The organism is Bradyrhizobium liaoningense, assembly GCF_018130955.1.
In the GTDB taxonomy this organism is placed as follows: domain Bacteria; phylum Pseudomonadota; class Alphaproteobacteria; order Rhizobiales; family Xanthobacteraceae; genus Bradyrhizobium; species Bradyrhizobium liaoningense_C.
Genome location: NZ_JAFCJM010000024.1, coordinates 1 through 55,680, shown reverse-complemented (window position 1 = coordinate 55,680; position 55,680 = coordinate 1). Strand labels below are relative to the sequence as shown.

Here is a 55,680-nt window from a genome sequence, read left to right as displayed (position 1 = left end):
TCGGGCTAAAACTGTTCGGCCGGATCGACGAGGCAGTGTTTCGCAAGATCGTGCTTGCGCTTCTGTTCGTCTCCGGCGTCGCGCTGTTGTTCTAGAATTCCCCGTGCAGCCGCCCCGAGAAGATCGAGACCGGTCCGCGATCGGCGTTGTAGGCGGGGTTGGTGATGAGCTGGTAGTCGGCGGTGAAGGTCAGCGCCTTGTTCAAGGCGTAGGCGTAATAGGCTTCCAGCACCCGCTCGCGCCGGTAGTTGAGGGCGCCGTCGCCGATCAGCGGGCCCAGCCCGCCGGCCGCGATGAAGTCGCGATGATCCTGCGAAAGCCCGTTGATGGCGCCGGCGATGCCAATGACGTCATCGGGCCGGCCCCATCTGGTGCCCTTGATCGAGGTGCCCATCGACAGGCTGCGGTCGATGTCGGTGAACGCCATGATCTCGTTTCGTCCGTCGTTCCAGCTCCAGCGGCCGAACACGCCGATGTCGTCGGTGATGGCTTGCTCGAGGTTGAGGGCGTAGCCGTATTTGATGCGGCCCGTACGCGTTTGGGAGATGTCGAGATTGAGCGCGGGATTGTTCAGCGTGTCGCGATAGCTGCCGGCATTGACGCTGTTGACGAAGCCGAGCATGCGCAGCTTGCCCGGTTGGCCGAACAGCGAATAACGGGTCTCCAGCTCCGCGACATATTCGCCGCGGCGCGGGATGTTCATGTCAAAGTTGTTCGAGTTCGAGACGGCGTCGACCAGGAAATAGCCGGCGCGGATCGCCCACTGCTTTTGATTCAATTCCGCGGTGGCGCCATAGCCGAGACCCAGCTTGTCCGCGCCATAGTCGAAGGCACCCGACGCCCAGATCGACCAGTTGATGAAGTCCTTGCGTGGGTCGTGGGCGTAGGAATTGCCGTCGAACACGTCGACCACCGAGAACTTGCCGGCTTGCAGCGTCAGACGCGAGACGTCGGCCTTTCCGGCGAGCTGAAACTGGCCGCTGGCGAGCTCTTCCTGCTCGCCGCCGAAGCCGAAGGTGTGACGCACGAACAGGCGCGACGGATTGAAATGCGGATAGGGGAAGCCGGACTTTTGCGCCTCGCCGTTGGGGAAGCCCGCGGCGCCGGTCGTGTTGTTGAAGCCAAAGCCCTGCAGCAGCTCCGGATTGAAGTAGACCTCGCCGCCGTCCCAGAGCCGCGCGTTGAGATAGAGCGAGTTGCTCCAGGTCTCCTGATATTGCGGTGCCGGCGTCAGGCTGTTCGGGCCGCTATAGGGTGCGCGGAACGACGGATAGCCTTGCGCGATGAACGTCGACTGGCCATGAATTTCCCAGCGGTCCGACTCGGTGTCGATGACAGATGACTTCGGGTTGTAGCTCGGCATGCCCGGCCAATCGATCTTGCGATTGAGGCCGAGACGGATGGTCTGGTAATCCAGCGTCGATGCGTAGTTCACGCCCGACGGGAAGGTGACGTTGACGTCCTCGAACTTGCGATAGAGATATTCGAGCCGCGCCGTCCAATGCGGGGCAAAAGCATATTCGACGCCCGCACCCGCAGCCCAGCCGAGTCGCGTGTTCAGCCGCCGGTCCTCGACATCGCCCGTCGGCGTCGAAAGGAAGCGTTCGCCTGCGAAGGCGAGTCCGCCGGTCGCGTAAAACAGCCAGGCGCCGGTGGCATAGCCGATCCGGCCGCGAATGCTCGCAAAATAGTCCCAGCGCTCTTCGGCGCTCGATAGCGCGGTGACCGCGGAGTTTACGACATGGTTCGACGGCAAATAGTTCGGGAACGAGATGTCGCCTTCAACGCCAAGGAGCAGGCCGGAATTGAGCCACCAGTTGTAGCCGGCCTGCACGCCGCCGGTCGCGCCGCCATGAACGTTGTGATTGGTCGCGATGGTGGGATCGGTCAGCGTCGCGCTTGATGTGCCGAAGCCGTAGCCGACATGGGCGCCGATATAGAGGCCGGTCCAGTCGTAGACCGCCTTCCACGCCGGTGCCTTCAACGGCAGATCGGCCGCCGGCGCCGCCTCAGTGACGGCCAGCACACCCAGTGCACTCGCGGCGGAAGCCCGCAATAGTCGTAGACGTTTTACTCTCACCCCCGCCCCCAAGCGCGAATTGTCCCTCACGCCCCGGTATCCCTGCAGATTCGGAGCGACGCTGTCATCAGCGGCTTGGATATCGCCAGTTCGACCGGATGATCGCCGGCCGGCGCGGTTTCTTCCCAAGTCCCGGTAATGTCTCAGAACCTTATTGCGAGTAATTCGCAATAGCAACTAGCGCGATTTGCCGCGGACATGGGTTCGCATCGGAGTGTGACGGGGGTGCAACAATTTTTGCCCCACAATGGATGACCCGCCCGGGGGGACAACCGGGCGGGTCGGGGGCACGACACGGGGTGGATGAGGCGCCCGTGTCGGACGCGGGATCCACTAAGGAATCGGCCTCAAGAGATAATCAGTAGCAGGTGCGGACGCGGCCCATGTAACGGCCGAAGGCGTCATACTGGGCGACCCAGCCGCAGCGGGTGTAGCCGTAGCCGTAAGGATAAGGGTTGCTGGCGGCGACCGCGGTGCCGACGATGGCGGCGGTGGCGATGCCGGCTCCGACGCCCCAGCCCCAGCCGAGCGGCTTGGCCTGGGCGGTCGAGGTGGTGGTCGCAACGCTGGCGGTGACGGTCAGCGCAGCAAGGGCAGCGGCGGCAATCTTGGTCTTGATCGACATTTTCAAACTCCATCCGGTTGAGGCGGTCCGTTGTGGTCCGCGTGCCAATTGGACGGCGGCTCTTCGAATCCGGTTCGAAGCGCGAAAATTCGGACTGGTGAGCGGGCCGATTCTCGAGGAATTTCAGTTGGATGGAGGCTAGGCGAGGGGCCCGGCGGCGAGCCTGTTCACGTCGAAGTTATCGACCTCGGCGAGCAGCTCGCAAAAGGCGCGCGCGCCCTGGTCGAGGAGCGCTTTGCCCTTCTCCGGCGAGGCCAGCGTCGCGTTGCCGACGGCGCCGCTTGGATGAAGATCCTGCGCCTGCCAGGCGAAGGGCGCGGGCCGCTGCGTCGACAGCCAGCGATACTGCTTTTCCATAGCGACGCTGCTCGACTCGAAATCGGCGATCGCCTCCCTGCGCACCGCGTGCGGATATCGCGCCAGCATGATCGACGTCTCGACCGCGCCGCCATGAATGCCGTGGCGCACCTCGTCCGCAGGGAAAAGCCTGTCCGCGCCTGAGAGACGCGACCACGACGTCGTCACAACGAAGAGCTTGTGATGGGCGCGCAGATCCTGCGCGACCAGCATCATCGCCGCGCTGTTGCCGCCGTGGCTGGTCACGATGACGAGTTTTCGCAGGCCGGCTTGGGCGACGTCTTCGCCGATCGCCGTCCAACTTTTTAGCGCAGTTTCGGTCGGCAGCGTCAGCGTGCCCGGATAGTCGATATGTTCGGTGGAAATCCCGACCGGCTGCACGGGGAGGAACGTCGCCGGGATTGTGTCGGGCAGCAATTCGCCGACGCGCGCGAGATAGGCATCGGCGATCATCACGTCGGTCTCGAGCGGCAGATGGGGGCCGTGCTGCTCGGTCGCCGCCAGCGGCAGCACCGCGATCCACCGTGCCCGCTCGCTCTTGGGCGTGTCGGGCCAGCGAATCTCGGTCCAGTCGCGGGGCGGTCTCATCGAGGTTTCTTTGCGCGAATTTGCACGGTAGTTTGGTGTTCTCTCCAGGGGACGCCGCTCGCAGGGCCGCGTCCCCCAAAATTTCCTAGGTTGTGCCTATCATGGGCCAGAACGATCGACGGAGTCCAATCATGCGCCCCATTCATCTCGGCCGAGCGTTAACGGGGGTAGTCGCTGCGGCTCTCCTCGCGATTCTGCCCGCGCGGGCCGAAACCCTCGACAAGGTCTCCTTCGGCACCAACTGGGTCGCCGAGGCCGAGCATGGCGGCTTCTTCCAGGCGGCGGCCGACGGCACCTACAAGAAATATGGGCTCGACGTCACCATCGTTCCCGGCGGCCCCAACGACAACAACCGGATGCTGCTGATCGCCGGCAAGATCGACTTCTTCATGGCCGCGAACACGCTGATGTCGTTCGACGCGGTTGCCAACAACGTGCCCGTGATCACGGTTGCCGCGATCTTCCAGAAGGATCCGCAGGTGATGCTGACCCATCCGGACGTGAAGCTCGGCAAGATCGACGATCTGAAGCCGCTGACCATGTTCGTCTCCAAAGAGGGCATGACCAGCTACTTTCAGTGGCTGAAGTCCGAATACGGCTTTAACGAGAAGAACGTCCGGCCCTACAATTTCAACCCGCAGCCCTTCATCGCGAACCCCAAGAGCGCGATGCAGGGCTACGTGACCTCGGAACCGTTCGCCGTGGAGAAGGCCGCCGGCTTCAAGCCCAACGTGATCCTGCTCGCCAATTCCGGCTTCAACACCTATTCGACGCTGATCGAGACCCGCAAGGAGATCGTCGACAAGAAGCCGGATCTCGTGCAGCGCTTCGTCGATGCTTCGGTGGTCGGCTGGTACAATTACCTCTATCGCGACAACTCGGCCGGCAACGCCATGATCAAGAAGCTCAATCCGGAAATGACGGATGAGCTGCTGGCCTATTCCGTCGCCAAGATGAAGGAATTCGGCATCGTCGATTCCGGCGATTCGGTGAAGGACGGCATCGGCGCGATGAGCGACGAGCGCTACACCTCCTTCTTCGACAAGATGGTGCGGGCCGGCGTCATCAAGCGCGACCTCGACTACCGCAAATCCTACACGCTGCGCTTCGTCAACAAGGGCGTCGGCGTCGAGCTGCGCCCGGCCAAGTGAACAGCCGATGTCCGATGTCACGGCCTCCTCCGGGGGCGACGGCGGCCTGACGGCGCTCAGCGTGAGCTTGCGCGCCGTGACCAAGGTCTATGACAGCGGCGTCATGGCGCTCGGCCCGTTCGATCTCGCCGTGCGCAAGGGCGAGTTCATCTCGCTGCTCGGACCGTCCGGCTGCGGCAAGTCGACGGCGCTGCGCCTAATCGCAGGGCTCGCCGCGCCCAGTTCCGGCACGGTGCGGGTTGCGCGCCATGAAGGCGTGCCGCAACCCGGCCACGGCATCGGCTTCGTGTTCCAGGAGCCGACCCTGATGCCCTGGACCAGCGTGCGCGAGAATGTGCGGCTGCCACTGAAGCTTGCGGGTGTGGCGAAGCGCGACGCGAATGCGCGGGTCGATGATGCGCTCGCGAGCGTCGGTCTTGCCGATTTCGCCGATGCGTTCCCGCGCGAGCTCTCGGGCGGCATGAAGATGCGGGTGTCACTGGCCCGCGCATTGGTCACCGATCCCGACATTCTCCTGATGGACGAGCCGTTCGCCGCACTCGACGAGATCACGCGCTTTCGCCTCAACAACGATCTGCTCGCGCTGTGGCGCGGCCTGCGCAAGACCGTCATCTTCGTGACCCATTCGGTGTTCGAATCCGTCTATCTGTCGCAGCGCGTCGTGGTGATGACGGCGCGGCCCGGCCGCATCCAGGCCGACATCCGTATCGAGACGGTGGAGCCGCGCGGCGAGGCGTTTCGCACCTCCGCCGCCTATGCCGATTATTGCCGCCGCGTGTCGGCCGCGCCCTCCTATTCCGGTCAGGCGGTGCTATGAGCGCAGAGCCAGCCAATCCGTCCGGCAATGGCACGCTGAAGGCGGTGCGCTTCGTTCTGCCCGTCGTCGTGTTCGCGGCCGGCCTCATCGCCTGGGAACTCGTGGTGCGGGTCAAGGCGATCCCGCCTTACGTGCTGCCGGCGCCCTCGGCCATCATTGTTACGATGATCAACGATTGGGGGGTGCTGTCGCAATCGCTTGCGACCACGCTGCTCACCACGCTCGAAGGGTTCATCGCCGCCGCCGTCGGCGGCATCGCGCTGGCGCTGTTGTTCAACCAGTCGAAATGGGTGGAATATTCGCTGTTCCCCTATGCCGTCATCCTGCAGGTGACGCCGGTCATCGCGATCGCGCCGCTGCTCTTGATCTATCTGGACCAGCAGACCGCGGTCGTGGTCTGCGCCTTCATCGTCGCCTTCTTTCCAGTGCTGTCGAACACCACGCTCGGGTTGAGCTCGGTCGACCGCAATCTCGCCGGCCTGTTCCAGCTCTATGGCGCATCAAGCCCGCAAACCCTGCGTTTTCTTAAATTGCCGTCAGCCCTGCCTTACATCCTGGGCGGCTTGCGCATTGCCGGCGGGTTGTCGCTGATCGGCGCGGTCGTGGCCGAGATCGCGGCCGGAACGGCCGGCGCGGGCTCGGGGCTCGCCTACCGGATCGCGGAGTCAGGCTATCGTCTCAACATACCCCGCATGTTCGCAGCGCTGCTGTTGTTGTCGCTCGCCGGGATTGTCATCTATGGGCTGCTGGCGCTAATTTCCCACCTCGTTTTGCGGCGCTGGCATGAAAGCGCGCTTGGAAAGGATACCTGATGTCTACCGGTCCGATTTCGTCCGAAAAGATCGACCTTCTGATCTATGGGCCGGTGCGGCCGATCCTGGAGAACGGCTTTTCCGATCATTTCGTCGTGCATAAAGCCGAGACCCACGGTGACCTCGAGCGGCTGACGCCGGCGGTCCGCGAAAAGATTCGCGGCGTGGCGGTGACCTATCACACCGTGCGCGCTGACAAGAACTCGCTGTCGCAGCTTCCGAAGCTCGAGATCGTCTCGAATTTCGGCGTCGGCTACGATCACGTCGATACGGCCTATGCGCGCGAGCACAACATCATCGTCACCAATACGCCCGACGTGCTGACCGAAGAGGTCGCCGACGTTGCGATGGGGCTTCTGCTGGCGACCTTGCGCGAGTTCATCAAGGCCGACCGCTACGTCCGCTCCGGCCTGTGGCAGACCCAGAACTATCCCCTGAGCGTCGGCTCGCTGCGCGACCGCAAGGTCGGCATCGTCGGCATGGGCCGCATCGGCCAGGCGATCGCGCGACGGATCGAGGCCTCGCACGTGCCCGTCGTCTATCACTCGCGCAACCCGTCGAAGGACGTCTCCTACAAGCACTATCCCGACCTGATCCAGATGGCGAAGGACGTGGATACGCTTGTTGTCATCGTGCCCGGCGGTGCCGGCACCAACAAGATGATCAATGCCGAGGTGTTTAAGGCGCTCGGCCCACGCGGCGTGCTGATCAACGTCGCGCGCGGCTCCGTGGTCGACGAGCCCGCGCTGGTGCAGGCGCTGAAATCCGGCACCATTCTCGCGGCCGGCCTCGACGTGTTCGCCGCCGAGCCGAACGTGCCGGACGAGCTCAAATCCATGCAGAACGTCATCCTGCTGCCGCATATCGGTTCGGCCTCCGTCGTCACCCGCAATGCGATGGACCAGCTCGTGGTCGACAATCTCAAGACCTGGTTTTCCGGCAAGCCGCCGATCACGCCGGTTCCGGAAACGCCGGTGAAGGGACGCTGATGTCGTTTTTCAGGGTTGCAGCACTGTCCGCCGTGGCGCTTGTCGCCGCGATCGGCCTTGCGCAGGCGCAGGACGCGACGACCCTGAAGAAGGACATGGTCGGGCAGTGGGAGCTCTCCACCACCGAGCGGAGCAAGACCTGCGTCGTCACGCTCAAGGGCGACGCTGCAGGACAGGGCTCGAAACTCGAGCTCGAGCCCGCCTGCAAGACCGCGCTGCCCTTCACCAAGGACATCGCGGCCTGGAGCGTGAAGGGCCTCGACATCGTGCGCCTGCAGGACGCGACCGGCGAGGCCGTGATCGACTTCACCGAGGTCGAGGCCGGCATTTTTGAAGGCCTGCGGCAGGGCGAGGGGGTCTACATTCTGCAAAACCTTGCGGCTGCCCGCTCGATGGCAAAGTCGATGGATCAGATGATCGGCGACTGGGCGATGGTGCGCGGCAATGGCCAGCCGATCTGTTCGCTGGTGCTCACCAATACCGAAGCCGGCCCGGACAATTTCCAGGTCTTCGTCAAGCCGAAATGCGATCCGGCGATTGCGCAGTTCAACCCGACGCAATGGCGGCTGGAGCGCGGCCAGATCATTTTGATGTCGAAGGCGGGCGACACCTGGCAGTTCGAGGCCGACGACAACGCGCAGTGGCGGCGTGTACCTGATACTGCCGACCCCCTGATCATGTTGCGGCAATAGCCGCGACCTATCCGGCGCCAATTTTTTTCACCGTCCATGTCGATCTGGCACCGCCTGGATCGTCAACTCCTTAGCGAGCAGATTTTGGGCCTGACATGGCCGCTTCTCACCCTAATAGGAGTTTTGCATGCGCTTCATGTACATCGTCACCTCCCCAAAACCCCCGGCAGGGCCGTCCCCGGCGCTGGCGGAGGCGATGCAAAGGATTTCCGAGCGGGAGATCAAGGCTGGTCGGATGATCGACAATGGCGGCCTGATGCCGCTTGCGACCGGCGCGCGGGTGCGCATCGCTGACGGCAAGCTCAGCGTCATCGACGGCCCCTTCGTCGAGGCCAAGGAGGTGATCGGCGGCTATGCCATTTTCGAGCTGCGCGACAAGGAGGAAGCCTTGGCCATGGCGAGGGAATTCATGCAGTTGCACCTCGATCACATGCCGGGCTGGGAAGGCACCTGCGAATTGCGGGGGTTCGCCACGTCAGACATGCACCGTGCGTGTCAGCCGCTGACAGCTGCCGACACCTGATGCGTGGCGCAGGCCGGGCTCATCGGCGGCGATGACGGCCGCCGACACCGATCGCGTGATCCGCGCCACGATCCACGCCACCTGGCGCATCGTGCAGCCGCGGTTGATCGCGACGTTGTCGCGGATGCTGCGTGACGTGCCGCTTGCGGAGGAGCTGACCCAGGACGCGCTGGTTGCGGCACTCGAGGCGTGGCCGGTGAGCGGCGTGCCCGAGAACCCCGGCGCCTGGCTGGTGACAACAGCCAGGCGCCGCGCGCTCGATCATCTGCGTCGCGGCAAGATGCTCGCACACAAGCACGACATGCTGGCGCGGGACATGTTGCAGGAGCAGGAAGCCGTGCCGGATTTCGACGCTGCGCTCGACGACGATATCGGCGATGAACTGCTGCGGCTGATTTTTACGGCCTGTCATCCGATCCTGTCTCGGGAAGCGCGCGCGGCGCTGGCCTTGCGCATGATCTGCGGCTTGACCACCGCTGAGATCGCGCGTGCCTATCTCGTGCCGGAAGCGACCATCGCCCAGCGCCTCCTGCGCGCCAAGCGAACGCTGTCCGAATCCGGCCTCGCTTATGAGACCCCGAGCGGCGAGGCGCTGTCCGAGCGTCTCGCCTCGGTGCTGGAGGTTGTCTATCTCATCTTCAACGAGGGCTATCTGGCGGCGCGCGGGGAGGAATGGCTACGGCCTCAACTCTGCGAGGAGGCGCTGCGCATGGGCCGCGTGCTGGTCGGTCTCGCCCCGCAGGAACCGGAGGTCCACGGCCTCATCGCGCTGATGGAGCTGAATGCCTCGCGGATGGGGTCACGAACCGACGCGAAGGGAGATCCCATTCTGCTGATGGACCAGGATCGCTCGCGCTGGGACCAGCTGCAGATCCGTCGCGGCCTGCGCTCGCTGGAGCGGGCCGGCGAGCTCGGCGGCGCCGGAGGATTCTACGCGCTCCAGTCCGCCATCATCGCTTGTCACGCCACCGCGGATAGCGCCGCCGCCACCGACTGGCGGCGCATCGCAGCGCTCTACGCAGAGCTGGCGCGGTTGGTGCGCTCGCCGGTCATCGAGCTCAACCGCGCGGTCGCGGTCGGCATGGCCGAGGGCCCGCAAGCCGGGCTCGATGTTGTGAACGCCATCGCCGACGAGCCGGCGCTGAAGGCGTATCACCATCTGCCGGCGGTTCGCGGCGACTTTTTGGAGAAGCTTGGTCATTACGCGGAGGCGCATGAGGCGTTCGAGGCCGCCGCCCGGCTCGCGACCAATGAGCGTGAGCGCGCGCTGATGAAGCGCCGCGCGACGGCCGTCGTGATAGCCGGCACCGCCGTTGCGGTGCCCGTCAACAAAGGCTGATCATCGCCAGGACGTCCGCGCCTCTCAGGCGGCTGCGTCCTTGGCGTATTGCGCCAGGCCGTGACCCAGCGACCAGTTTTCGGGAAGCGTCTCGACGAGACTGATCAGGACGTCCTCCGCGCGCAGGCCGGGATTGGCGCTGAGCTTTTCGACGATGCGGCGATAGAGCGCCTTCTTCTGCACAAGGCTGCGCGTGTTGCTGACGGTCAACTGGATGATGACGAGGTCGTCGCTGCGCGCCACGCCGAGATAGGTCTTGCTGCAATGGAAATCGGCCGCCTCATGCTCGGTGACCAGCATGAAGAAGTCGTCCGCCGGCACGTCAAAAGTCTCGTGCATTGCCTCGTAGAGGCCGTCGAGAATGGCCTGCCGATAAGCGGCGGGCTTTCCGCGGCGGAGGGAAACACGGGTGAGCGGCATGGGGCGATCTCCTGATCCGGCAACTTCGACGGCCGGGAGGATAGGGCGGCATTGACCATTCGAAAATCATATGAAAGCATATTTCAATGATTTCAGTTTGTCATGAATGGCCATGAAGGCGCTCGATGTCGAATCCGTCCAGGCCTTCGTCCTGGTCGCCGATCTCGCCAGCTTCACCCGCGCCGCCGAGGCGATGGAGTCGACGCAGTCGGCGGTGAGCCTGAAGATCAAGCGGCTCGAGGACGGGCTCGGCCGGCGCCTGTTCGAGCGGACGCCGCGTCGGGTTCGCCTCACCGCCGCAGGCCAGCTCTTCCTCGACCGCGCGCGCACGCTGATCGCAGCCCACGGCAACGCGCTCGATGCCTTTGCGAGCGAACGGCGTCGGCTCGTGGTCGGTATCAGCGACCACGCCGTCGGCGCCGAGCTGCCGCTGCTGCTTCAGCGTGTGAAGCGCGCCGAACCAAGTCTCCTGCTCGAGATGCATGTCGGCAGCTCTCGCGACCTTCTCGCCTCCTTCGATGACGGCGCACTCGATGCCGTCGTGGTGATCGGACATGACGGCGGACGGCGTGGCGGCGAGGTGCTGCTGTCCGAGGCGTTCGGCTGGATGGCCGCGCGCGATTTCGCGCATCGTTCAGGCGATCCGCTGCCGCTCGCCGCGCATTCGGAATCCTGCGCCATGCGCGGCATGGGCGTGGCGGCGCTCGACGCGGCCAAAATCCCCTGGACCGAAGTTTTTGTCGGCGGCGGGGTTGGCACCATCGCCGCTGCGGTCTCCGCCGGGCTTGCGATTGCCGTGCTCGGCCGCCGCGTCGCGCCGCGAGACTCGGTCGATGTCGGGCCCGAGCTCGGCCTGCCGGCGCTGCCGCCGCGCGATCTCGTGCTCTATGCGAGCCTGTCCGATCCCGTGGCCCGGCAGTCGCTGAGGACGATCGCGGCGGCGATTCGTTCGACGGCGGCGTGAGAGCTCGCCCAGGGAACAGGGAACCCAGGCGCCCGTGTCGCCGTTTGCAGTCAGGCTGCTGCAGGCGCAGCAGTCGTACGGTGGCACCTGGAGCGCTGCATGGCAAAGCGCGTGCTTGCGATCGGCATTGAGCCCGGCAGTGTGGATTACAGCGTCTTTCCGCAGCTCACGCCGGAGCTCGTCCGCTCCTATATCGAGGCGCAGTTCCTGCGCCTGCGCGATCTCGGCTATGAGGTGACGAGCTGCCTGATCGATCCGGACGAGACCGCGGAGGCCACGGTCACGGCGGCGCTGCGCGACGAGCGCTTCGACTGCATCGTGATCGGCGCCGGATTGCGCGAGCCGAAGGCGCGCCTGCTCATGTTCGAGAAGGTCATCAATCTCGTCCACCGCCTGGCGCCAAACGCCGCCATCTGTTTCAACACGACGCCGGCCGATACAGCCGAGGCCGTGCAGCGCTGGATCGAGCCGTAAGCGCCGAGCGTGCCGCCTTGTCAACCGTGCGGCAGTTGGCCCATCATGCACGCCGTAGTTGATAGCCGGCATCGCCATGGAGGCATGATGTTCAGACCAGCGGTGCTCCTCGTTCTTGCCCTGCCCCTTTCCGCCTGCGATGTCGTGAGCACGGTCAAGGAGGGCTTCCAGCAGGCCAAGGCCGTGGAGACCGATCTCGAGCAGTCGACCGGCACAAAACCGCAGGTCGGCTTCAACTGGCACAACGGCCGGCTGACCTCGGTGACGGTGCAATTCCCGGGGATCTACGAGGCCAAGCCGCTGGCCGAGCTTTCCGCGATCGTGCGCGAAACCGTGACCAAGGAGTTCAGGCAGTCGCCCGAAGCCATTTTGCTGTCGTTCAGACTCCCGAAGTAAAATGCGAGGGGCGACAGCGGAAGGGCTGGCGCGCCATGCGCCGGTCGTCCCCGCCGAGCCGAGCAATTGTGCTGGCCCGGAATCGCCGCGGAGGCTATGACTGGCCGCATCACAACGGAGGATTCAGGATGCTTCGAGGTCTTGGAATTGCGGCGTGTCTGACGGTTGCGATGGCCATGCCGGTGCATGAAGCTGCCGCGCAGGACGCCATTGGCGGCGCGATCATCGGCGGCGTCGGCGGCGCGATCCTCGGCGGCGCCATGGGTGGCGGCCGCGGTGCTGCGATCGGTGCCGTCGTGGGGGCGGGGACGGGTGCCGCGATCGCCGCCGAAGGTGAGCGCCGTCGCTCCGGCTATTACGCCTATCAGCGTGGTTGCTACATGCAGCGTCCCGACGGCTACTACGTCCAGGTCGACCCGCGCTACTGCTACTGAGCTGGCAAGACTGTCTTGATGCCGGCGCCGCGCGAGCGACGCCGGCATTGTCATGTTGGCCGGCTGGCTCTTATGCAGCGCCGGCCTGGCTTACGGCTTCGCCGAGCTCGGCATTGGTGTAGGCCTTGCCGCCGATGCCCCACAGGCCGTCCACCGCATAGACCATGTTGACAAAGATCCGCTCGCGCGGATGACGGCCCTCGGCCGCCCTGAACACGATCTCGGTGGCGTCGGCGATGAAGCCAGCCTTTTGCGCGGGCGTTCCGAGCGCGAAGGACGGTACCTTCAGCTCGACCACGACGATGTCGTTCGATGCACCGCCGGCAAATGATTTGCCCCTCGGGACGGTGTTGATCTCGCCGATCACATTCGGCGTCAGGAACGAATTGCCCGCGAGATCGTGATGCCTCAGGAACGAGGCTGTCAGCTCGGCGAACATCTGCTGCTGGGCGGTCGCGCTGAGAATGCCATCGGTGACAAGGACGTTGATCGGCATGGTGCTGCTCCCTTCGATGTGAGGCCGCGAACGCCCGACAGGCGATTGGCGGCTTGCGATAAAATTGCGATCGTTATATAACGATCGTGACGGCATTCGCACGACGGGTGTGGTGCTGTCAATGATAAAATCACGATCGTTATTTAATGAGGTCGCGCGGTGCGCTACAAGGCAGGACACAAGGAAGAAGCGCGGGCGCGGATGGTGGCCGCCGCAGGGCGCGGTTTTCGCCGCCTGGGCTTTGGCGGCATCGGCGTCGACGGCCTCGCCAAGGAAGCCGAGGTGACATCAGGGGCGTTCTACGGCCACTTCTCGTCCAAGGGCGAAGCGTTCGAGGCCGCGCTCGTGGCCGGCCTGCAAGAGCTGCGCGTCGGTGTCGAGACCTTGCGCACCGAGCACGGCGTCAAATGGATCGAGGTGTTCGTCGATTTCTATCTCGGACAGAAGCGGGTCTGTGAGCTCGGCTCGAGCTGCGCGCTGCAGAGCCTGACCTCCGAAGTGCAGCGCGCCGATGCCGGGATCAAAATCATCTACGAGGCCGAGATCGAGGGCGTGGTGAACGCGGTCGCCGACGGACTGCCGGGCCGTTCGCGCAAGGACAAGCGCGCGCGCGCCTGGGCGCTGCTCGCGATCCTGTCCGGCGGTGTCACCATGGCGCGCGCGGTCGCCGACAAGGACGTCAGCGCGGCGATTGCATCCGCCTGCCGCGTGGCGGCGCTCAATGCCTGCGTCGAAAGCTGATCGAGGAGGATTTCAGATGCAGCTGTCGAACTATCTCTTCTTCACGACGAATTGCGAACCGGCGCTCGCCTTCTACACCGCGTGCGGTCTCGGCAAGGTCACGCACATGATGCGTCACGGCGAAGCCGGCATGCCGCTGCGGAATCCCGCGATGCGCGGCAAGATCATGCACGCCAAATTCGAAGGCCCCGGCATCTGCTTCTACGCATCCGACAATGACGACGCCGAGCCGATGCGCGGCTCGGCGCACATCCTCATGATGGATGACGAGCAGGCGACGACGGAGCTGTTCAACAAGCTCGCCGACGGCGGCACGATCACCACGCCGCTCGGCATCCAGCCCTGGGGCGACTACTACGGCAAGCTCACCGACCGTTTTGGCGTGCAGTGGATGCTCGATTGCCCGATCAGCTCCGCTTCAGCGGCCCGTCCGGCATGATCTGCAACAACCGACGCCATACGGATGGTCATGCGGGAAATGCGAGCTATCGCCTTGATCCCGTTCGCATTTTCGAGCTGTGCCCCCCGTGCAGGCGGCGCGGAACGGGGCGGTAGCGGCGCGCATTGGCAAACATGCCGCAGCCTCATTTCCGTTCCGCAGCGAACTTGTTTCCGGTTTGAGTGACCAAGATACAATGGTTCAAACCCGAGCGGGACTTGATATGAAGTTTGTTGCCTTGGCCTTTACGTGCCTCCTGTTCCTCGCAATGCCCGCCCATGCAAATGACGCGGACACCCTGAAGGCGATGGTGGCGTTAGCTAACAAGGGAGATGCCGAGGCGCAGTACCATGTGGGCATGATGTACAATAATGGCATCGGCACAGAACAGGATCCCAGGCAGGCATTTGAGTGGTTTCAAAAATCGACTGCGGCCGGCGACCCGCTCGGAGCCTATAAGCTTGGTTGTTACTATGACGGGCAAGGCGCGGGCATTGTCGCATTGGATCAAGGTCAAGCCCTGAAATACAAACTTGTGTCCGCCCAAGCCGGCTATGCGCTGGCCCAGCACGATGTCGCCAATCTGTATGACAAGCACGGAAATTCAGAAGAGGCGCTGAAATGGTGGAAGATGGCGGGCGATCAGGGATATCCCAACGCCCTCTTTAGTCTGTCCCGTGTGTATTCCGCTGGAAAAGGCGTGCCAAAAGATCGGTCCTTGTCGTACGCGTATTTCAAACTCTCGAGAATCGCTCCCAAGAAGAATGTGGACGAGTTTGGTGCAATGCTGTCCAAGCCGGAGCTCGAGAATGCAGAAAAGCTGGTTTCCGAATGGAAGCCACAGCCGACTGCTTTGACACTCAAGGCCAAGAGCGGTTTCGCCGCAGCGGAAGAACACCTGAAAACCAGCAAGAACTAGGTGTTCTGACCTGACCTAGATCAACTGCACTAAGCGCGCCGTTATTCTGCCTTTGGCGGGCCGTTCCGAGCGGACGCGACTTGCTCCGTCTCCTGTGGTCCCGGCGTGGAAGCTTGGTCGAGTGCAGACAATCGATTCAAGGCCTCGCGTAACACGATGGCCGCATGATCTCGATCACTGGCGGACATCGCGTCGAGATTGAGGTCGAGTCTCAGGTTGGGGCGTTCCTCGTGCATGAACAGGCGCTCGGTGCCGAGGTTCTCATAGGCGTCGACGACCTGGTAGGTCGCGACCGGGTAGGCGATGCCCTTGACAGAAATGTGCCCGTGCTCCTCACAGTGGATCCGGTCGCGAACATTCGCATAGGTTTCGAAGGATATGAGGATCTCGCCCGGCGTGGCGGCAGCCTCAAGCCGAGAGGCGAGGTTCACGCCGCCGCCGATGATGGTGTAGTCCATCCGGTCCTCGCTGCCGAAGTTCCCGACGGTGCAGTACCCCGTGTTGATTCCGATCCGGCACTGGAGGGGTTTCTCGATGCCCGACGCCCGCCACACCTCCTGCAGCTCAAGCATTCTCTTCCGCATGGCGATGGCCATCTCGACGCAGGTGAGGGCGTCCTCCTTGACGCCGCGTGTCTCCGGATCACCGAAGAAGATGACGATGGCGTCGCCGACGTATTTGTCGATAGTCGCTCCATAGGAAAGGGCGATCTGCGACATCTCCGTCAGATAGTGGTTCAGCAGCCGGGTCAGGTCCTCTGACTCCAGACGATCCGTCGTCTCGGTGAAGCCCGCGATGTCCGAAAAGAAGACGGTCAGCTCTTTCCGGCGACTCGCGATTTTGACTTCCTGCTTTCCGCTGAAGATAGACTCGTATACCTGGGGCGAAAGGTATTTCGCGAGCTGGTTTGAGAGCTGCTCTAGCGCCCGAGATTTGTCTGCCAACTGAGTCTCGCGCTGTTTCAACTCCGTGACGTCCGAGTATACGGCCACCGTGCTACCGTCGTCGGTCTTGCGCTCGCTGACCAGGATCCAGCGGCCGTCGCCTCGCTGCTGGACCTTCGGTCCACTCGGTTCCCGGTGAAGCGCCATGCGTTCGCGAACCCACTCATCGACCCGGCCGTCGGCGTCCCTGATGTAGCCGCGCTCAGCAGCGCGTCGAATGATGCTTTCGAACGTCATCCCGGGCGATATCTCGACGGAGCCGTCGCCTGGGTAGAGGAGCGTTCGATACTTGTTGTTGCTAATGACAAGGCGATCCTCGCCATCGTAGAGCGAGAAGGCCTCGGAGATGCTCTCGATCGCGACCGACAACCGCCGGCGTCCTTCCCGAATCTCCCTTAGGTTCGATCGCTGCACCTCGATAGCCGTGTCCCGGAAGACGCCCAGCGCCTCTGCCATTCGGCCGATCTCGTCGCTGCGGTCGCGACCCGGCACGTCGATCGACGTGTCACCCGCGGCGAGGCCACTCATCGCCGCTGTAATGTTCTCTATGGGTCTTACGATTCGGGGCACCACATACAGCACCGCAATCACGACTGCGCCCAATACGCTCAGAGCAGTGATGAGGAGAAGCAGGAGCCGGCCATCGCGGATGGCCTGGGCGGTGCGGAGCGCCGCGGCATCGCTGCTGTTCTGGGCAGTCAGGACGAGTTCCGCCACCTCCTTGCCGAGACGCAGGACGAGCGCGTTGCTGGTCTGCAACGACGCCTGCGCAACCGCAATCTGGCGCAACTCCTCGCGTCGCAAGTTGAAGATATTTTCCGTAGAAGTGCCAAACGCGATCAGCTTTTCCGTGAGGCCCTTGAGTGTATCGCCGTAAGCCGCGGCCGGAAGCCGTGCGAGCAGCTTCTCCGCGCGGCTCGCGGCCGCGACGAAGCGCTCCTGGAGCGGCTTGAGTGAAGTGGGATCAGGGACGCCGGCGGCCGCATTCAGGAGGCCCGCCGCCAGGTTGCCCTCGGCGCGCAGCGTCAGCAGCACCTGCAAGGTGTTCGCCCCACCCTCGACCAAGCCGGTGATCGCCTTCGTGCTCTTGGCCGTCACCTCCTCGCTGGTGGTGACGAGGTCGAAGCCGGCGTCGTCCACCATCGGCGTAAGCGTCTCGAACAATTTGCGGTACGCCAACTCCACCGCCGCCGTCATGTCTTCACGCTTGACCTGAAGCGAGTGCCGCGTCTCGACAGGGGCACGGAGCTCCTGCGACCGGACCTGGAAAACGTTGTCCACGCCGCGGCCGAGCGCAATCAACGACTTGCTCACCTCATGCAGCCGCTTGTTCTCGTTCGACTGAGGCAACGCCATGAGACTCTTCTCGATCGCGGCTGCTGCAGCCGAGAACCGCTCGCGGATGGGCTGAATCAGGGCCGGATCGTCGACGTGCGCCGCTTCGCGCAACAGGCTCGCCGCCAGATTGCCATCGGCGCGCAGCGTCAGCAGCGCCTGTAAGGCATTCACCCCGCCCTCGATCAGGCCTATGATCGCCTCCTTGCTCTTGGCCGTCACCTCCTCGCTGGTGGTGACGAGGTTGAAGCCGGCGTCGTCCACCAAAGGCTCCAAGGCGTTCTGGAACCTGGTCTCAACGACGGCAAGATCCGCGACCGCGGCCTGCCTTTGCGCGCTCAGTCGCAGGCGCTGCGCGACAGCGCCGTCCAGCGCCTTTAGCTCGGTTGCGATCTTGCCTTCGATCTCGGTCAGATTGGCGAATGTTGCCTTGGCCATGCCCGTGACCCTCAGACTCTCGGTCACGGCGGAGATTTCATTCAATCTACGAACGAGCTTCTCCTGTTCCTTGGACCGCTCCTCTTCGCTGCGGCTCGCAATGAGCGCTGGAGCCGTCGCCGCGATCTCCGCGCTCTTTTCGGCCAGCCGGAGCGAGGCCGCCATGCCGACGACGCTCTCAGCGGTGATCCGCGTCACCGATCTGTCAATGTCGGTGAATGCGTACCACGCGACCACGGCGGCGCCGACGGTCAACATGGCCATCCCGCCGAATGCCAGGAACAGTTTGGCCTTGATGCCTAGGGCCGCCTTGCCGTCATGCTTGCGACCCGCGACGACTGACTTCGAAGTGTCGACTTCGACGGAGGTCGGTCCAAGATACTCTCGATTCGCTTGATCCATGACGGCATGCCATCGACTGAAGCGGGTCCGCGTTGCCCGGCGATGACGCGCCTGCCCGCCGCTTCAACGTTCCAGGCGGTCGACTGGCTTGAAGCTGCCATCCGCCCGGATCACGGTGAGGAAGACCTGGTCCATTCCCTGATTGTCGTCTGGGCCATAGGACAGCGTGACGCCGCCCAGATCGAACGTGCCGACTTCCTTGATGGTCGAAAGCAGCCCCGCCCGCGTAACCGGACCTTTCACCTTTCCCAAGGCTTCGATGACCAATCGGCCGACCATGTATCCCTCGAGCGAGACAAAGCCGACCTGGGCGTCCGGATTCGCTATCTTGAGCGCCTTTTGGTACCGGGCCACAAGCGGGATGCTCGGGTCCCCGGGGAATGGTACGACCTGAGTCACCACAACTCCCTTGCCGTCCTCGCCGAGCTCCTTGGCGAGGGCGTTGGCGCCGACGAATGAGATGTTGACGAAGACGGCGTCCAGCTTGAGCCGACGTGCCAGCTTGATGAACTCGGCGCACGGCTTGTAGGGGCCGACCATCACGACGGCCTCGGGGCCCGCCTTGCGGATCGCCAGCAGCGCCGTCTTCACCGCGGTCGTGTTGCGCTCGAAAGTGCCTTCAGCGACCAGCTTCATGCCACGCTTTTCCATCGCCTTCGCGACGCCCGAGAGACCGGCGCGACCGAAGGTGTCGTCCTGGTACAGGATGGCGATCCGCGAAACGCCGAGGTCAGCGGTGAGATGCTCGATCCAGGCCTCAGTCTCCTGATCATACGAGCCGCGAATGTTGATCACGTTGCGGAGCGACGGGTTGCGCAAGAAAGCGGCGCCTGTAAACGGCCCGATAAACGGCACCCCGGCTTCCGTAGTGATCGGCTGCGCCGCGTTGGAGGTGGGCGTGCCCACTTCGCCGACGAGCGCGAACACCCCGTTCTCATCGATCAGGCGCTTGGTGTTGGCAATTGCCTTTTCCGGTTCGTAGCCGTCGTCATAGGAGACAAGCTCCAGCCTCCGACCATTAACTCCGCCGGTGGCATTGGCTTCGTTGAAGGACGCGAGAATACCTTCCCGCATGCCAAGACCCAACGCCGCCGCGGGCCCCTCAAAGGCCGCCGATTGTCCGAACAAGATCCGGTCGTCGTACACGCCTGGCTCGGCGCGAGCCGCGACGTCCATGAGCGAGATCGCGCCAAACCCCAGAATCGCAGCGACTGCAATTCCTCTGGGCCAACATGTCATGCCGCGCTCCTTTGGTGAGGACGCGATCCGAACCGAGGCGGCTATCGAAAACTGCTCCCGGGCCGCCCGTTGGCGCACCCAAGTTTTAGAATTTTAGCACATGGCGCGGCCGGACAACAACCGAAACCGCGGGTCAAATCGAGGCCCTGTCCATCGTCCAACGACGCTCCCGCGGGCGCACGCCCACAAGCGACCACCTGACGGTCGTCGAGGTCGGTGGCAGATTCTCGTTCAAGTTCTGATACGGTTGGTGCCACTACCGAACGCGGCAGCCCGGGAGCGGAGGCATCGCTCGCTTAGATCAGTCGCATCCCGCGCAGGCTCGCGTGCCCGCTCTTGCCGACGATGATGTGGTCGTGCACGGCAATGCCGAGCGGCTTGGCGATGTCGATGATCGCCTTGGTCATCTGGATGTCGGCCTGCGACGGCGTCGGATCGCCGGAGGGGTGATTGTGCACAAGGATCAGCGCGGTCGCGGATAATTCCAGGGCGCGCTTGATGACTTCGCGCGGATAGACCGGCGTGTGGTCGACCGTGCCGGTCTGCTGCACCTCGTCGGCGATGAGCTGGTTGCGCTTGTCGAGGAACAAGAGCCGAAACTGCTCCTTGTCGGCAAACGCCATGCTGGAGCGGCAATAGTCGATCACCTCGGTCCAGGACGACAGCGCGTTGCGGCTGTTCACCTCGCCCTTGGCGACGCGGTGCGTCGCCGCCGCGATCAGCTTGAGCTGGTTGATCGCGGCCTCCCCGATGCCGTCGATTTCGCGCAACCGCGCCACCGGTGCGTGAACGACTTCGGCGAACGAGCCAAAGGTCTTGATCAGGGTTTTCGCGAGCGGTTTGGTGTCACGCCGCGGCAGCGCGGCAAACAGCGCCATTTCCAGAAGCTCGGAGTCGCTGAGCGCGTCGGGACCGGCCGCGTAGAAGCGCTCGCGCAGCCGCTCGCGATGACCGTGATAATGCGGCTCGGACGGTTTTGGCTTGTCAGGCGGGGCGCTGGATCGGGCGGGCATCGCGGCCAGCATCGCCGCGGCGGTGGCCTTTTGCAACCGCCAATTGCCGCGCGGCCGCTCTCACTCGGCGGTTTGGGGAGGATAGTCGATCGGCTGTTGCGGATCGCGATGCCAATCATATTCGGCCGCGAGCACCGCGTTCTCCGCGACCGCCCGGCCAGAGATCCGCGACACCAGGTGGAAGGCGAGGTCGGTCCCGGCGGAGACGCCCGCCGAGCTGACATATTTCCCGGCATCGACCCAGCGCGAGACGTTGTCCCACAGCACGCGCGGACCGTAGCTCGCCACGGTATCGAAGGAGGCATGATTGGTTGCGGCGGGAAGCCCGTCGAGGAAGCCGCATTTCGCCAGCACCGCCGCGCCCGTGCAGACCGACGCCATGATGCTGACCTTGCGGTCCATCGCGCGCATCCATTCGATCAGCGCCGCGACCGCAGCCGGATCGCTCTTGTCGTCCAGCAGCGGAAAGGTGCCGCCGCCGCCCGGCACCATCAACAGGTCGAGCGGCTCGCGCAGCGCGCGACCGAAATCCCAGTCCGGCACGACGGACGGACCGTTGATGCTCTTGACGTTCGCCATGGTCCTGCCGATCAGCACGATCTCGAACGGATAGGGTGGCGGCGAGGCATAGAAGGTGCCGAGGAAGCGCGCGATCGAGAAGGCCTCGACGAAGCCGAACACGTCGAGCGGCTCGAAATTCTCGTAGACGAAAATGCCGATCTTCTGGGTGCGTGGAAACATGGCCTGACCGCCTCTGTTTGCTTCTGCCCGCAATGACCTTGGTGGCGGCCGCGCACGTCAGCGTGATCGATGCCGCCACTATCATAAGTGTATTATGATGCTAATATACACCCTTCGATAGTTTTGGTCATGGTCGAATTTCGGTTCGCCTCGAGGCGGGAGATATCGATGACGAAGATTTTGTCGCGAAGGATTTTTAAACTGTCGGTCGCAATTCTGGTGGCCCTTCCGGGCGTCGCGCAGGCGCAATCCAAAACACCGGCGATGGCTACACAAGTGGCGACAGCCGCGGCTGCCGGCGCGGCCTGGGACCCGTCGCTGCCGGGCAAATGGACCTATCGCAGCTATGTCAATCGCGCCGACGTCATCGTGTGGGACGATCCGACCGATCCGGCCGTTCGAAATCTCGCCGCGCTGTTCGGACAGGGATCGACGGCCGCCAATGCGGTAAAGGCACTGGGCCTCGTGTTCGGCGAAGGCGTCATGACATTCGACCCGCCGTCGGGAAACAATGTCACCGGCACGCTCGACATGGGCGGCGGTCTCGTGCTCGATCTCAAGGGCACGATGCAGACACTGCCTTCGGGCGACATCTCCGTGGATCTCATCGGCACCGGCCGCGACAACACGCCGACGGCGAACTGGGAATACGACTACAGGGCCACGACCGCGCCGAAATGGCAAAACGGCGTCAACCAGATTCCGACGCTGGTCGGCACCGTGATCCGGGCCAAGCCGCATGACGGCGGCGCCGCCGGCGTCACGGCCTCGTTCATCTCGATCAAGCGGTGATGTGAACCGATCTGGAGCCGCATGGCGTCAGGTTGAATCAAATGGGCGCGGGCTCGGTTCACCTCTCCCCATCGGGGAGAGGTCGATTTGCGCCTCGCGATGCGCAGCATCGTCGAGTGCAAATCGGGTGAGGGGCGCGGCAGCAACGTGAGACCGTAAACCCTCACCCGGCGCTCCGCGCCGACCTCTCCCAAGGGAGAGGTGACCCCGATGCCGCGCCAATTCACCTAATCTCATCACGCTTGCGCTCAGCGGCCGGACTTCAGTCCCGGCACCAGCGCGGCGAGCCGGTCCTTGATGACGCGGCCGAACCTCGGCCCACCTGCAGGCGGCGGGCCGGGCGGCGGGCCTGCGCGCCCGACCGTTGCATCTGCGCGGCGGTCGACGCCGATGGTCAGCGTCGCGACATAGCAGTCGCGCTCCTCCTTCACCGCGCAGAAGGCGCGATGCTCGGGATCGGAGCGCGCGATGACGCCGTCATTGGCATTGAGGATCGAACGCTGCCGCGCGCGGTCGCCGTAATCGGGAACGTTGGTGTAGATGAACTCGTTCAGCGCATCCGGAAAGTAGGTCTGTCCCGTCAGCACGCTCTTGTCGTCGAGAATGACCTTGAAATGGACGTGCGCCGTGCGCCCGTCGTACCAGCCGGGATAGATGGTGTTGAAACCGGCCCAGCCGGACTCGTCGGTGACTTGCGTGCCGCGCAAAAAATTCTTGCCGGTCATGTCGATGTTGTGCCGGTCGCTCTGGCCGGGAAAGGCGGAGTAGAGGCCTTTAGCGTCGCAGTGCCAGATGTCGATCCGCGCGCCCTTGATCGCAGTGCAAGGGCCTGCCTCGATCACACGAAGCCGCAATGTCAGCGGCGCGCCGGGCCTGCCTTCGGTGATGTCCTGGCGAACCAGCTTTGGATCGACGTAGAATGGTCCTTCCTCCGCCTGCGGCGTCAGGATGCATGCGGCCTCATCTCCCGCCGGTGCAGGCGCCGCCTGCGCGCGCGTGCCGAGCAGGCCCGCGGCGCTGGCCGATACAAATCCAAGGAAGCCGCGGCGTGTCGACGTGCTCACTTCAATTCTCCTGGCTCCTCGACCACAGATCGTCATCGTCAGACGGAATGGCAAGATCAGGCTTTGAAAATGGCGACAATCAGTCCGGCTGTTTCCAGGTTCGCGCCGGCAGTGACACCGTGACAGCGACGACGCCGGCGAGAATGAGCGCCATTCCCGCAACAATTGGCCAGGTAAAGCGCTCGCCGAGCAGTGCTGTGCCGAGCGCCACCGCGAAGCCCGCCCGCAGATAGCTTCCGCTGGTCGTGCCGAGCGGGCCGAGCGTGTGGATCAGCCGGAAATAGATTGCCATCGCGAAGGCCGTGCAGACCACTGCGAGGGCGATCACCGCCGCGATCGCCTGCGTCGGCGGTGCTGCCAGCGTCCAGGGGCGTTCAAGGGCCGCGGCGGTGGGCAGCATCACGGTCGCAGCGCAGGTCATGGCGCCGGCCGCCGTGACGATTGCGGGAAGGTCCCGGAACCGCTGGCCCCATATCGGGGCAAGCGCGTAGCAGAGACTTGCTCCGAGCACGGCTGCTTGCGCCAATGGCGCCGTGCCGATCCCGGAAAGCGTGTCGAGGCCCATCGTCACAACGACGCCCGCGAGACCGAGACCGACTCCGATGATTTTCTGGCTGCTGATCGCCCTTCGCCCGCGCTCCGTTATCATCGCAATCGCCAGCACGAATATCGGCGGAGTTGCATTGAGAACACCGGCGAGGCCGCTCGCGATGTGCATCTCGCCCCAACTGATCAGGGTGAATGGTAGCGCGCTTTGCAGCAGTCCCTGTACGAAGAACGCGGCCCACGCCGATCCTTGGCGGGGAAGGGCGTATCCCTGCAAGGCGGCAATCAGGATTAGGAGAATGGCCGCGATCGTCACGCGCGCGGCCACCATCGTGAATGGCGGAATCGTCGGAAGCGCGACTTTGATCAGCGTGAACGAGCTGCCCCAGATCAGTGCGAGAAGCAGCAGGAGCCCGATCTCGAACGCGAGAGAGGTTCGCCTTGACTCTGCCTGTTCCGCCCTCGTGCTCATGCGATCTGCTCCTGGATTTGTCGGCACCATGATCCGGAGCGGCGGTGCGGGCTGGCTGAATTCGGACCTCATCGCCCGATCGAGTCCGATTTCAGCTACTCGGAGGGGCGCCTTGAAACTATGATTTCGTCATGACGAAGGCTTTGGCGAACCGGCAAACGCTGCCACCGCATCTCGATTGGGAGACCTGCGACCGGGCACGGTTGGCGCGCGCCCGCGCCTTCGACGGCCTGTTTTTCTCCGGCGTTCGCTCGACGCGTATCTACTGCCGGCCGGTCTGTCCGGTTCGCCCGGCACGCTCTGAGAACGTCACCTTCTATGCGACCGCTGCCGCCGCCGAGCGTGCGGGCTTTCGCCCGTGCCTGCGCTGCCGGCCGGAAACGGCTCCGGGCTCGCCGGCCTGGATGGGCACAGCCACCACCGTCGCGCGCGGGATGCGCCTGATCAACGACGGCTTTCTGGATCGGGCGTCGATGTCAGAGCTTGCAGACGCCCTCGGCGTTGGACCGCGCCATCTCCTGCGCCTGTTCACGCGCCATGCCGGCGCAAGCCCGAGCGAGATCGCCGCGACGCGGCGCGTGCAGGAAGCAAAGCGCTTGATCGATCAGACGGGTATGACGTTGGCGGAGATCGCCTTCGCAGCGGGGTTCGGGAGCGTTCGGCGATTCAACGACGCCTTTGCGGCGACCTATAAGCGGCCACCATCGTCATTCCGCCGCCGGCGATAGGCACTGCGGCGGAAGCGGTAGCTAGATCAGGTGATCTGTTTCTCGCCGTGTCGCTCCGACAGCGTGAAAATCTCGACGCCCGTTGCGGTAACGCCGACCGAGTGCTCGAACTGAGCCGACAGCGAGCGGTCGCGGGTCACGGCGGTCCAGCCGTCGGACAGGATCTTCACATGCGGCTTGCCGAGATTGATCATCGGCTCGATGGTGAAGAACATGCCGGGCTTGAGCGGCACGCCTTCGCCGGGCCGGCCGATATGGATGATGTTCGGCTCGTCGTGGAACATGCGCCCCAGGCCGTGGCCGCAGAAATCGCGCACCACGCTCATGCCCTGCGGCTCGACAAAACTCTGGATGGCATGGCCGATGTCGCCGGTGGTGGCGCCGGGCTTGACCGCCGCGATGCCGCGCATCATCGCTTCATAGGTCACTTCGATCAGCCGCTCCGCTTTGCGGGCGATCGGGCCCACCGCATACATCCGGCTGGAATCGCCGTACCAGCCGTCGACGATGAAGGTGACGTCGATGTTGACGATGTCGCCTTCCTTAAGCGGCCGGTCGCCGGGCATGCCGTGGCAGACCACGTGATTGAGCGAGGTGCAGGTCGAATAGCGATAGCCGCGATACATCAGCGTCGCCGGATAGGCACCATTGCTGAACGCGAACTCGCGCACGAACTCGTCGATGTCAGAGGTCGGCACGCCGGGCTTGACGATGTCGGTGAGCGCATCGAGGCACTTTGCGACCAGCGCGCCCGCCTTGCGCATGCCGACGAACGCGCTCGGCCCGTGCAGCTTGATCTGTCCGGTTTTTCGTAAGGATGTATCGGTGGCTTCGACGTAGCTCATGAGGTCTCGGTCTTCCGGCGGGTTCTGTCGGCGCAAGCGCTTGATATCCAGCCCCAATTTAATGATCGCGGGCTTTCATGCAAGCCGGGCTTGGCGGCCTTGCGGCCAAAAACCGCCTCAACTCGGGACTTCTACGGTGGTTTCGACCGGCAGTGCGCCGCCGCGGATGCGAATTTCGCGCACGGGGTAGGGAACCCGGATGCCCTCCTGCTTGAAGGCCTCCCACAGCGCCAGCATCACGTCGCTCTTGACGTTGTCCATGCCGTCGGGGTCCGCGATCCAGAAGGTGAGCGAGAACTTCATCCCGGCTTCCGCAAACTCGGTCAGGATGCAGTTCGGCGGCTTGCCTTTCTGGGCGCGCGGATGTGCCGCGGCGGTCCCGGCGGCGAGCTTGCAGACCAGCCTTGGATCGGCGTCGTAATTGGTGCCGAAGGGGATCTTCACCAGCGTGTTCTTGTCGGTATAGGTCCAGTTGACGACCTTCTGCGTCACCAGATCCTCGTTCGGGACCAGGAATTCGCGGCCGTCGCCGGCGGCGACCGAGATGTAGCGCGTCTTCATCGCGCTGATGCGCCCGGTGTTGTCGCCGATGGTGACGAGATCGCCCGGCTTTACCGATTTGTCGGCGAGCAGGATGATGCCCGAGATGAAATTGGCGACGATCTTCTGCAGGCCGATACCGATACCGACGCCGACCGCGCCGGAGAACACCGCGAGCGCCGACAGGTCGATGCCGACGGCGCCGAGCGCGATCACGATCGCGACGGTAAGGAGGCCGATGCGGATGATCTTGACCAGCAGCACCTGAACCGACGGCGTCAAATCGGTCGTCGAGTTGATCCGGCTCTCGGCGAAATTGCTGGCGATATTGGTCAGCCAGAGCGCGATCAGCAGCAGCAGGGCAGCCTTGATCACCAGCAGCGGCGTCAATCGCAGGCCGCCAAGCACGATCGCGACCGAGTCGAGCGCCTCGAGCGTGCCGTCGAGCTGACCGATGATCGAGAGTGCGGCGACGAACCACGCGGTGATCGACACCAGCTTGACGATGAAGGCGTTGCGCAGCACCGACGTCACGAGCCGGATCACGAGCCAGGCCATGCCGAGTTTGGCCGCGACCATCAACAGGTAGCTGCGGCTCGGCCAGGTCGAATGGGACATCACCACGCGCGAGACGATCACCAGCAGCGTGAAGACAGCGGTCTGTGCGCTGCCGACCATGACGCGGATGAAGTGCCGCAGCGGCGCCGGCCAACCCATGCCGAGCGAGGTCAGGTCCACCCTGGACCGCACCGCAGCCTGCGTGGCCGAGGCGATCCCGGCTGCGGCCAGAATCAGACCAAACTGAAGATAGAACCAGGGCGAGGCGATCTCCGCCCCGACGCTCCGCGCGGTCGTCTGCAGAAACTCCATGACGTCATGCGTGGTCATATCCATGGCGAAGGTTCTCGTCGGGCGGGCTGACAGGACGCGGGATGTGATTCGAGGGCCTGCGGCAGAATCCCACAAACGGCGCGGGCGGGCCACCGTTACACCGGCTCGCGATGCGCGGTAAGGCCGTAAAACAAGGCACATTGCCGCTGGCGGCAGAAATGGGTTGGCGCGGAAGTGTGGCGACGATATGGATGCCCTACCAATGATTTGTACGTGAAGGTGGATGGCCTCTCTCGACTCGGTCAGCATCGCTATCCTGCTCGGCGCCGTCCTGGTGATGGCCGGCATCCTGTCGAGCCTGCTCGCGCTGCGCTTCGGTGCGCCTCTGCTGCTCGTGTTCCTGGCCATCGGCATGCTGGCGGGCGATTCCGGCCCCGGCCAATTGCAGTTCGACGACGTGCGCACGACCTATCTGGTCGGCTCGGTGGCGCTGGCGCTGATCCTGTTCGACGGCGGCCTGCGGACCCGCTTCCAGAGCATCCGCACCGTGCTCGCGCCGTCCGTGGTGCTGGCGACCATTGGCGTGCTGCTCACGGCGCTGGTCACCGCCCCCTTCGCCAAATACGCGCTCGATCTGAACTGGTCCGAGTCGCTGCTGGTCGGCGCGGTGGTCGCCTCGACCGACGCCGCCGCGGTGTTTCTCCTGGTGCACACTCAAGGCCTGCGCCTGCGCCCGCGCGTCGGTGCGACGCTGGAAGCCGAATCCGGCACCAACGATCCGTTCGCGATCTTCCTCACGCTGATGCTGGTCGAATACATCTCGCTGGGGTCGGGCACGGCCAGCCGCGTGCTGTTCGAATTCATCCAGGAGGCCGTGCTGGGCGCGGTCGTCGGCGTCATCGGCGGCCGCATGGTGGTGCTGGCGCTCAATCGCGTGGCGCTGCCGCAGGGCCTGCATGCGCCGTTCGTCACCACGGCCGCGCTCGTGATCTTCGGCGGCTCGCAGATCATGCATGCCTCCGGCTTCCTCGCGGTCTATCTCGCCGGCATCATCATCGGCAATCGTCCGACGCGCGCTCATAATTCGGTGGTGACTTTCCTTGACGCTGCGACCTGGCTCGCGCAGATCGTGATGTTCGTGCTCCTTGGCCTGCTGGTCTCACCGCAGCGGCTCGGCGCCAGTGCCTTGCCGGCCATCGAGGTTGCCTTTGTGCTGATGCTGATCGCAAGGCCGCTGGCCGTGTTCGTGTGCCTCGCCCCTTTCCGCTTCAACTGGCGCGAAAAGATCTTCATCGCCTGGACCGGCCTGCGCGGCGCGGTCGCGATCTTCCTCGCCTCGATCCCGATGCTGGTTGGGCTGTCGAAGGCCTATCTCTATTTTGACGTCGCCTTCGTCGTCGTCATCATCTCGCTGTTGCTGCAGGGCTGGACGCTGGCGCCGGCTGCACGCAAGCTGCACGTCGCGCTGCCGCGCACCGAGCGCGGTCCGCGCCGCGTCGAGCTGGATCTGCCCGGCCAGCTCGAGCAGCAGCTCGTCGGCTATTCGGTGCGGCCAAAGAGCCTGTATTTCCGCCGCGGCCTGATCCCGTCCTGGTCGAAACCGACGCTCGTCATCCGCAACCAGAGCATCCTGACCCCGGCGGAGGCCGATCCGATTGCGCCCGGCGACTACATCTATCTGCTGGCGCCGCCGGAGAAGGCCGAGTCGCTCGACCGTTTCTTCGTCGACATGCAACCGAGCTCGGCGCCGGACCCGCATCTGCTCGGCGACTTCATGGTGTCGGGCGAGCACACGCTCGCCGAGCTCGCCGGAATTTACGGTGTGAATGTCAGCGAGGATGCGGCCAAGCTGACGCTCGCCGATTATTTTGACGTGCATCTCGACCGCGCGCCGAAGGAAGGCGCCGAGCTCGTGCTCGACTCGATCGTGCTGGTGGCGCGCTCGATCTCCGGCGGCCGCGTCAACGTCGTCGGCCTGCGCCTGCCAGAGGACGAGGAAACGCCGCCACCACAGACGCGCACGCAAGCGTTCCGGCGCAAGCTCGCGGATTTGTGGACCTCGGTTGCGGGAGTTTAATTCAACCGCGCGCAACGACGTAAGTTGTGAGGCTCAACTATTTCCCAACGTCGTCCCGGCCTAGTGCGCAATTGCGCACGGGGGCGGGACCCATAACCCCAGGGAGAAGTTTGGCGAAGACTTGTCGTTGCCTTGGTACTCACACCGCCCGTCACCGAGAAATCACGCGGTGGGTCCCGGCCTGCGCCGGGACGACATCGGAGTTTGTGCGCGGCGATTGCCCCGTGTCGACAAAGCGCCATCACCCCTCACGCAAGCACCTTCACGCCGCCGAACGACGTCACCTTGCCTTGCTTCAGCATCACGATCTGCGTCGCGAGCTGGCGCAGTTCGGCGACGTCGTGGCTGACATAGACCATCGGCACGTTGGCCTCGTCCCGCAGCCGCACCAGATAGGGCAAGATCTCGAGCTTGCGTGCCTCGTCGAGCGCGCCGAGCGGCTCGTCGAGCAGCAACAGCCGCGGTTTTGCCAGGAGCGCGCGGCCGAGTGCGACGCGCTGGCGCTCGCCGCCGGAGAGTTTTCCGGGCCGGCGATCGAGCAGGGCGCCGATGTCGAGCAGGTCGACGATACGCTTCTGCTGCGCGGGGTCGGCGGCAAGGCCGTTCATCCGCCTGCCATAGTCGAGATTCTGCGCGACGTTGAGATGCGGGAACAGCCGCGCGTCCTGAAAGACGTAGCCGATGCGGCGGCGATACGTCGGCACGTGGATGCCTGCGGCCGTGTCGTCGACGACGTCGCCGTCGATCGCGATCGTGCCGCGATCGGGCCGAAGCAGGCCCGCGATCATGTTGACCAGTGAGGTCTTGCCGGAACCGGAGGCGCCGAACAGGCCCGTGACGCGGCCCTCGCTGGTGAAGGACGCCTCAAGCGAGAATTCGCCAAGCTTTTTTTCGACGTCGACGCGCAGCATGGTCAATTCCCGTGCAGCCGCGCGGTGGCGCGGCGGGCAAACCACTCGGCCGCGATCAGCGCGCCGAGCGCCAGAATGATCGAGATGATCACGAGACGGCCTGCGGCGGCGTCGCCGTCGGGCGTCTGGATCAGCGAATAGATCGCCGAGGAAATCGTCTGGGTCTCGCCGGGAATGTTGGAGACGAAGGTGATGGTGGCGCCGAACTCGCCGATCGCCTTGGCAAAGCCGAGCACCATGCCGGCGAGCACGCCGGGCAGCGCCAGCGGCAGCGTCACCGTGGCGAATACTTTCCAGGGCGCGGCGCCGAGCGTCTCGGCGGCCTGCTCCAGCCTGCGGTCGATCGCCTCGATCGACAGGCGCATCGGGCGCACCAGCAGCGGAAACGACATGATGCCGCAGGCAAGCGCAGCACCGGTCCAGCGGAACGCGAACACGATGCCGAGATAGTCGGCCAAAAATCCGCCGACCAGCCCGCGGCGGCCGAAGGTGAGCAGCAAGAGATAGCCGGTGACGACCGGCGGCAGCACCAGGGGCAAATGCACCAGCGCGTCGATCATCGACTTGCCCCAAAAATCACGCCGCGCAAGCAGCCATGCGAGCGCGATGCCGAACGGCGTCGCCACCAGCGTTGCAATGACGGCGACCCTGAGCGAGAGCAGGATCGCCGTCCATTCGGCAGGTGTGATCTCGGACATCAAGTCGTATCAAGTCCAAATATCAAGTCGTGGGGCTGACCAGGAACTTGAAACCGTATTTTTCCAAAATGGTCTTGGCTCCGGTGGAGCGCAGGAAGGCGAGATAGTCGTTGGTCTCCGGCTTGGCCGTCGCGGTCGCGGCGACCGGATAGATGATCGCGGGATGCGACTCCGCCGGGAACGTGCCGACGATTTTTACGCCGGGCTCGACCTTGGCATCGGTCGAATAGACGATGCCGAGCGGGGCTTCGCCGCGCGCCACCAGCGTCAGCGCGGCGCGCACGCTCTCGGCCATCGCGAATTTCGGCTCGGCCGCCTGCCAGGCGCCGAGTTTTTCCAGCGCGGCCTTGGCGTATTTCCCGACCGGCACCGACTTGACGTCGCCGGTCGCGATCCTGCCGTCGCCGGCGAGCTTTGCGAGATCGAAGCCGGGGCCAATGGCGACGTTGTCGATTTTCGAATCCTTCGGCGCAATAAGCACGATGCTGTTGCCGAGCAGGTTGACGCGGCTCGGCTCGTTGATGGTTTTTTTGGAGATCGCATAGTCCATCCAGTCGGTGTCAGCGGAGATGAACACGTCGGCCGGCGCGCCCTGCTCGATCTGCTTGGCGAGCGCGGAGCTTGCGGCGTAGCTTACCGTGAATTTGACGCCGGTCTTCGCGGTATAGGCGGCGTCGATCTCGTCGAGCGCGTTCTTCATCGAGGCGGCGGCGAACACGGTGATGGTCTTGTCCTGTGCGGCGGCGGATGACGAGGCGGCGAGCAGAACGACGAAGGCGGCGAAAATGGCGGACAGGCGGGACATCAGAGCGCTCCATGCGCGCGTACAGGCGCGATCTGTGACACGCGCGTGACGGCGTTGGTTGAAGACAGGATGCGATCGGCGGAAGCGCTGTTCCGGTATGCCCGAACCGACTTACGGTCGATCGGGATATCGCGGAACCGACCATAACAGGCCGGACCATCAGGTCAAAGCCCTGATCCGCCTCAAGGCTTGGCGTCGGCTGCGTGCAGCACGGCCTTGCAGGCGGCCGGCATCTGCGCCAGCGTCATCGGCGGTTTTGGCTTTGGCGGCGTCGGCGGGGGTTTTGGGTGCAGCACCGCATCGGTGAACCAGTAGGCGAGGTCGGCCGGCTTGCAGCCCTCGTCCTCGGATTGCGATGGCTGGCCTTCGCATTCCCCGGCGCCCGCCGGGCAGCGTATGCGGATGTGGAAGTGATAATCATGGCCCCACCAGGGGCGGATTTTTGCCAGCCAGCTTCGGTCGCCTTTGGCCTCGCGGCACAGCGCCTTCTTGATCGCGGCATTGACGAAGATGCGCTGCACCGCCGGCTCTTGCGCGGCGTCGCGCAGCACCAGCACATGACCCGCCGTGAAAACTTTTGGATCGATGTCGAGCCGGTCCTCGCGCACCATCATCACAGCCGAGGTCTCCTCGCGCTCTTCGCGCGACAGCCGCCGGTCCGGCATCGGCGTCAGCCAGATGTCGGCATCCAGCCCGATCTGATGGCTGGCATGGCCTGACAGCGCCGGCCCGCCGCGCGGCTGGGCGATGTCGCCGACCAGAATGCCGGGCCAGCCGGCGTCCTTGTGCGCCTTGACCGCAAGCCGCTTGATCAACGCGATCATGTCCGGGTGTCCCCAGTTGCGATTGCGCGACAGACGCATGACCTGCCAATCGTCGCCGTTGATCGGCATCCGCTCGGCGCCGCCGAGGCAGCCCTTGACGTAGGAGCCGATCACATGCGCCGGTCCCATCGACGGCAGCAATTTTCGTGCGAACAGCTCTTTGGCGCCGAGCTTGGGATCGTTGGGGTGGGCGAGCGGCGGCAGCGGTTTTGGATTCACGCTGCCCTTGTCCTGCGCCAGCGCGACGCCGGCATGCAGGAGCGCGAACAGAAGCAGGAGAGGGGCGATGCGGCGGGGACTCATGCTGCTCACCTTATAACCCAACCGCGCTTAAAGGTTAAGAATTAGGCTTTCGAACGCGCAAACCTCACAGCGTCTTTACAGTGGCCGCTCTGCAGCGAATCATGCGGCCGATAGAAAGCTGCGGGGCTTTTGCAATGGCGGGGTTTTCAGCACGGCTCGCGAGCCGGGCGGTCTTGGGCGCAATTTTGGGCGCATGCGTCCTGGCCGGGTTTGCGGCGACGCCCGTCAGGGCCGACGTCAGGGTTCAGATCGACAAATCGTCGCAACGCATGGCGGTCAGCGTCGATGGCTCGCCGCGCTACAACTGGCCGGTCTCCACGGGACGCAGCGGCTACGGCACGCCGAACGGCACCTTTCATCCGCAGGCGATGATGCGGCGCCACTTCTCGCGCAAATACTACAATTCACCGATGCCGCATGCGATCTTCTTCTATTACGGCTTTGCCATCCACGGCACATCAGACATTTCGCGGCTCGGCGGCCCGGCCTCGCATGGCTGCGTCAGACTGCACCCCGCGCATGCCGCGACCCTGTTCGCGCTGGTCAGCCGCGAAGGGCCGCGCAACACCACGATCCAGATCACAAACTGAGTCGAAAGTCGCAGTCGCGCGATCTCCCGCGCTCCGTTCTTAACGCTGCGATAACCCTGCCGCGTATTGACCAAAATTCGTGCGTTCGTGCGGGAGTATCCGCGGCTTGCATGCAATGATTCCTCGGCGCTCGAAATCATTCATGGCCGCGCGCAATATTACGGCACATCCCTCTCCGTTAGCGACCTGTCGAATATGCCTGAAGCGCCAGCTCCGTGCGCCGCGCCCGGCAAATAGGCGCGAAAGCGCACTCGGTGTCCACATTCCGCAATGACGCAAGCCTCGGTGTGCCCGAGATTACTGTTTTTTCAGAGACTTGTCGGACAACTTGCGCCGCTGGGCGCGAGTGGGACGGCTGAAGTTGAGTTTAGGCGCAAGAAAAGTAAAGAAACGAAAGCGGAGGTCGCTCGCCTGGGCGGCCGGACGGCCGCGCAAGGCTGCGCAGCAGGTTGCCGACACCAGCAGCTCTCCCGTCGAGATCGACGCGCTGATCCAGAGCCGCGCAGAAGCTGAAGCTGCGATTGCCGATGCGCGCAAATCGCACGAGCGGCTGCGCCAGGCCATCGATCTGCTGCCGCAGGGCATCGTATTTCTCGATCCCGAGGGCCGCTACGTTCTCTGGAACAAGAAATACGCCGAGATCTACAGCAAGACCGCCGATCTGTTCGCCCACGGCGCGCGCCTCGAAGACACGCTGCGCATCGGCGTCGCGCGCGGCGATTACCCCGAGGCCGCCGGCCACGAGGACGAATGGATCGCCGAGCGGCTGCAAAAACTCTATCAGCCCGGCGAGCGGCACGAGCAAAAACTGTCCGACGGCCGCGTCGTCCTGATCGAGGAGCGGCTGACCGATGACGGCGGTGTCGTCGGCCTGCGCGTCGACATCACCGAATTGAAGCAGCGCGAGGCCTCGTTCCGCCTGCTGTTCGACGGCAATCCCGTTCCCATGATCGTCTGCGCGCTGGACGACGAACGCATCCTCGGCGTCAACGACGCCGCGGTCGCGCATTACGGCTATAGCCGCGCCGATTTCGAAAGGCTCACCATCCGGTCCTTGCAGGCCTTCGAGAGCGAGCCGCCCTGGACCACCGATCCGACCGTCGAGGAGCGGGCGGCGCGCACCTGGAAGCACGTCAGGGCCGACGGCACGCTGATCGATCTTGCGATCTATTCCCGCGAGCTCGTCTATGCCGAGCGGCCCGCCATGCTGCTGGCGCTGATGGACATCACCGAACGCAAGCGCGCCGAGGCGCGGCTCGCCTTCATGGCTCAGCATGACGGTCTCACCGGCCTGCCGAACCGCAACCTGCTGCGCCAGACCATGGAGGAGATGCTGCTGCACACCCGCCGCAGCTCCGAGAAGGTCGCGGTGCTGATGCTGGGACTGGACAATTTCAAGGCGGTCAACGACACGCTGGGCCACGCGGTCGGCGACAAGCTGCTCCGCGGCGTCGCCAAGCGGCTGCGTTCGACCTTGCGCGAGGAAGACGCGCTGGCGCGGCTCAACTCCGACGAGTTTGCGATCGTCCAGAGCGGGCTGACGCGGCCGGAAGACGCCGTGGGGCTGGCGAAGCGGATTCTGGAGGCGATCGCCGATCCCTATCTGCTCGACGGCCATTCCGTCGTGATCGGTGCCTCCATCGGCATCGCGATGGCGCCCTCCGACGGCGACGATTCCGAAAAGCTGTTGAAGAGCGCCGACATGGCGCTGTCGCGCGCCAAGATCGATTCGCGCGGCACCTTCTCGTTCTTCGAAGCCGCGCTCGACGCCAGGGCGCAGAGCCGGCGCAAGATCGAGGTCGAGCTGCGCGACGCGATCCAGAACGACGTGCTGCGGCCGTATTACCAGCCGCTGGTCGATCTTTCGAGCGGACGCATCACCGGCTTCGAGGCGCTGGTACGCTGGCCGCACCCCGAGCGCGGCATGATCTCGCCGGGCGAGTTCATTCCCGTGGCGGAAGAGACCGGGCTGATCAATGCGATCGGCGGGCTGATGCTGCGCAGCGCCTGCCGCGACGCGGCGCAATGGCCGGACGACGTCCGCGTCGCCGTGAACCTGTCGCCATTGCAGGTCCACAGCGGCAATCTCCTGTCGGTCGTGACCGACACGCTCAAACAGTCCGGCCTGCCGGCGCGCCGGCTCGAGCTCGAGATCACCGAGACCCTGCTGCTGGAGAAGAGCGCGCAGGTGCTGGCGACGCTGCACGCGCTGCGCGCGCTGGGCGTGCGGATCTCGATGGACGATTTTGGCACCGGCTATTCGTCCCTGAGCTATCTGCGCAGCTTCCCCTTCGACAAGATCAAGGTCGACCAGTCCTTCGTGCGCGATCTCGGCGCCAACCGCGAGGCGCAGGCGATTATCCGTTCGATCATCAGCCTCGGCAACGGCCTCGGCGTGACCATTACCGCCGAAGGCGTCGAGACCGAGGCCGAGCTGAGCTGCCTCCGCGCCGAGGGCTGCGACGAAGGCCAGGGTTTTCTGTTCAGCAAGGCGCGCCCCAATATCGAGATCGTCAGCTTGCTCAGGGCGCAGCGCGGTGTGGACGGCGACGAAACCGACGCGATGGTCGCCTGACTGGGATATCTCGCGCCGGGACATCGAACCTGAAGCCGGCTTGGCGCGTCTGATCATGGGATGAACGGCACTGGCACCCCCATGAGCCCACTTGATCCGGCCTCGGACTCTGCGCCGCGCTATGCGCGTTTCTCGCGCCGTCTGCGCGGGATGCTGCTCGACTGGATGATCGCAATGGCGGTGCTGTTCGGCGCCGTGGCGCTGGCCAGCAATATCAGGAACGACACCGCGGCCCGCGCCCTTGGCGTCGCGGCGGTTGCGGTCCTCCTGCTCTACGAGCCGCTGCTGGTCTCGCGCTTCGGCGGTACGCTCGGGCATATCTGGACCAATCTGCGCGTGGTCGACGACCGCGGCGGCAATGTCGGCTTTGCCAAGGCTTTTCTCCGCTTCCTGATCAAGAGCCTGCTCGGCTGGTACTCCTTCGTGAGCATGATGGCGACACGGCGCAACCAGGCCGTCCACGACCTCCTGACCCGCTCCACCGTGCAGATGCGCGACGCGGCCAAGGCGAGGGCGGGGCAGTTCATCGCCGAACGGCAAGAGGTCAACGACGCAGTCATGCCGTCCCGGCTGCGGCGCACGCTGGTGACGCTGGCCTGGCTCGCTGTTGGCATCATCGTCTATCTCGTGACGCTCGATGCCGTCTTGCAGGTCGGCCTGTTGTCGAGCGCCTGTCTCGATCGCGATTTCTGCTCGCCCGCCGAACGCGTCATCAGCATCGCTGCGGCCGTGGTCCTGCTGCTGATGATTGCCGTCGTCATCGGCCTCGGCTGGCGCGGCCGGCTGTTCGGCGCGCGCCGGGCCCAGGCGGACGTGCTCGTATAGGACCGAACGGCTTTGTGTTAGATCGATCCCGCCGCGGGCTCGGTCAACCTCTCCCGCTTGCGGGGGAGGTCGCGGCGCTCGAAGAGCGCGGCGGGTGGGGGCTTTCTCCACGTCGGGATTCTCAATTGCGGAGACACCCCCAACCCCAACCCTCCCCCGCAAGCGGGAGAGGGAGCGCACCTCCTTCGTTGTAGCTCGCCCTGCGACCCGATCTGCCCTCGTCAAGGCCTGCAACTTTCTGCTAAACTGCCCGTATCTCGGGTCGTCACGACAAGAGGACGGCGGCCATGGCAGAGAAGGGCTTTCTTCTGGTAGCCGACATCACCGGCTACACCATGTTCCTGACCAGTTCGGAGCTGGAGCACGCGCAGGGCGTGCTGGACGCGCTGTTCAAGAGCATTTTGGCGGAGATCCAGGCGCCGGTCGTGCTGTCGAACTTTCAGGGTGATGCGGCGCTCGCCTATCTGCCCGACAGCAAGGTGCCGCAGCCGCAATTCCCGCTCGATGCCATCGAGCGCATCTATTGCAGCTTTGCCAACACGCTGGCGGCGATGCAGCTCAACACCACCTGCACCTGCAACGCTTGCCGCAACATGGACAAGCTCGACCTAAAATTCTTCCTGCACCACGGCGCCTATGTCATGCAGACGCTGGCCGGGCGTAATGAGCTGCAGGGGCCCGAGGTCATTCGCCTGCACCGGCTGATGAAGAATTCGGTGATCAAGGCAACCGGCATCCGCGCCTATGCACTGATCACCGCGCAGGCCGCGGATGCGATTGGCTTGCCGGAATTCTTTGCGAAAACGGTGCGCCATGTCGAGCCGAGTGACGAGTTCGGCGACACCGCCTGCTTCGTTTACGATCTCGCGCCGGTGTTCGCGCGATGGCGCGCGGGGCGACGCATCGTGGTCGAGAAAAGCGAGCCGCAGGTCTTCGAATCGATCGAATGCGACCTGCCGGTGCCGCCGGCGGTGGCCTGGACCTACGTCACGGACGTCGCCAAGAAGGTGCGCTGGCAGCAGGGCATCGACGCCATGAGCATGACAGGCCTTTCCGCCGGCCGTGTCGGACTCGGTTCGACGCAGCATTGCGCCCACGGCAAGGGCTCGTTCGTGCACGACATCGTCGACTGGCGTCCGTTCGACTACGTGACCTACCACATCCACACCCCGTTCGGCACGGTCGTGCGCGAGACCGCGGAGTTCACGGCGCTCGACGATGGTGGCACGCATCTGTCGATCCGCTGCGCGCCGCCCGAGAGCGCCAATACGCTGAAGCAGGCGATGGCGCGCATGACCATGCCGCTGGTTAAGGGCAAGCTGGAGCGCGACCGCCGCGCGTCGCGGGAGGTGCTGATGCGGGTCGTGGCGGAGGATGTCGCGGCTCAGCCGCCGGGCTAAGCAGGTTGTTTGAATGGGTTGTCCGCGGGCTCGGTTCACCTCTCCCCAGCGGGGAGAGGTCGATTTGCGCCTCGCGATGCGCAGCATCGTCGAGTGCAAATCGGGTGAGGGGCGCTGCATGAAGTTGAGATCGTAACCCCTCACCCGGATTGCTTCGCAATCCGACCTCTCCCAAAGGGAGAGGTGAAGTCCCGATGCCGCAGCAGATCAACTTGATCTCATCGCGCTTTGCCGGCTCAGTCAGGCGCGCCCGCCGACAGGATCGCCCTCCCGACATCCTCAAAATGCGTATCGCGCGCCTGGAGCTGCTGGGCGATGGCGTGCATGTCGCGAAACCGACGCTCGAACGGGTTGCTGCGGAACACGGCGGTGGCGCCCGCCATGTGATAGGCGGCGTCGACCACCGCGGTCGATTGATGGATCGTCCAGGTCGACGCAAGCCGCACCGCAGTCCGATGCGGATCGCTGAATTCACCCGTTGCGATGAGGTCGCGCCACATCGTATCAGCCGTTCCATAGAGATAAGCGCGCGCCGCCCGCCAATTGCCTTCGGTGCGGGCGATCAAGCTCTGCACGGCGTTGTTGTCGCGCATCGCCTTGGCCTGGAGCGATTGATGCTTGCCGCGCGCGAGCTCGATCGCGGCATCCAGCGTCGCCCGCGCCACGCCGAGCGCCACGGCGGCAAAGCCGAGGCTGTAGCTCGCCCCGGTGCCAAGCTTGTAGAGCGGGCCTTTTTCGCGCAGTGCCGGCGTCACGTCGCGAAACGCCGTGAACCGCGCGGGGACGAAGAGGTTGTCGACCGAATAGGAATCGGTGCCGGTGCCGGCGAGCCCGATCGCGTCCCAGACGTCATGCAGCGTCGCGCTTGCGACCGGAAACAGGATGGTGCGGATCTCGGGCGAGCCATCGGCCGCTTTGCGCGGCGTGCCGTCGGCGTCGAGGATGCGGACATGGGCCCCTAGCCAACTCGCCTGACGCGAGCCCGAGGCAAAATCCCAGCGCGCGGTGACGCGATAGCCGCCGTCGACCGCACGCGCCTCATGCGCGATCGCGCCCCAGGCGAGGATGCCCGGCGGGGTGTTGAAGATCTCGTTCGCGGTGTCTTGATCGAGCCAGGCCGCACTCATCGCGCAGACGCTGTTTTGCCCCAGGCACCACGCGGTCGACGCATCCGCCTTCGCGATCTCCTCCAGTATCTGCATGAAGGTTTCCGGCGCGGCCTCCACGCCGCCCAGGCTTTGCGGCAGCAGCGCGCGGTAGAGGCCGTTGTCGATCAGCGCTGACACGACCGGTTGTGTCAGCCGCCGTGTCCGCTCGATCGCGTCAGCCTCGCGGGCAATCAGCGGGGCGAGAGCGCGGGCACGTTCGACGAGATCGACCCCTTGCGGCCGGTTCATGCGTTGCCTCGTCAGGCCGCTGCGCGGCCGAGGTCGAGCGGCCGCTCGCGTTTGGACGGGAAGCTCAGCGCCACCGCGACGGCGGCCAGGCCAATCGCGAAGGAGCCGACGTGCAGCCATGTGTAGCGCTGGAAATTGTCGAACACGAGCCCGCCGGCCCAGGGCCCGAGCGCCATGCCGAGGCTCGCGAAGGCCGAGACAGCGCCGAACACCGTGCCCATGATGCGTGCGCCAAAAAACTCGCGCACCAGCACCGCATAGAGCGGCATCACGCCGCCATAGGCGAGGCCGAACACGACCGAGAGCGCGTAGAATTCGCCAAGCTGGGCCACCGCGAGATAGGTCGCGATGCACATCGCCTGTACGAACAGGCCGCCGACCAGCACGGGTTTTGCGCCGATGCGGTCGGCCAGCGCGCCGAGCAGCAGGCGCCCGCCAAGTCCTGATACGCCGGCGACGCTGTAGACCGTCACAGCGGTGAGCGGTGCGATGCCGCAGATCATCGCATAGGACACCATGTGGAAGATCGGGCCGGAATGCGCGGCGCAGCAGGCGAAATGGGCGGCTGCGAGCGCGATGAATTGCGGCGTGCGCAGCGCCTGCGCCGCGGTCAGCTCCGTCTCCGGTGTTGCGTCGGTGCTTGCGGTGCTAGCGGTTTGCGGCGCCGGCCGCACCAGGAAGCAGGCGGGGATCAGCAGCACCCATGCCGCAATCCCGATGACCAGCATCGCGGCGCGCCAGTCATAGGTCGAAATCAGCCAGCTCGCGGTCGGCGCGATCGTCACCGGGGACACGCCCATGCCGGCGGAGACCAGCGCCACGGCCAGGCTGCGGTTTTTCTCGATCCACGCGCTCGCGAGCGCCATCATCGGCGCGTAAAAACTGCCGGCGGCGATGCCGATCAGCACACCGAAGAAGAGCTGGAACTGCCACAGATGTGCGGCCTGGCTCGCGGTGACGAGGCCGAGGCCCAACAAGAGGCTTCCGGCGAGCACGACGATGCGCGTGCCAAACCGGTCCGACAGCGTGCCCCAGAGGAACGCGGCAACGCCCATGCAGAGGAAATCCAGCGTCGCGGCGGCGGAGACACCGGCGCGCGACCAGCCCATCGCTTCCGAGATCGGCTGCAAAAACACTGCGAGCGACAGCATCGTGCCGAAACCGACGCAAGTCATCAGCGCACCCGCGCCGACGATCACCCAGCCATAGTCGAAGCCAGCAGGCTTGCTCATGCGTTTCCTCGCGCTGTTGGTCTTGTTGATGGTGCGCGAGGGGGATCGTGGCCTATCGGCCCGGCGGGGGCAATATGATGGGCAGCATCCCTCTCATGCCGTGATCAGCTGATTGTGAGTTGTAGGGCGCAGATGGCGGTGGTCCACGCCACCTCGCGACACGCCGAATCCGCGCCCGCGCAATGGACCCAAAGCGAACAAATTCTTGCGGTAGCGAGACGCAACGACTGCAAATGAGACGATGAGCGTTTCATCCGGTTGGGCTTCGACCATGCTCAAGCTCCCCCCACCGATCTGGATGTTGATCTATATCCTGCTCAGTGCCGCACTGAGCTGGTCGCTTGGCTGGCCGGAGTTCCCGGGCCTGCCGCTTCCGCCGCTCGGAATCGCGTTGGTGGCCATTGCGTTCGTTTCGCCAGTTTGGGCTCTTATCCTTTTCCGGCGTGAGGGCACCGAAATCGTACCGTCGTCGCCGACCAATCGCAAACTGGTCACCAGCGGACCCTACCGGTTCACCCGCAATCCGATGTATCTGGGCCTCGTGCTTCTCGCGCTGGGCATCGCGGTGTGGGTCGGCGCGTGGCCGATGCTGATCGCGCCCGCCGCAGTCTTCGCGACGGCCAACTGGGTGCACATTCCCTTCGAGGAAGCCAAGATGCGCCGGCAGTTCGGCGCGGCCTATGACGACTATGTCGCTCGGGTGCGACGCTGGGTGTGAACAGGCAGCGCACTATGCCTACGAGAGCAAGTACCCGGCTAATAATTCCGGCGCGCGCTCCGACCAAGATCAAATGAAAGGCGACAACTCGTTTCGCACCGGCAAGGCGCCGAACGCTATTTGCCGTCGGCTTCCCGCCAGAGGGTCCAGATCCAACCGACGAAGGTCGCAACCAGCACCGGATAGGCGAAGGTCGGCAACGGGGTGGCTGTAGGCTGCAGCGGATCGCCCCAGAAGATTCTCGCCGCGGTGACGATAAACAGGGCCGCGCTCACGATACCAAGGATTCGGATTGGCATGGCGAACAGCTTTGGAACGCTGATGAGGAGAAGCGCCGTCGCCCAAAGAGCACTGCCGGCGGCGAATGCCCCCATGCTGCCCGCAACACCTGCGGCCGGGCCCGAAAGCATGATGACACCCTCGCCGATGGCAAACACCAGAAAGCCGCCGGCGACAACGTCATGTCCTGCGCGAAAGTATTTCGTGGCGAGCAGCGCTGCGGCCATCACAAGTCCCGAGCCGTCGATCGCCCACAGAATTCCCTGCACGTTTGGTTGCGTGACCATTGCCCCGGCCATTCCCAGGGCGCCACCAAGTGCAAGGCCTACGGCCGCGATCACGTTGATCGAGCGATGCATCTTCGTCCCCCAGCAGGACTCCACCCGGCCAACGCGCGGCGATGATGGCATCATGCCACCGATTTGCCCGACGTGTCAAGCGAATTTCGTAAAATCCGTAGTGGCGTCGCGCCTCTGTCACCGGCTACTTTGCATGGGGTTGTTTTCGAAGTTTTTGTTTACCGGCTGCGGCAGCGTCAGGCCGGCCTCGAGCGGGATGAGTTCTGGTTCAAGCAGTACCAAGCCGAAGTCTCGGTTCACCTCTCCCGCTGGGGAGAGGTGAAGCGACCCAGCGGCCAATTCGAGTTAGCCAAATCCCGCCTCAGCTATCCACCTTCAGCGCGGCAATGAAAGCTTCCTGCGGGATGTCGACCTTGCCGAACTGCCGCATCTTCTTCTTGCCTTCCTTCTGCTTCTCCAGAAGTTTGCGCTTACGCGTGATGTCGCCGCCGTAGCACTTTGCGGTGACGTCCTTGCGCAGGGCGCGCACGGTCTCGCGCGCGATCACCTTGCCGCCGATCGCCGCCTGGATCGGGATCTGGAACATGTGCGGCGGGATCAGCTCCTTCATCTTCTCGACCATGGCGCGGCCGCGGCCCTCGGCGCGGGTGCGATGCACGAGCATCGAGAGCGCGTCCACCGGCTCGGCATTGACCAGGATCTGCATCTTGACGAGATCGGCGACCTTGTAGTCGGTCAGATGATAATCGAACGAGGCGTAGCCCTTGGAGACCGACTTGAGGCGGTCGTAGAAATCGAACACGACTTCGTTGAGCGGCAGATCGTATTTCACCATCGCGCGGGAGCCGACGTAAGTGAGCTCCTTCTGCGCGCCGCGGCGATCCTGGCACAGCTTCAGCACGCTGCCGAGATATTCATCCGGCGTGAGGATGGTGGCTTCGATCCACGGCTCCTCGATGTCGGCGATCTTGACCACGTCGGGCATGTCGACGGGATTGTGGATCGAAAGCTCTGTGCCGTCGGTCAGGTGCATCTTGTAGATCACGCTCGGCGCGGTCGCGATCAGGTTGAGGTCAAACTCGCGCGAAAGCCGCTCCTGGATGATCTCCAGATGCAGCAATCCGAGGAAGCCGCAGCGGAAGCCGAAGCCGAGCGCGGCGGAGGTTTCCATCTCGTAGGAGAAGCTGGCGTCGTTCAGCCGCAGCTTTCCCATCGCCGCGCGCAACGTCTCGAAGTCGTTGGCATCGGCCGGGAACAGGCCGCAGAACACCACCGGGATTGCCGGCTTGAAGCCCGGCAGCATTTCGGACACCGGCTTCTTGTCGTCGGTGATGGTGTCGCCGACGCGGGTGTCGGCGACCTCCTTGATCGCCGCGGTGATGAAGCCGATCTCGCCGGGGCCGAGCTCGTCGACCTGCTCCATCTTCGGTGTGAAGAAGCCGACGCGCTCGACGTCGTAGGCCGCTCCCGTGCCCATCATGCGGATGCGGTTGCCCTTCTTCATGGTGCCGTCGACGACACGAATGAGCACGACGACGCCGAGATAGACGTCGTACCAGCTGTCGACCAGCAGCGCCTTCAAGGTGGCATCGCGATCGCCCTTCGGCGGCGGCAGGCGGGTGACGATGGCTTCCAGCACATCGGGGACGCCGACGCCGGTCTTGGCCGAGATCATCACCGCATCCGAGGCGTCGATGCCGATCACGTCCTCGATCTGCTGCTTGACCTTGTCGGGCTCGGCGGCGGGCAGGTCGACCTTGTTCAGGACCGGCACGATCTCGTGATTGTTGTCGAGCGCCTGGTAGACGTTGGCGAGCGTCTGCGCCTCGACGCCCTGGCTGGCGTCGACCACCAGCAGGGAACCTTCGCAGGCCGCCAGCGACCGCGAGACTTCATAGGCGAAGTCGACATGGCCGGGCGTGTCCATCAGGTTGAAGATGTAATCCTTGCCGTCCTTGGCGCGGTATTTCAGCCGGACGGTCTGCGCCTTGATGGTAATGCCGCGCTCGCGCTCGATATCCATGGAATCGAGCACCTGCTCCTTGCCGGCCATCTCGCGGTCGGAGAGCCCACCCGTCATCTGGATCAGGCGGTCGGCCAGCGTCGATTTGCCATGGTCGATATGGGCGACGATGGAGAAATTGCGGATGTTGGAAATGGGGGCGGTCGTCATGGGGCGCGGGATACCACTCACATCCCCGTGCGGCAACCATATTACTGTATTTTCAGGGGCTTTCTTCACGCCAAGCTGATTCCACCGGGTGCGAAAACGCGCTAGCAACGGCCGATGTCGACGACCCAAATCCTGCCCGCCGCGACGCGCGCCAAGAGCCCCCTCGGCTATCGCCGGCTCGCGGCCTGGCTGATCGCCCGTGCCACGCGGTCCGAGACCGGCCTGTGGCTGGTGATCCAGCTCGCGCTTGTCCATGCGGTGGTCTGGACCCTCATCCTGATCAATCTGAAGGCAGCGCAGGACGTTCACATGGACGTCGCGGAAGCCTATGCCTGGGGCCAGAAGTTTCAGCTCGGCTATGGCAAGCATCCGCCGCTGTCGGGCTGGGTCGCAGGTCTCTGGTTCAAGCTGTTCCCGGCCGCGGACTGGGCGACCTATGCGCTCGCGATGGCGACCGTCGGCGTCGGCATGGTGATCTGCTGGCTCGTCGCGCTCCGTGTCGTCGACCGCAAGCGCGCCTTCCTCGTCGTGGTGATGGTCGCGCTCTACCCGATCTTCAATTTCAAGGGATTTAAGTACAACCCGGACCTCCTGCAGCTCGTCACGCTGCCGCTGGTGGTGCTGGCCTATCTCAACGCCTTCGAGAAGCGAAGCTGGCAGTCGGGCATCTGGCTCGGGCTCGCCGGCGCGCTGGCGCTGATGACCAAGTATTGGGTGCTGACCATGATCGGCGCGATTGCGCTTGCCGCCCTGATCCATCCCGATCGTCTGCGATTTCTGGCCTCGCCCGCGCCGTGGGTCGCGATCGGAACGCTTTGCGCGGCGATGGTCCCGCATCTCGTCTGGCTGGCGGACGCGCATTTCGTGCCGCTGACCTATGCCGGCGACACCTACAGCCTCGACGACCGCAATTTGGTCACCCAGCTCGTGCTCGGCTATGCCTTGCATAACTTTGCGCTGCTGGCGCTGCCGGTGGCGCTCGCCGCGCTCGCCATGGCGCTTGTGCCGCCGTGGTGGAACCTGCTTTTGCGCGATCCCTTGCGCATCGTCACGCGGGCTTGGGCGCGCGGCGCCAATCCCGGCGTCAATGTCTCGCAGGCGCTGAACGTCTGGATCATCCAGATCATCGTCGCGGTCGGACCGCCGCTCGGCGCGCTCGCCTTCTCGATCTACATGAAGACCGACTGGGGCATCTCGCTGTTCTTCCTGGTGCCGCTCGCGCTGATCGCGATACCGGCGTTGCGCGTGCAGCGCGCGAGCCTGTTCAACATCGCCGCGATCTGGCTCGTTCTCTCGCTCGCGACGCTTGCCGCTTCGCCCTGGATCGCTGCGCGCGAGATGGCGGCGAACTCCGGCAATACGGCGACCTATGGCGCGCGCTCGGAGCTGGCGCGCGAGCTGACGCAGGCCTGGCGCACCCGCTTTGCTTCAGCCTGGCCGGTTGTTGCCGGCACGATGGAAACGATTCAACCGATGGCGTTCTACAGCCCGGATCATCCAAAGCCGTTCACGCCGAACGAAGCCTGGAACTCCGGCTTGATCGCGCCCGAGGATGTCAAACGGCTCGGCTTCATCGGCGTGTTCGATCCGACCGACGGCAGGCTGCCTGCGTTCGAGAAATGGGTTTCGGAAACCGCGCCCAATGCCGAGCGCATGGTGATGACCACGCGCCGCTTTACGGGTGGCAAGGCGGGACCATCGATGACATGGAACGTCTACATCGCGCCGCCGGCGAAATGACCGGCTAGACGCCTTCTTCGTTGAACTTGCTCTCGACCAGCTCGGTGATGGCCGCGAGCGCGGCTTCGGCATCAGTGCCGGCGGCAGACACGAGGATCGTGGTCCCGGGGCCGGCGGCCAGCATCATCAGGCCCATGATGGAGGTTCCGCCGACGGTCTCGCCGCCGCGCGTCACCCACACCTGCGCGTTGAAGCGCTCGACCGCCTGCACGAATTTCGCCGAGGCGCGCGCATGCAGGCCGCGCTTGTTGGTGATCAGAAGCTCTTTTGAAATGGCACCGCTGGGCACGCCCGCCCCGCTCTGGTTTGCGAGTGGCGCGCCGTCGTCGCTCATTTGCCGGCGAGCACGCGGCTGGCGATGGTGACGTATTTGCGGCCCGCTTCCTGGGCCATCGCGATCGCGTCGGGCAGCGAACGCTCCTCGCGCACCTTGGCGAGCTTCACGAGCATGGGAAGGTTGATGCCCGCGAGCACTTCGACTTTCGGTCGGCTCATGCAGGATATTGCAAGGTTGGACGGCGTGCCGCCGAACATGTCGGTGAGGATCGCAACGCCGTCGCCGGAATCGACGCGGTTGACCGCCTCGATGATGTCGCTTCGACAGAGGTCGGAATCGTCCTCGGCGCCGATCGTGATCGCTTCGATTTGCTTTTGCGGGCCCATGACATGTTCAAGCGCCGCCTTGAATTCGTCGGCAAGGCGCCCGTGGGTCACAAGTACTAGACCAATCATCGGAAAAACTCCTCGCGGGCGCTCTTTGGTGCGCCGCACGAACGCGCCACTTTGACCATCCAGAGCCCCCGCGCAAGAGGGGATGTTGCGCATCTCCCGGAATCTAGCGGAATGGATGAGGGTTCTGCGCCGGTCTATTCGGTCGCGAGTGTGGGGTTCATATGGTTACCATTTCCCTTCAAACAATCGCCGGAAGGGTTAACGGAAGATGAACTCTTGGTAGTGGTCAAGGCCGCAACAACCAGCGGGAGGGGCTGGTACCCCGCTCCCACCGGGATTCGCGGTATTTCCACACCGGAAATGCTCACAAAATGAGCTTTTGGCGGGGGGAGACGTTCCGCGTCGTCGGCGGCCAGGTCGACCACGAGACCGACCGTCGCATGCTCCACAAAGTCGCAGCGGCGGATTCCGAGGCCCCGGACCTCGATCAGGCCGGCCAGATTGGGGGCAGGGCGGACGACAATTTCCCCGCCGACTGTCGCCAGATGGACACGGTCATCGCCGACCAAAACGGTCCTTTCGATCGCCCCGGTGCGCCCGGCCACGATCAGGTCGAAGGCGAGCCGCGACTTGCCGGCACCCGAGGGACCGCGGATCAGCACCGCCCGATGTCCGACCCTGACGGCGGAGGCGTGAATGCTGGCGCCGCCCTCGCTCATAGCGCCGGCAGCCTGACCACGAAGCGCGCGCCGGCGACCGTCGGCGCGCCGTCGGCGTCCAGCGGACCCGGCCGGTTCTCGGCCCAGATGCGTCCGCCATGTGCGTCGATGATCTGCTTGGAGATGGAAAGACCGAGGCCGGAGTTCTGGCCAAAGCCCTGATGCGGGCGGTCGGTGTAGAAGCGCTCGAAGATGCGCTCGAGCGCGTCCTCGCGGATGCCGGGGCCGTCGTCGTCGACCACGATCTCGATCTCGGAGCGCACGCGGCGGCAGATCAGGCGCACCTTGTTGCCGGGCTCGGAGAAGGACTGCGCGTTGGAGAGCAGGTTGGAGATCACCTGCCCGAGACGCGAATCATGGCCGGTGACGGACAGGCCGTCGGTGGCGCTCCGGCCCTCGAAGCGGGCTTCGACCGCGACGTCGTGGCCGAGTTTTGTCTCGTTGGCGACAGAGGTCAGCGTGGTCAGCAATCGCCGGAGATCGACGGGGATCGCATCCTGGCGCTGCAATTCGGCGTCGAGCCGGCTCGCATCGGAAATATCAGAGATCAGCCGGTCGAGCCGCTTCACGTCGTGCTCGATGACCTCGAGCAGCCGCCCGCGGCTGGTCTCGTTGCGCGCCAGCGGCAACGTCTCGACCGCTGATCGTAGCGAGGTCAGCGGGTTCTTCAGCTCATGCGCGACGTCGGCGGCGAACATCTCGATCGCCTCGATCCGGCTATAGAGCGCATTCGTCATGTCGCGCAGCGCGCCGGACAGATGCCCGATCTCGTCGCGGCGGCGGGTGAAGTCGGGAATCTCGACGCGGGTCTTGATGCGGCGGCGGACGCGCTCGGCGCTGTCGGCGAGCCGCCGCACCGGACCCGCGATCGTGCTCGCGAGCAGCAGCGACAGCATGATCATGACGGCGGCAGCGACGCCGCCGACCTTCAGGATCGCGAGACGTTCGGCGGTGACCATCTGGTCGATGTCGTCGCCTTGCGTGGACAACATCAGCGCGCCGTGGATCGCGCGCGAGCGCAGCACGGGGACGGCGACCGAGACGATCACCTCGCCGCGCGAATTGACGCGTACCATGCTGCGCTTCTGGCCCTGGAGCGCGTCGGCGACTTCCTGATAGCCGTTGCCGTTCTCGGGTCCGAGCTCGCGATAAAGCGGCAGGTCGCCGCGGTTGAGCCAGGTGCGCACCGCGATCGTGCCGCGCTCGAGAAAGCCGGGTGCGGCCGCCGGCGCCGGCAGGTCCAAGCGCAGCACGTTCTCAAGGTTGCGGCTGTCGAGCAAAAGCCCGCCATTGGGATCATAGATGCGGGCGCGCGTCTTGGTCGGCGAGATCAGCGTGCGCAGCACAGGGGCCACGCGCTCCGGATTGATCGGGAAATCCAGCGGCGAATAGTCGTCCGAGCCGCTATAGGTCTCACCCGGCTTGAGGTCGAGCAGCCGGTCGGGGTCGATGGTGATGGCGTTGGTCTGCACGGTCGCGGAGGCTGCAATCGCGCCAGCGATGATTTCGCCCTGCACCAAAAGGCTCTGCGCGCGCGCGTCGATCAGGCCGGCACGGAACTGCGAGAGGTAGAGGATGCTCGCAACCAGTGCGACGAGGCCGGCGAGGTTGAGCGAGACGATGCGGCGGGTGAGGCTCGAAAAGGAGAGCGCGAAAAAGAACTGCCCGGCGCGGGACAACCAGCTGAGCGGACGCCAGCCCTTCGCCCGTGGCGCTTCGTCGGCCGAATGATCCAGAACGCCCGCGGACGCTGAGTCCGCGGTGTTCAGGTTTGCATCAGGCTGCGTCCGGTCAAGCAATGCTTACGCCCGCGTTAGGACTGGTCGTGCGGTTGTTCCCCGGCATATTAGCCGAGACCGACGGCGACGTCAGTCCGCAAAGTCCCTTGGAAGGCCCCCGAGGCGTCTCGCGTCAGGCTTCCTTGAAGCGATAGCCGACGCCGTACAGCGTCTCGATCATCTCGAACTCGTTGTCGACGACCTTGAACTTCTTGCGTAGCCGCTTGATGTGGCTGTCGATGGTGCGGTCGTCGACATAGACCTGGTCGTCATAGGCGGCGTCCATCAGCGCGTTGCGGCTCTTCACCACGCCGGGCCGGGTCGCGAGCGCCTGGAGGATCAGGAATTCGGTCACGGTCAGTGTGACCGGCTCGTTCTTCCAGGTGCAGGTGTGACGCTCCGGGTCCATGCGCAGCAGGCCGCGATCGAGCGCCTTGGCGTCGTTCTCCTTCGGCACGGCGGTCGGATCCTTCGGCGCCGAACGGCGCAGCACCGCCTTGACGCGCTCGACCAGGAGGCGCTGCGAGAACGGTTTGCGGATGAAATCGTCGGCGCCCATCTTGAGTCCGAACAGCTCGTCGATCTCTTCGTCCTTGGAGGTGAGAAAGATCACCGGCAGGTCGGATTTTTGCCGCAGCCGCCGCAGCGTCTCCATGCCGTCCATGCGCGGCATCTTGATGTCGAGAATGGCAAGATCGGGCTGGGTGGTGCGAAAACCGTCGAGCGCGGAAGCGCCGTCGGTATAAGTCATGATGCGGTAGCCTTCGGCTTCCAGCGCGATCGAAACGGATGTGAGAATGTTGCGGTCGTCGTCGACCAAAGCGATTGTGGGCATGAGCCTGCTTTCCGTTTGGTGTCGTGGCTAAAACGGCGAGCAATCCAGTGGTGCGCCGCATATCGTAGGGTTCGAACTTGTGTCACCGAGCAATGCAAGCTGGGCTGAAGTGTGACCAAAGTTCCACGAAACGCGGCAAACCGGCCGCGTTTCGACCTATAACGAGATCCCCGTTTACGGACAAAAGGCCCGCAGCGCAACCATATACCTAGAGATATCCGATGCAACCGACCCCCGAATTCGACCCCGGAATGCTCGCCAAATCGCTGCTCAGGCGCTCCCGGCAGGGCGCCGTGGCGACGCTCATGGCCGGCAACGGCGATCCCTATTGTTCCCTGGTCAATCTTGCGAGCCACCCGGACGGCTCGCCCATCCTTTTGATCTCGCGTCTGGCCATCCATACCAAGAACATCCTGGCCGACAGCCGGGTGTCCCTGATGCTCGACGAGCGGGCGCCGGGCGATCCGCTGGAGGGCGCGCGGATCATGCTGTCCGGCTGTGCCGAGGTGGCGGAGGAAGGGGATTTGGAACTCGTGCGCCGGCGCTACCTCGCCGCCCATCCGTCGGCCGAAGACTTTGTTTCATTTAAGGATTTCTCGTTCTTCCGGATCATCCCGACGGGAACCCATCTGGTCGCCGGCTTCGGCCGGATCGTGGACCTCAAGCCGGAGCGGTTCTTGACGGATTTGGCGGGGGCCGCGGACCTGCTGGAGGCCGAGGCGGGCGCGGTCGAGCACATGAATGCTGATCATCGCGACACCATGAACCTCTACGCCACAAAACTGCTCGGCGCGGCCGAGGGCGACTGGCGCTGCACCGGCTGCGATCCCGAGGGTATGGATATGCAGTCGGGCCAGGCCGTGCTCCGGCTCGCGTTTCCTGAGCGGGTCACAAACGGAACCGAGCTGCGCAAAATGCTGGTCAGGCTGGCGGGCGAGGCACGCGCCAAGACCTGATGATCAAGGCGTAGTCACCGCGCCGAGAGTTGAACGGCAGCGATGATCGCTGCGACCTATGCCCAGAGGTCGCAGTGAGAGGCTTTATGACAAGACGTAATCGATTGGCGCTGGTCGCAGGTCTGGCGCTCGCGGCGAGTGCCTGTCTTTCCGTGCCGGCGCTTGCACAAAATCTCTCCGCACAGAGCGCGAAGATCAACGAGCTCAGCCGCGCCGGCAAATATTCCGAAGCGCTGCCGCTCGCGCTCGCCATGGTCGCGAACCTCGAGAAGACCAATAACGCCCGTGACCTCGCGGGCGCGCTGAACAACCTCGCCCAGATCTACGCCGCTCAGGGCCACGACGACCAGGCAGAGGCGCTCTACAAGCGCGCCATCCCGCTGATGGAAAAATCCCTCGGTCTCGACAGCGCCGAGATTGCGCCGCTGCTGACCAATCTCGGGGCACTCTATCAGCGGCAGAGCCGCTTTGCCGAAGCCGAGCCGCTGTTCAAGCGTGCGCTCGCCATGCGCGAGAGGGCGCTGTCCCGCGAGCATCCCGATGTCGGCCAGTCCCTCAACAATCTCGCCACGAACTATGTGAAGCAGGAACGCTACGCGGATGCCGAGCCGCTGTTCCAGCGGGCGCTCGTGATCTACCAGAAGGTCGGCGGCCCCGAACATCCCGCGGTCGCTACCGTCCTGAACAATCTCGGCCAGGTCTATCGCGATCTCAACCGCGATGCCGATGCGGAAGCCCCGATCAAACGCTCGCTCGCGATCCGCGAAAAGGTGTTGGGCGCAGATCATCCCGACGTCGCGCGTTCCCTCAATAATCTCGCCGGGCTCTACGAGCACCAGCAGCGCTATGCGGACGCCGAGCCGCTCTATCGCCGGGCGCTATCGATTCGTGAGCGCGCGCTTGGTCCTGACAATCCCGATGCCGTGACCTCGACCAGCAATCTTGCCTATTTCCTGCAAATCTCGGGACGCACGGCGGATGCGCTGCCATTGGTGCAGAAGACGCTCGCCACCAACCGCGCGCAGCTCCGCGTCGTTCTGCCCGTGTTGTTCGCCGCGCGGCAGCAGCAATTGCTGGCCGGCGACAGGGCGCTCGACGATGCGCTCGCCGCGACCCAGCGCGGCACGCAATCCTCCGCCGCGTCAGCCGTGAACAAGCTCGCCGTGCGCCTCGCCGCCGGCAGCGACCGGCTCGCCGAACTCGTGCGCAAGGATCAGGATCTCTCCGCAGAGGCCGAGTCGCTCGACAAGGCGATTGTCGCCGCGGTCTCGAAACCGGCGGCGCAGCGCGATAGCGCGGCCGAGCAGCGCAGCCGGCAGCGCATCGCCGCCATTGCGGGCGAACGCACTGGCCTGCAAAAGGCGCTCGCCGTCGAATTCCCGGACTATGCGCTGCTCTCCAATCCGCTGCCGCTGCAAGTGAAGGAAATCCAGGCGCTGCTGTCGGCTGACGAGGCGATGGCGATCTATTCCGTGGTCGACAAGGAAAGCTACGTCGTCGCGATCACGCGCGAGGGCGTCGACTGGAAGAAGCTTCCGATCGGTGCCGATGCGCTCGCGCAGAAGGTCGCTTCCTTTCGCAAGGGTCTCGACGTCGGCAAGGCGCGCGATGCATCCGGAAAATCGGGTCTGTTCGATCTCGCTGTTGCCAACGATCTCTACGTCAGTCTGCTCGGCCCCGTGGAGACGCTGACCAAGGACAAGCGCAGCCTGCTCGTTGTGCCCTCCGGCGCGCTGACGGCGCTGCCGTTCCATCTGCTGGTCACCGAGAAGCCGCAAGCGGCCGTGCCTGATACGCTCGACGGCTATCGCAACGCCGCCTGGCTGTTGCGGCGTCAGGCGGTCTCGGTGCTGCCTTCGGTCGTGAGCCTGAAATCGTTGCGCGCCTTTGCGCGCAGGGATCAGAGCGTCAAGCCGATGACCGGTTTTGGCGATCCCTTGTTCAATCCGACGCAGCAGGCACCGGCAGACCGGCGCGCCACCGGCAAGGTTGCTGCGCGCGGCGTGGCGACGATCGCCTACACGGATTTCTGGCGCGGTGCCGGCGTCGATCGCGCGCGGCTTGCACAAGCCCTGCCGCAACTGCCCGACACCGCGGACGAACTGACCTCGGTCGCGAAGGACGTCGGCGCTGCCGATGCCGACATTCATCTTGGCCGCGACGCCAGCGAAACCGTGCTCAAGCGCACGCCGCTCGCGCAGTACGGCATCATCTATTTCGCGACCCACGGTCTCGTCGCCGGGGACGTCAAAGGCGTCGGTGAACCATCACTCGCCTTGTCGATTCCCGACCAGCCGTCCGAGCTCGACGACGGTCTGCTCACCGCGAGCGAAGTCGCGCAGCTCAAGCTCAATGCCGATTGGGTGGTGCTGTCGGCCTGCAACACGATTGCCGGCGACAAGCCCGGCGCCGAAGCGCTGTCGGGTCTGGCGCGCTCGTTCTTCTATGCCGGTGCACGCGCGCTGCTGGTCTCGCATTGGGCGGTTGATTCGGAGGCTGCCACGCGTCTGACCACATCGACTTTCGATCTGCTCAAAAGCGAAGCAAACATCGGTCGAGCCGAGGCGCTGCGGCGCGCGATGTTAACTTATCTCGACGATCCCTCGTCGCCGCGAAACGCCTATCCGGCGATCTGGGCCCCCTTCGCGCTGATCGGCGAAGGCGCAGTGCGGTAGGATGATGCGATATTGCGTCGCAATAACTTCGCTTGAGTCGATTTGGTTGCGCGATCATCGCATATTTGCCAACGAAATTTGCGGGCCCTTGAGCGCGACGATTGGCGCGGTCCTTGAATAAACCAAATCCTGCTGGATCAGCTTGGCAAGGTCCGCGTTCAACAGTATTAGGTCGTTCAGCCGCAAGGCCGGATGGCCTGATGATTAACGGCCGCCGCGAGGGAAGGCGCTCCACTAAGTTGCGCCAGTGACGCGGGTTCGAGGAGGATTTTTCGTGCAAGAGACGGGCGTGCGCAACGGTGCCTTCGGCGCCGACAAATTCGGCTTAAAGAATCTCAAGCAGGTTCATTGGAACCTCGGCGCACCACAGCTCTATCAATACTCGCTCTCCGCCGGTGAAGCGGTGCTCTCGGCCGACGGCGCACTCTGCGCCGACACCGGTGAGTTCACCGGCCGCAGCCCGAAGGACAAGTTCACGGTGCGTGACGCCACCACCGACAAGAAGATGTGGTGGGCCGGCAACCAGTCGATCACGTCGGAGCAGTTCGAAGCGCTCTATCAGGACTTCCTCAAGCATGCCGAAGGCAAGAGCCTGTTCGCGCAGGATCTCTACGGCGGCGCCGATCCGGCCTACCGGATCAAGACGCGCGTCTTCACCGAGCTCGCCTGGCACTCGCTGTTCATCCGCACGCTGCTGATCCGCCCCGAGGCGATCGAGCTGTCGACCTTCGTGCCCGAGCTCACCATCATCGACATGCCGAGCTTCCGCGCCGATCCGAAACGCCACGGCGTGCGTTCGGAGAACGTCGTCGCCATCGATTTCGCCCGCAAGATCGTCCTGATTGGCGGGTCCTATTACGCCGGCGAGATGAAGAAGTCGGTCTTCACCACGCTGAACTATTATCTGCCCGAGCGCGGCGTGATGCCGATGCACTGCTCGGCCAATGTCGGCGCGAAGGGCGATGCCGCAATCTTCTTCGGCCTCTCCGGCACCGGCAAGACGACGCTGTCGGCCGATCCGAACCGCACGCTGATCGGCGATGACGAGCACGGCTGGGGCCCGAACGGCGTATTCAATTTCGAAGGCGGTTGCTACGCCAAGTGCATCAAGCTGTCGCAGGAAGCCGAGCCGCAGATCTACGCTGCGTCCACCCGCTTCGGCGCCGTGCTCGAGAACTGCGTGCTCAACGAAGACACCCGTGTCGTCGACTTCGATGACGGCTCCAAGACCGAGAACACCCGCTCGGCCTATCCGCTCGATTTCATTCCGAACGCTTCGCGCACCGGCCGCGCGCCGCAGCCAAAGAACGTCGTAATGCTCGCCGCCGACGCATTCGGCGTGTTGCCGCCGATCGCAAAACTCACGCCGGCGCAGGCGATGTATCACTTCCTGTCCGGCTACACCGCGAAGGTCGCCGGCACCGAGCGCGGTCTCGGCAACGAGCCGCAGCCCGAGTTCTCGACCTGCTTCGGCTCGCCGTTCCTGCCGCTCGATCCATCCGTCTACGGCAACATGCTGCGCGACCTCATCGCCCAGCACAATGTCGACTGCTGGCTGGTCAACACCGGCTGGACCGGCGGCAAGTATGGTGTCGGCTCGCGCATGCCGATCAAGGTGACGCGCGCGCTGCTCACCGCCGCGCTCGACGGCAGCTTGCGCAACGTCGAATTCCGCACCGACAAATATTTCGGCTTCGCAGTGCCGACCGCGCTGCCGGGCGTGCCGAGCGAGATCCTCAATCCGGTCAACACCTGGAAGGACAAGGACGAGTTCGACAAGACCGCGCGCGCGCTGGTCGGCATGTTCCAGAAGAACTTTGCCAAGTTCGAAGCCCAGGTCGACGCCGAAGTGCGCGCCGCAGCGCCCGACGTGAAGCTCGCGGCGGAGTAACTTCGTTCTGCTTGAATTACAGAAGGGCGGCCGAGAGGCCGCCCTTTTTTTGTGGTGCGCCAGGCATGGCGCGGAGCGCCATGACTGGCGCGATTTGACCGGAGTGGTGTCCGGTCGATGAC

At 64.4% G+C, this 55,680-nt stretch carries 54 protein-coding genes (1 of these 54 only partly in view); 27 read left to right on the top strand and 27 right to left on the bottom strand.

Translation table 11 applies throughout. The features are described 5' to 3' along the window. Positions 1-95: the 3' end of a sulfite exporter TauE/SafE family protein gene (locus JQ632_RS20645; protein ID WP_212404412.1), read on the top strand. Its footprint begins 637 nt before the window's first position; 95 of the gene's 732 nt are visible here — the last part of the coding sequence; the start codon falls outside the window, past its left edge; it ends in the stop codon at positions 93-95. Here JQ632_RS20645 and JQ632_RS20640 read toward each other — a convergent pair. The 3 genes from JQ632_RS20640 to JQ632_RS20630 form a co-directional block, all read right to left on the bottom strand. After that, entirely contained in the window at positions 92-2,056 is a 1,965-nt protein-coding gene (locus tag JQ632_RS20640; RefSeq protein WP_212404459.1) for a carbohydrate porin, read from the bottom strand. The two genes, JQ632_RS20645 and JQ632_RS20640, sit on opposite strands and share 4 nt — an antisense overlap. 382 nt (positions 2,057-2,438) lie before the next feature. Further along, positions 2,439-2,705 (bottom strand): hypothetical protein, encoded by a 267-nt coding sequence (locus JQ632_RS20635; RefSeq protein WP_212404411.1) that lies wholly within the window; start codon positions 2,703-2,705, stop codon positions 2,439-2,441. Positions 2,706-2,843: 138 nt separating this feature from the next. After that, entirely contained in the window at positions 2,844-3,650 is an 807-nt protein-coding gene (locus JQ632_RS20630; RefSeq protein WP_212404410.1) for a creatininase family protein, read from the bottom strand. Between the two features lie 131 nt (positions 3,651-3,781). Between JQ632_RS20630 and JQ632_RS20625 the strand changes: the two genes are divergently transcribed. From JQ632_RS20625 to JQ632_RS20595, 7 genes are all read left to right on the top strand, one after another. Beyond that, positions 3,782-4,801, top strand: coding sequence for an ABC transporter substrate-binding protein (locus JQ632_RS20625; RefSeq protein WP_212404409.1), 1,020 nt, complete (start codon positions 3,782-3,784; stop codon positions 4,799-4,801). A 7-nt stretch (positions 4,802-4,808) separates the two neighbouring features. After that, positions 4,809-5,618 (top strand): ABC transporter ATP-binding protein, encoded by an 810-nt coding sequence (locus JQ632_RS20620; RefSeq protein WP_212404408.1) that lies wholly within the window; start codon positions 4,809-4,811, stop codon positions 5,616-5,618. Beyond that, positions 5,615-6,430, top strand: coding sequence for an ABC transporter permease (locus tag JQ632_RS20615; RefSeq protein WP_212404407.1), 816 nt, complete (start codon positions 5,615-5,617; stop codon positions 6,428-6,430). Before JQ632_RS20620 ends, JQ632_RS20615 begins: the two co-directional genes overlap by 4 nt. Continuing rightward, positions 6,430-7,419: a 2-hydroxyacid dehydrogenase gene (locus JQ632_RS20610; protein WP_212404406.1), complete on the top strand. Its 990-nt coding sequence runs from the start codon at positions 6,430-6,432 to the stop codon at positions 7,417-7,419. Before JQ632_RS20615 ends, JQ632_RS20610 begins: the two co-directional genes overlap by 1 nt. Then, positions 7,419-8,111, top strand: coding sequence for an AprI/Inh family metalloprotease inhibitor (locus JQ632_RS20605; RefSeq protein ID WP_212404405.1), 693 nt, complete (start codon positions 7,419-7,421; stop codon positions 8,109-8,111). Before JQ632_RS20610 ends, JQ632_RS20605 begins: the two co-directional genes overlap by 1 nt. A gap of 127 nt (positions 8,112-8,238) precedes the next feature. Further along, positions 8,239-8,634: a YciI family protein gene (locus JQ632_RS20600; RefSeq protein WP_212404404.1), complete on the top strand. Its 396-nt coding sequence runs from the start codon at positions 8,239-8,241 to the stop codon at positions 8,632-8,634. 31 nt (positions 8,635-8,665) lie between these two features. Then, the gene (locus JQ632_RS20595) at positions 8,666-9,973 is read left to right on the top strand and encodes an RNA polymerase sigma factor (RefSeq protein ID WP_212404403.1); all 1,308 of its coding nucleotides are present in this window, start codon (positions 8,666-8,668) and stop codon (positions 9,971-9,973) included. Positions 9,974-9,997: 24 nt separating this feature from the next. Here JQ632_RS20595 and JQ632_RS20590 read toward each other — a convergent pair whose 3' ends face one another. Next, on the bottom strand, positions 9,998-10,393 hold the full coding sequence (locus JQ632_RS20590; protein WP_212404402.1) for a tautomerase family protein: 396 nt from the start codon (positions 10,391-10,393) through the stop codon (positions 9,998-10,000). Between the two features lie 112 nt (positions 10,394-10,505). Here JQ632_RS20590 and JQ632_RS20585 point away from each other — a divergent pair, with 112 nt between their 5' ends. From JQ632_RS20585 to JQ632_RS20570, 4 genes are all read left to right on the top strand, one after another. Beyond that, complete coding sequence (locus JQ632_RS20585) at positions 10,506-11,357, top strand: LysR family transcriptional regulator (protein WP_249152324.1); 852 nt, start codon at positions 10,506-10,508, stop codon at positions 11,355-11,357. A gap of 99 nt (positions 11,358-11,456) precedes the next feature. Then, positions 11,457-11,831: a hypothetical protein gene (locus tag JQ632_RS20580; RefSeq protein ID WP_212404400.1), complete on the top strand. Its 375-nt coding sequence runs from the start codon at positions 11,457-11,459 to the stop codon at positions 11,829-11,831. Between the two features lie 87 nt (positions 11,832-11,918). Further along, positions 11,919-12,227, top strand: coding sequence for a hypothetical protein (locus JQ632_RS20575; RefSeq protein WP_212404399.1), 309 nt, complete (start codon positions 11,919-11,921; stop codon positions 12,225-12,227). Positions 12,228-12,355: 128 nt separating this feature from the next. Then, complete coding sequence (locus tag JQ632_RS20570) at positions 12,356-12,661, top strand: hypothetical protein (RefSeq protein ID WP_212404398.1); 306 nt, start codon at positions 12,356-12,358, stop codon at positions 12,659-12,661. Between the two features lie 70 nt (positions 12,662-12,731). On the opposite strand, the gene JQ632_RS20565 is transcribed toward JQ632_RS20570, so the two are convergent. Further along, positions 12,732-13,157: a Tautomerase enzyme gene (locus JQ632_RS20565; protein ID WP_212404397.1), complete on the bottom strand. Its 426-nt coding sequence runs from the start codon at positions 13,155-13,157 to the stop codon at positions 12,732-12,734. A gap of 159 nt (positions 13,158-13,316) precedes the next feature. Between JQ632_RS20565 and JQ632_RS20560 the strand changes: the two genes are divergently transcribed. The 3 genes from JQ632_RS20560 (at position 13,317) to JQ632_RS20550 (ending at position 15,256) form a co-directional block, all read left to right on the top strand. Beyond that, complete coding sequence (locus JQ632_RS20560; RefSeq protein WP_212404396.1) at positions 13,317-13,898, top strand: TetR/AcrR family transcriptional regulator; 582 nt, start codon at positions 13,317-13,319, stop codon at positions 13,896-13,898. Between the two features lie 16 nt (positions 13,899-13,914). After that, a complete protein-coding gene (locus JQ632_RS20555) occupies positions 13,915-14,337 on the top strand; it encodes a VOC family protein (protein WP_212404395.1) in 423 nt (140 codons plus the stop codon). 88 nt (positions 14,338-14,425) lie between these two features. Continuing rightward, on the top strand, positions 14,426-15,256 hold the full coding sequence (locus tag JQ632_RS20550) for a tetratricopeptide repeat protein (protein WP_212404394.1): 831 nt from the start codon (positions 14,426-14,428) through the stop codon (positions 15,254-15,256). 41 nt (positions 15,257-15,297) lie between these two features. Here JQ632_RS20550 and JQ632_RS20545 read toward each other — a convergent pair whose 3' ends face one another. The 4 genes from JQ632_RS20545 to JQ632_RS20530 all read right to left on the bottom strand — a co-directional run bounded on the left by JQ632_RS20545 (position 15,298) and on the right by JQ632_RS20530 (position 21,368). Beyond that, the gene (locus JQ632_RS20545; RefSeq protein ID WP_249152322.1) at positions 15,298-18,375 is read right to left on the bottom strand and encodes an adenylate/guanylate cyclase domain-containing protein; all 3,078 of its coding nucleotides are present in this window, start codon (positions 18,373-18,375) and stop codon (positions 15,298-15,300) included. Positions 18,376-18,438: 63 nt separating this feature from the next. Next, complete coding sequence (locus tag JQ632_RS20540) at positions 18,439-19,551, bottom strand: ABC transporter substrate-binding protein (RefSeq protein ID WP_249152321.1); 1,113 nt, start codon at positions 19,549-19,551, stop codon at positions 18,439-18,441. 359 nt (positions 19,552-19,910) lie between these two features. Further along, positions 19,911-20,627 carry a RadC family protein gene (radC, locus tag JQ632_RS20535; protein WP_212404456.1) on the bottom strand — a complete coding sequence of 239 codons (717 nt, stop codon included), beginning with the start codon at positions 20,625-20,627 and terminating at the stop codon, positions 19,911-19,913. Positions 20,628-20,687: 60 nt separating this feature from the next. After that, the gene (locus JQ632_RS20530) at positions 20,688-21,368 is read right to left on the bottom strand and encodes a DJ-1/PfpI family protein (protein ID WP_212404393.1); all 681 of its coding nucleotides are present in this window, start codon (positions 21,366-21,368) and stop codon (positions 20,688-20,690) included. Positions 21,369-21,536: 168 nt separating this feature from the next. Here JQ632_RS20530 and JQ632_RS20525 point away from each other — a divergent pair, with 168 nt between their 5' ends. Further along, positions 21,537-22,160, top strand: coding sequence for a hypothetical protein (locus JQ632_RS20525; RefSeq protein WP_212404392.1), 624 nt, complete (start codon positions 21,537-21,539; stop codon positions 22,158-22,160). A 248-nt stretch (positions 22,161-22,408) separates the two neighbouring features. Here JQ632_RS20525 and JQ632_RS20520 read toward each other — a convergent pair whose 3' ends face one another. Beyond that, positions 22,409-23,224 carry an intradiol ring-cleavage dioxygenase gene (locus JQ632_RS20520; RefSeq protein ID WP_212404391.1) on the bottom strand — a complete coding sequence of 272 codons (816 nt, stop codon included), beginning with the start codon at positions 23,222-23,224 and terminating at the stop codon, positions 22,409-22,411. A gap of 79 nt (positions 23,225-23,303) precedes the next feature. Next, positions 23,304-24,242: a DMT family transporter gene (locus JQ632_RS20515; protein WP_212404390.1), complete on the bottom strand. Its 939-nt coding sequence runs from the start codon at positions 24,240-24,242 to the stop codon at positions 23,304-23,306. 131 nt (positions 24,243-24,373) lie between these two features. Between JQ632_RS20515 and JQ632_RS20510 the strand changes: the two genes are divergently transcribed. Then, complete coding sequence (locus tag JQ632_RS20510; protein WP_212404389.1) at positions 24,374-24,970, top strand: bifunctional transcriptional activator/DNA repair enzyme AdaA; 597 nt, start codon at positions 24,374-24,376, stop codon at positions 24,968-24,970. Between the two features lie 26 nt (positions 24,971-24,996). Here JQ632_RS20510 and map read toward each other — a convergent pair whose 3' ends face one another. Then, positions 24,997-25,815, bottom strand: coding sequence for a type I methionyl aminopeptidase (map, locus tag JQ632_RS20505; RefSeq protein WP_212404388.1), 819 nt, complete (start codon positions 25,813-25,815; stop codon positions 24,997-24,999). Positions 25,816-25,932: 117 nt separating this feature from the next. Continuing rightward, positions 25,933-27,249, bottom strand: coding sequence for a mechanosensitive ion channel family protein (locus JQ632_RS20500; protein WP_212404387.1), 1,317 nt, complete (start codon positions 27,247-27,249; stop codon positions 25,933-25,935). A 220-nt stretch (positions 27,250-27,469) separates the two neighbouring features. Here JQ632_RS20500 and JQ632_RS20495 point away from each other — a divergent pair, with 220 nt between their 5' ends. Then, complete coding sequence (locus tag JQ632_RS20495) at positions 27,470-29,263, top strand: potassium/proton antiporter (RefSeq protein ID WP_212404386.1); 1,794 nt, start codon at positions 27,470-27,472, stop codon at positions 29,261-29,263. A gap of 248 nt (positions 29,264-29,511) precedes the next feature. Here the strand turns inward: JQ632_RS20495 and modC are convergent, their stop codons facing one another. The 4 genes from modC to mepA all read right to left on the bottom strand — a co-directional run bounded on the left by modC (position 29,512) and on the right by mepA (position 32,804). After that, positions 29,512-30,174: a molybdenum ABC transporter ATP-binding protein gene (gene modC, locus JQ632_RS20490; RefSeq protein WP_212404385.1), complete on the bottom strand. Its 663-nt coding sequence runs from the start codon at positions 30,172-30,174 to the stop codon at positions 29,512-29,514. Between the two features lie 2 nt (positions 30,175-30,176). After that, the gene (modB, locus tag JQ632_RS20485; RefSeq protein WP_212404384.1) at positions 30,177-30,872 is read right to left on the bottom strand and encodes a molybdate ABC transporter permease subunit; all 696 of its coding nucleotides are present in this window, start codon (positions 30,870-30,872) and stop codon (positions 30,177-30,179) included. A 22-nt stretch (positions 30,873-30,894) separates the two neighbouring features. Then, the gene (gene modA / locus JQ632_RS20480) at positions 30,895-31,677 is read right to left on the bottom strand and encodes a molybdate ABC transporter substrate-binding protein (RefSeq protein WP_212404383.1); all 783 of its coding nucleotides are present in this window, start codon (positions 31,675-31,677) and stop codon (positions 30,895-30,897) included. A 182-nt stretch (positions 31,678-31,859) separates the two neighbouring features. Continuing rightward, positions 31,860-32,804, bottom strand: coding sequence for a penicillin-insensitive murein endopeptidase (gene mepA, locus JQ632_RS20475; protein ID WP_212404382.1), 945 nt, complete (start codon positions 32,802-32,804; stop codon positions 31,860-31,862). Between the two features lie 134 nt (positions 32,805-32,938). On the opposite strand from mepA, the gene JQ632_RS20470 reads away from it, so the two are divergent. The 4 genes from JQ632_RS20470 (at position 32,939) to JQ632_RS20455 (ending at position 38,194) form a co-directional block, all read left to right on the top strand. Next, positions 32,939-33,394 (top strand): L,D-transpeptidase, encoded by a 456-nt coding sequence (locus tag JQ632_RS20470; RefSeq protein WP_212404381.1) that lies wholly within the window; start codon positions 32,939-32,941, stop codon positions 33,392-33,394. 361 nt (positions 33,395-33,755) lie between these two features. Then, positions 33,756-35,969, top strand: coding sequence for an EAL domain-containing protein (locus JQ632_RS20465; protein WP_312015635.1), 2,214 nt, complete (start codon positions 33,756-33,758; stop codon positions 35,967-35,969). Between the two features lie 81 nt (positions 35,970-36,050). Beyond that, entirely contained in the window at positions 36,051-36,794 is a 744-nt protein-coding gene (locus JQ632_RS20460; protein ID WP_212404380.1) for an RDD family protein, read from the top strand. A 287-nt stretch (positions 36,795-37,081) separates the two neighbouring features. Next, a complete protein-coding gene (locus JQ632_RS20455; protein ID WP_212404379.1) occupies positions 37,082-38,194 on the top strand; it encodes a DUF2652 domain-containing protein in 1,113 nt (370 codons plus the stop codon). Positions 38,195-38,430: 236 nt separating this feature from the next. Here JQ632_RS20455 and JQ632_RS20450 read toward each other — a convergent pair whose 3' ends face one another. From JQ632_RS20450 to JQ632_RS20440, 3 genes are all read right to left on the bottom strand, one after another. After that, positions 38,431-39,591, bottom strand: a complete 1,161-nt coding sequence (locus tag JQ632_RS20450) for an acyl-CoA dehydrogenase family protein (protein ID WP_212404378.1) — start codon at positions 39,589-39,591, stop codon at positions 38,431-38,433. A gap of 11 nt (positions 39,592-39,602) precedes the next feature. Then, positions 39,603-40,823: an MFS transporter gene (locus JQ632_RS20445; protein WP_212404377.1), complete on the bottom strand. Its 1,221-nt coding sequence runs from the start codon at positions 40,821-40,823 to the stop codon at positions 39,603-39,605. A 93-nt stretch (positions 40,824-40,916) separates the two neighbouring features. Next, positions 40,917-41,096, bottom strand: coding sequence for a hypothetical protein (locus JQ632_RS20440; RefSeq protein WP_212404376.1), 180 nt, complete (start codon positions 41,094-41,096; stop codon positions 40,917-40,919). On the opposite strand from JQ632_RS20440, the gene JQ632_RS20435 reads away from it, so the two are divergent. Then, positions 41,095-41,541 (top strand): isoprenylcysteine carboxylmethyltransferase family protein, encoded by a 447-nt coding sequence (locus JQ632_RS20435; RefSeq protein WP_212404375.1) that lies wholly within the window; start codon positions 41,095-41,097, stop codon positions 41,539-41,541. The genes JQ632_RS20440 and JQ632_RS20435 overlap by 2 nt on opposite strands. A 116-nt stretch (positions 41,542-41,657) precedes the next feature. Here JQ632_RS20435 and JQ632_RS20430 read toward each other — a convergent pair whose 3' ends face one another. Both JQ632_RS20430 and lepA read right to left on the bottom strand, forming a co-directional pair. Further along, the gene (locus JQ632_RS20430; RefSeq protein ID WP_212404374.1) at positions 41,658-42,179 is read right to left on the bottom strand and encodes a hypothetical protein; all 522 of its coding nucleotides are present in this window, start codon (positions 42,177-42,179) and stop codon (positions 41,658-41,660) included. 301 nt (positions 42,180-42,480) lie between these two features. After that, a complete protein-coding gene (gene lepA / locus JQ632_RS20425) occupies positions 42,481-44,292 on the bottom strand; it encodes a translation elongation factor 4 (protein WP_212404373.1) in 1,812 nt (603 codons plus the stop codon). Positions 44,293-44,406: 114 nt separating this feature from the next. On the opposite strand from lepA, the gene JQ632_RS20420 reads away from it, so the two are divergent. After that, positions 44,407-46,032, top strand: a complete 1,626-nt coding sequence (locus tag JQ632_RS20420) for a glycosyltransferase family 39 protein (RefSeq protein WP_212404372.1) — start codon at positions 44,407-44,409, stop codon at positions 46,030-46,032. A 4-nt stretch (positions 46,033-46,036) separates the two neighbouring features. Here the strand turns inward: JQ632_RS20420 and JQ632_RS20415 are convergent, their stop codons facing one another. The 5 genes from JQ632_RS20415 to JQ632_RS20395 all read right to left on the bottom strand — a co-directional run bounded on the left by JQ632_RS20415 (position 46,037) and on the right by JQ632_RS20395 (position 50,036). After that, positions 46,037-46,366: an HPr family phosphocarrier protein gene (locus JQ632_RS20415; protein ID WP_212404371.1), complete on the bottom strand. Its 330-nt coding sequence runs from the start codon at positions 46,364-46,366 to the stop codon at positions 46,037-46,039. Continuing rightward, positions 46,363-46,764, bottom strand: coding sequence for a PTS sugar transporter subunit IIA (locus JQ632_RS20410; RefSeq protein WP_024339151.1), 402 nt, complete (start codon positions 46,762-46,764; stop codon positions 46,363-46,365). Before JQ632_RS20410 ends, JQ632_RS20415 begins: the two co-directional genes overlap by 4 nt. A 134-nt stretch (positions 46,765-46,898) precedes the next feature. Continuing rightward, positions 46,899-47,423 carry an HPr kinase/phosphorylase gene (locus tag JQ632_RS20405; protein ID WP_212404370.1) on the bottom strand — a complete coding sequence of 175 codons (525 nt, stop codon included), beginning with the start codon at positions 47,421-47,423 and terminating at the stop codon, positions 46,899-46,901. Beyond that, entirely contained in the window at positions 47,420-49,222 is a 1,803-nt protein-coding gene (locus JQ632_RS20400) for a sensor histidine kinase (protein WP_212404369.1), read from the bottom strand. The genes JQ632_RS20405 and JQ632_RS20400 overlap by 4 nt, the downstream gene beginning before the upstream one ends. Positions 49,223-49,334: 112 nt before the next feature. Further along, a complete protein-coding gene (locus JQ632_RS20395; RefSeq protein WP_027552097.1) occupies positions 49,335-50,036 on the bottom strand; it encodes a response regulator transcription factor in 702 nt (233 codons plus the stop codon). Between the two features lie 221 nt (positions 50,037-50,257). Between JQ632_RS20395 and JQ632_RS20390 the strand changes: the two genes are divergently transcribed. From JQ632_RS20390 to JQ632_RS20380, 3 genes are all read left to right on the top strand, one after another. After that, positions 50,258-50,992 carry a HugZ family protein gene (locus JQ632_RS20390; RefSeq protein WP_212404368.1) on the top strand — a complete coding sequence of 245 codons (735 nt, stop codon included), beginning with the start codon at positions 50,258-50,260 and terminating at the stop codon, positions 50,990-50,992. A gap of 86 nt (positions 50,993-51,078) precedes the next feature. Continuing rightward, on the top strand, positions 51,079-53,667 hold the full coding sequence (locus tag JQ632_RS20385) for a CHAT domain-containing tetratricopeptide repeat protein (protein WP_212404367.1): 2,589 nt from the start codon (positions 51,079-51,081) through the stop codon (positions 53,665-53,667). 274 nt (positions 53,668-53,941) lie between these two features. Next, entirely contained in the window at positions 53,942-55,558 is a 1,617-nt protein-coding gene (locus JQ632_RS20380; RefSeq protein ID WP_212404366.1) for a phosphoenolpyruvate carboxykinase, read from the top strand. Positions 55,559-55,680 lie beyond the last annotated feature (122 nt).

Bases quoted from the DNA above. Each gene is read 5' to 3' on its own strand.
- JQ632_RS20390 (WP_212404368.1), top strand. From the start codon at position 50,258: ATGCAACCGACCCCCGAATTCGACCCCGGAATGCTCGCCAAATCGCTG.
- radC (WP_212404456.1), bottom strand. From the start codon at position 20,627: ATGCCCGCCCGATCCAGCGCCCCGCCTGACAAGCCAAAACCGTCCGAG.
- modC (WP_212404385.1), bottom strand. From the start codon at position 30,174: ATGCTGCGCGTCGACGTCGAAAAAAAGCTTGGCGAATTCTCGCTTGAG.
- JQ632_RS20625 (WP_212404409.1), top strand. From the start codon at position 3,782: ATGCGCCCCATTCATCTCGGCCGAGCGTTAACGGGGGTAGTCGCTGCG.
- JQ632_RS20435 (WP_212404375.1), top strand. From the start codon at position 41,095: ATGCTCAAGCTCCCCCCACCGATCTGGATGTTGATCTATATCCTGCTC.
- JQ632_RS20635 (WP_212404411.1), bottom strand. From the start codon at position 2,705: ATGTCGATCAAGACCAAGATTGCCGCCGCTGCCCTTGCTGCGCTGACC.
- JQ632_RS20530 (WP_212404393.1), bottom strand. From the start codon at position 21,368: ATGTTTCCACGCACCCAGAAGATCGGCATTTTCGTCTACGAGAATTTC.
- JQ632_RS20455 (WP_212404379.1), top strand. From the start codon at position 37,082: ATGGCAGAGAAGGGCTTTCTTCTGGTAGCCGACATCACCGGCTACACC.
- JQ632_RS20445 (WP_212404377.1), bottom strand. From the start codon at position 40,823: ATGAGCAAGCCTGCTGGCTTCGACTATGGCTGGGTGATCGTCGGCGCG.
- JQ632_RS20440 (WP_212404376.1), bottom strand. From the start codon at position 41,096: ATGGTCGAAGCCCAACCGGATGAAACGCTCATCGTCTCATTTGCAGTC.
- lepA (WP_212404373.1), bottom strand. From the start codon at position 44,292: ATGACGACCGCCCCCATTTCCAACATCCGCAATTTCTCCATCGTCGCC.
- JQ632_RS20590 (WP_212404402.1), bottom strand. From the start codon at position 10,393: ATGCCGCTCACCCGTGTTTCCCTCCGCCGCGGAAAGCCCGCCGCTTAT.
- JQ632_RS20460 (WP_212404380.1), top strand. From the start codon at position 36,051: ATGAGCCCACTTGATCCGGCCTCGGACTCTGCGCCGCGCTATGCGCGT.
- JQ632_RS20545 (WP_249152322.1), bottom strand. From the start codon at position 18,375: ATGGATCAAGCGAATCGAGAGTATCTTGGACCGACCTCCGTCGAAGTC.
- JQ632_RS20525 (WP_212404392.1), top strand. From the start codon at position 21,537: ATGACGAAGATTTTGTCGCGAAGGATTTTTAAACTGTCGGTCGCAATT.
- JQ632_RS20600 (WP_212404404.1), top strand. From the start codon at position 8,239: ATGCGCTTCATGTACATCGTCACCTCCCCAAAACCCCCGGCAGGGCCG.
- JQ632_RS20395 (WP_027552097.1), bottom strand. From the start codon at position 50,036: ATGCCCACAATCGCTTTGGTCGACGACGACCGCAACATTCTCACATCC.
- JQ632_RS20385 (WP_212404367.1), top strand. From the start codon at position 51,079: ATGACAAGACGTAATCGATTGGCGCTGGTCGCAGGTCTGGCGCTCGCG.
- JQ632_RS20630 (WP_212404410.1), bottom strand. From the start codon at position 3,650: ATGAGACCGCCCCGCGACTGGACCGAGATTCGCTGGCCCGACACGCCC.
- JQ632_RS20570 (WP_212404398.1), top strand. From the start codon at position 12,356: ATGCTTCGAGGTCTTGGAATTGCGGCGTGTCTGACGGTTGCGATGGCC.
- JQ632_RS20510 (WP_212404389.1), top strand. From the start codon at position 24,374: ATGACGAAGGCTTTGGCGAACCGGCAAACGCTGCCACCGCATCTCGAT.
- JQ632_RS20495 (WP_212404386.1), top strand. From the start codon at position 27,470: ATGGCCTCTCTCGACTCGGTCAGCATCGCTATCCTGCTCGGCGCCGTC.
- JQ632_RS20595 (WP_212404403.1), top strand. From the start codon at position 8,666: ATGACGGCCGCCGACACCGATCGCGTGATCCGCGCCACGATCCACGCC.
- JQ632_RS20415 (WP_212404371.1), bottom strand. From the start codon at position 46,366: ATGAGCGACGACGGCGCGCCACTCGCAAACCAGAGCGGGGCGGGCGTG.
- JQ632_RS20515 (WP_212404390.1), bottom strand. From the start codon at position 24,242: ATGAGCACGAGGGCGGAACAGGCAGAGTCAAGGCGAACCTCTCTCGCG.
- JQ632_RS20450 (WP_212404378.1), bottom strand. From the start codon at position 39,591: ATGAACCGGCCGCAAGGGGTCGATCTCGTCGAACGTGCCCGCGCTCTC.
- JQ632_RS20615 (WP_212404407.1), top strand. From the start codon at position 5,615: ATGAGCGCAGAGCCAGCCAATCCGTCCGGCAATGGCACGCTGAAGGCG.
- modB (WP_212404384.1), bottom strand. From the start codon at position 30,872: ATGTCCGAGATCACACCTGCCGAATGGACGGCGATCCTGCTCTCGCTC.
- mepA (WP_212404382.1), bottom strand. From the start codon at position 32,804: ATGAGTCCCCGCCGCATCGCCCCTCTCCTGCTTCTGTTCGCGCTCCTG.
- JQ632_RS20470 (WP_212404381.1), top strand. From the start codon at position 32,939: ATGGCGGGGTTTTCAGCACGGCTCGCGAGCCGGGCGGTCTTGGGCGCA.
- JQ632_RS20620 (WP_212404408.1), top strand. From the start codon at position 4,809: ATGTCCGATGTCACGGCCTCCTCCGGGGGCGACGGCGGCCTGACGGCG.
- JQ632_RS20405 (WP_212404370.1), bottom strand. From the start codon at position 47,423: ATGAGCGAGGGCGGCGCCAGCATTCACGCCTCCGCCGTCAGGGTCGGA.
- modA (WP_212404383.1), bottom strand. From the start codon at position 31,677: ATGTCCCGCCTGTCCGCCATTTTCGCCGCCTTCGTCGTTCTGCTCGCC.
- map (WP_212404388.1), bottom strand. From the start codon at position 25,815: ATGAGCTACGTCGAAGCCACCGATACATCCTTACGAAAAACCGGACAG.
- JQ632_RS20430 (WP_212404374.1), bottom strand. From the start codon at position 42,179: ATGCATCGCTCGATCAACGTGATCGCGGCCGTAGGCCTTGCACTTGGT.
- JQ632_RS20555 (WP_212404395.1), top strand. From the start codon at position 13,915: ATGCAGCTGTCGAACTATCTCTTCTTCACGACGAATTGCGAACCGGCG.
- JQ632_RS20565 (WP_212404397.1), bottom strand. From the start codon at position 13,157: ATGCCGATCAACGTCCTTGTCACCGATGGCATTCTCAGCGCGACCGCC.
- JQ632_RS20605 (WP_212404405.1), top strand. From the start codon at position 7,419: ATGTCGTTTTTCAGGGTTGCAGCACTGTCCGCCGTGGCGCTTGTCGCC.
- JQ632_RS20540 (WP_249152321.1), bottom strand. From the start codon at position 19,551: ATGGACGTCGCGGCTCGCGCCGAGCCAGGCGTGTACGACGACCGGATC.
- JQ632_RS20585 (WP_249152324.1), top strand. From the start codon at position 10,506: ATGAAGGCGCTCGATGTCGAATCCGTCCAGGCCTTCGTCCTGGTCGCC.
- JQ632_RS20500 (WP_212404387.1), bottom strand. From the start codon at position 27,249: ATGGATATGACCACGCATGACGTCATGGAGTTTCTGCAGACGACCGCG.
- JQ632_RS20410 (WP_024339151.1), bottom strand. From the start codon at position 46,764: ATGATTGGTCTAGTACTTGTGACCCACGGGCGCCTTGCCGACGAATTC.
- JQ632_RS20610 (WP_212404406.1), top strand. From the start codon at position 6,430: ATGTCTACCGGTCCGATTTCGTCCGAAAAGATCGACCTTCTGATCTAT.
- JQ632_RS20420 (WP_212404372.1), top strand. From the start codon at position 44,407: ATGTCGACGACCCAAATCCTGCCCGCCGCGACGCGCGCCAAGAGCCCC.
- JQ632_RS20580 (WP_212404400.1), top strand. From the start codon at position 11,457: ATGGCAAAGCGCGTGCTTGCGATCGGCATTGAGCCCGGCAGTGTGGAT.
- JQ632_RS20575 (WP_212404399.1), top strand. From the start codon at position 11,919: ATGTTCAGACCAGCGGTGCTCCTCGTTCTTGCCCTGCCCCTTTCCGCC.